We start from the raw sequence: 52,029 nt of genomic DNA on the forward strand, positions 1-52,029 counted from the left end.
CGGGCGACATCCGCGGCGCTCATGCCGGTGGATTCGCGCAGGCGCTGCACGAAGGTGATGCCCATGTGATTGATCAGATCGTTGGCGATCTGGTTGGCGACGATCTCACGCTTGAGACGATGCCGTGCCATCGCCTCGGGGAATTGCTCGGTGAGCCGCTTCGGGAAGGCCCCTTGCATATCGCGAGCGAGATAGTCGTCGTCCGGTACCGAGGAGGCGAGCAACTGCTCCTTGAGATCGATCTTGCTGTAGGAGATCAGCACCGACAGTTCGGCCCGGGTCAGGCCCTGTTCCTTGGCCGCCCGCTCGGCCAGCACCTCGTCGCTGGGCAGGAATTCGAGAGTGCGGTCCAGCTTGCCGCGGCCTTCGAGATCCACGATCAGCCGCTGGTACTCGGCCAGATGGGTGCGCGCCCGGTATTCGGCGAGGGACAGCGCGCCGGTCTGCATATAGTTGTTGGCGACCACCAGCTCGCCGACTTCGTCGGTCATCTCCACCATCAGGGTGTTGCGCTGCTTGACGGTCATGTCGCCCGCGGAGACCACGTCGCCCAGCAGGATCTTGATGTTGACTTCATGGTCGGAGCAGTCCACGCCGCCGGCGTTGTCGATGAAGTCGGTGTTGCAGGCACCGCCATGCAGACCGAATTCCACCCGCGCCAGCTGACTCATGCCCAGGTTGCCACCCTCGCCCACCACCTTGGCGCGCAGGTCGCAGCCATCCACCCGCAGGGCGTCGTTGGCCTTGTCGCCGATGTCGGCATGGCTTTCGAAGCTGGCCTTCACATAGGTGCCGATACCGCCATTCCAGATCAAGTCCACGGGCGCCTTGAGCAGCGCATGGATCAACTCGTTGGGGGTCAGGTGATCGGCCTGCAGATCGAAGCGCGCCTTCATCTCGGGGCTGATGGCGATGCGCTTGGCGCTACGCGGGAAGATGCCGCCGCCCTGGGAGATCAGACTGGCGTCATAATCGGTCCAGCTGGAGCGCGGCAGGTTGAACAGGCGCTCGCGTTCGACATAGCTGCGTTCGGCGTCCGGGTTGGGATCGATGAAAATGTGCAGGTGGTTGAAGGCCGCCACCAGCTGCAGGCTGCGCGAGCGCAGCAGGCCGTTGCCGAAGACGTCGCCGGCCATGTCGCCGATGCCCACCACCGTGACCGGATCGGTCTGCACATCGATACCGCGCTCGCGGAAGTGGCGCTGCACGCTGACCCAGGCGCCGCGAGAGGTGATGCCCATCTTCTTGTGGTCGTAACCCGCCGAGCCACCGGAGGCGAAGGCGTCGTCGAGCCAGAAGCCATAGTCACGCGCGATGCCGTTGGCGATGTCGGAGAAGGTCGCGGTGCCCTTGTCGGCCGCCACCACCAGATAGGGATCGTCGCTGTCGTAGCGCACCACCGCGGCGGGTGGTACCACCTCCCCCTCTTTCAGGTTATCAGTGATATCCAGCAGGCCGCTGATGAAGATGCGGTAGCAGGCGATGGCCTCGGCCTGGATGTCGTCGCGTGAGCCGCCCGTCGGCAGGCGGCGCGGTACGAAGCCCCCCTTGGCGCCTACCGGCACGATCACCGAGTTCTTCACCTGTTGCGCCTTGACCAGGCCCAGCACCTCGGTGCGGTAGTCTTCCTCGCGATCCGACCAGCGCAGGCCACCGCGGGCGACGTTGCCGAATCTCAGATGTACCCCTTCCACCCGCGGGCTGTAGACGAAGATCTCGTAGCGCGGCACCGGCCGCGGCAACTCGGGAATGGCCTTGGGATCGAGCTTGAAGCTGAAGTAGGCCTTGGCCTTGCCGGCGGCGTCGGGCTGGAAGACGTTGGTCCTCAGGGTCGCCTTGATCAGATCCAGGTAGCGCCGCAGGATGCGGTCCTCGTTGAGCACCGCGACGTCGTCGAGTGCACTGAGGATGGCCTGCTCCAGGCGCTGCTGCTTGTCGTCCAGGTCTTCGCTGGTCATGCGCCGTGCCAGGTAGAACTTCATGCGGAACAGCCGCACCAGTTCCCGGGCGATGTCGACGTGGGCGTTGAGGGTGGCGGCGATGTAGCCGATGTCGAAGCCGATGCGAATCTGCTTCAGATAACGGGCATAGGCACGCAGCACCGCCACGTCACGCCAGGGCAATCCGGCGGTGAGCACCAGGCGGTTGAAGCTATCGTTTTCCGCCTGGCCCTCCACCACCTGGACGAAGGCGTCCTGGAAGGTGTCGTTGAGCTGCTGCAGGTCCAGTTCCAGACCTGCCACGGTGGTGAAGGCGAAGTCGTGAATCCAGTAGCGGCGACCATTGCGATGGCGCAGCTCGTAGGGGAATTCGCCGAGCACGCGCAAGCCGAGATTTTCCAGGATCGGCAACACATCCGACAGCGCCAGGGGCGTATCGGCGTGGTAGAGCTTGCAATGCAGAATATTGTCGCCGGTCTGGGTCAGCGGCTGGTAAAAGCCCATGGCCAGGCTGCGCTCGTCGTTCAGCGCCAGCAGGTGGCGCATATCCACCACCGCCAGGTGCGGCGCGAAGCGTTCGCGATAACCGGCCGGGAAGCCCAGCGGGTAGTCGGCCAGGATGGAGGTGCCCTGGGCTTCGCCGAAGCTGTCCACCATCAGGCTGGCGAAATCGTCCTTCCAGCTGCGGCAGGCCTGCACCATCTCCTGCTCCAGGCGAGCCGGATCGGCGTCCTGGGGCTGTAGCGGATCGACGCGCAAGATGAACTGCACCCTGGCCAGCACCGATTCGGAAAAGAAGGTCCAGAACTCGCAGTCGGTGCCATGCAGGCGATCCATGAGGATCTGCTGCATGCGCTGGCGAACTTCGGTGGAATAGATGTCACGCGGCACGTAGGCCAGGCAATAGAAGAACTGGCCATAGGGATCGCGGCGCAGGAAGACGCGCACCTTGCTGCGCTCCTGGATCTGCACGATGGCCATGGCGGTACTGAACAGCTCGTCAACCGGGGTCTGGAACAGGTCGTCCCGGGGCAAGCCTTCGAGAACCTGGGCCAGCTCCTTGCCGAGGTGGGCGCTGCTGTCGAAGTCGGCGCGGCGGCGTACCTCGTCTACCTTGCGGCGGATGTAGGGAATCTCGCGCACGCTGTCGTTGTAGACACTGGAGGTATAGAGCCCCATGAAGCGATGCTCGCGTACCACCCGGCCACTGGCATCCACTTCACGCAGCGAAACGAAATCGGGATAGGCCGGCCGATGCACGCGACTGGGATCGGCGGCCTTGGCGAAGGACAGCAGCACCGGCTCACGTAGATAGCGCAGTGGCTCGCCGGAAAGGGGCACCGCGGCGGTCTCGGGACGGCCACGCAGACGACGCGACAAGCCTAGCAGCGATTCGGCTGCATAACGCTGCACCGCCGTCTCGCCCTCACCTTCAACGGTGAACTCTTCGTAGCCGAGAAAGGTGAATCGGTCGTTACGCAGCCAATCGAGGAAGGCCTTGACCTCGGCCAGCTCGCCCTCTTCGACGCCCACCGGACGCTCGTCCAGCCAGACCAGCAGGTCGGCGACCTTGGCCTTCATGGCGGCGAAGTCTCCCACCGCCAGCTCTACCTCGCCGAGGATCTCCCGCAGCGCCGCCTCCAGCGCGCGCAGCTCAGTGGCGGTCCCGCAGCGATCGATCTCGAGGAACATCAGCGCCTCGCGCGTGACCCCCTCGCCCTGTTGCCCCTTGGGCAGCAATTCGACCAGGCGACCCTGGGCGTCCCGCCGCACGCTGAGCACGCTGTTTTGTAGGGTGTGGACGCTGTAGCCCTGACGATTGAGCTCCATGCGCACCGAATCCACCAGGAACGGCGAATCCGCATGCAGTACTTCGACGACGGTGTGGCTCGATTGCCAACCATGCCGCTCGTAATCCGGATTGAAGACCTGGACCCGCGGCTCCTGGGACTCGAAGACCTCCAACAGCCGCCAAGCCGACAGCACACACCCGACCAGATCGGAAAGACGGCGCTGGGTCAGTTCCTCCAGCGGGACGATGCCGAAGAATTGGGCGGTGAAGCGCTCCAGTTGGTCGAGGGTAGCCCCTTCGACATGGGTCGCGAGGGCATTCTTGAGTTGTTGTTGGAAATCCGCTTGGCTGGCAGCGGTGAAAAACGCCATAACCGTACTCCGTCCTGAAGGTGCTGTGGGCTTCGCTCCGCAGAGGACAGGCCTCTCCCGGAGCGAGTTCCACAGGGGACGAGGCCGGACTGCACCAAAAAAGTGCAACAATGCAGTAGCGCTAGAGTAGCCGGCAAATACGCCCAGGCACGTACGTCAGGGCGACAACAAGATTCAGCTGCGGACCGGGTCTCAGTAGTGCGGTGGCGGTGCCTCGTCCGGCGCACCACCACCACCCGCGGTCTGCAATTCGGCCTGCCGCTCCGCCAGTATCCGGATCTGCGCAGCATAGCGATCCAAGGCTTTCTGCTGCTCGACGATGACATCATTGAGCGCCTGGATGGTGTCATCCTGGAAGGCCTGCCGTATCTCGAGCTCGGCGATACGTTCTTCGAGCGTCATGCCTGCCTCTCCCGTTCGAGCAAGGCCCGCCAACGACCCGCCGCCTCTTGCCCTTCTTCATCAGCATAGGGCTCACGGGGTGAATGCCCCCAAACAGGCCCTGGCCACGCCGGGTCTTCCTCGCAACGTAAGACCAGATGCACGTGCAATTGTCTGACGACGTTACCCAAGGCGCCGATATTCAACTTGTGACCCGGCTGTGTGTTACGCAACACCTGAGCCACAAGTGTCACTTCTTGCCACAGTTGTTGCTGATCATCCGGTGCCAGATCGAGGATCTCGGTAACACTCTCTCGGTGCGGCACCAGTACCAGCCAGTCATAACGGCGATCGTTCAGTAGCAAAACCCGGCAAAGCGTCAAGGACGCCACTTCCAGGGTGTCGCCAGCCAGTCGTGAATCGAGTTGGAACATCTCATCTCCTGCCAAAGCCAGTCAGCACTAAAAGTGTGCAAAGCCGCTAGCTAGTGAAACCTTTGGTGTCATAAAGGTGCAACACCCTCCGCCAAAACTCTTGCCTACAACCAAACGGATGCGAGTCCTAGAAGGCACAAGATTGAACACGACGGTTTGTGCACGCTTTTTGCTATCACGATTTCCGTGCAACGACCGATCAGGCCGGGAACTCTTAAGGACATTTCTTAAGAGGACTGGCTAATTCATCGATTCAATGCAATTTTTTGATAAAACCTATCGCCTCTCCAAGAGAGGTGCTATATGTGCCGCCATTAGAACAAACAGCCACGGCTGACACGATGGCTGATCCTCAACCCAAAGGAGCATTTCTGATGCAAGCGATGAAGTGGAGCGTTATCGCCCTGGCAGTAGCCGCAGGGACCACTCAAATGGCATTCGCCGATCAACAGTCCGAATCCAAGGGCTTCGTTGAAGACAGCAAGCTGACCCTGCTGAACCGGAACTACTACTTCAACCGGGACCTGAAAAACGGCGCCAACGATCGTATCGATTGGACCCAAGGTTTCCTGATGAACTACTCGTCGGGCTTCACTCAGGGCACCGTGGGTGTCGGTGTGGATGCCTTCGGTTACTTGGGCCTCAAGCTCGACGGTGGCGCTGGCACTTCCGGCACCGGCAACCTGCCACGTAACAGCCGCGGCGAGCCTGCCGACGAATACTCCACTGCTGGCGCCGCCGTTAAGGTCCGCATCTCCAATACCGTGCTGAAGTACGGCAATCTGCAGCCCACCTCCCCGGTATTCGCCCTAGGTGGTAGCCGCCTGTTCCCGGCCAACGGCACCGGCTTCATGTTGACCAGCGAAGAAATCGACAAGCTGTTCCTTGAAGCGGGTTACTTCACGGCTACCCGTGACGGCATCCAGACCTTCCACGACGGCGACATCGGCACCTCCTACTCGGGCGAGACTGCTCGTTCCGCCTCCTACGCAGGTGGCAAGTACAGCTTCAACGACCAGCTCTCCGCATCTGTCTACTACGGCAAGATGAAGGATCTCTGGAACCAGTACTACGGCAACCTGAACTACGTTCAGCCGCTGAGTGCCAACCAGTCCCTGACCTTCGATGCCAACTACTACTACACCAAGGATACCGGCAGCGCCAAACTGGGCGATATCAGCAACAACGCCTTCTCTCTGGCTGCCGCCTATAGCATCGATGCCCACACCTTCACCCTGGGCTTCCAGAAGGTCAACGGCGATACTCCCTTCGACTACGCAGCGGCTGAAACCGGTGGTGGTGGCGACGGCATCTTCCTGGCCAACTCCATCCAGTACTCGGACTTCAACGCCCCCGGCGAGAAATCCTGGCAAGCTCGATACGACCTGAACATGGCCACCCTGGGCGTTCCGGGCCTGAGCTTCATGACCCGTTATGTCTACGGTAGCGGCATCACCGATGACACCAACGGTGTCTACGGTGCCTACGCGGACGGCGCCAAAGAGCGCGAAACCAACGTGGAAGCCAAGTACAAGGTCCAGAGCGGCCCGGCCAAGGACCTGTCCTTCCGCGTTCGCCAGAGCTGGCACCGCGGCGACGCCAGCACTGGCGGCACTGTGAACGAGTTCCGCATCATCACCGAGTACCCGCTGAACATCCTCTAATAGAGGCCAGCGCTTCTCGTACGATCCAACAGCCCGGCGAATGCCGGGCTGTTGCTTTTCCAGCCTAGACCGACTCCCTCCGCGTCCCTGTACGCCCTGCCCCACCCCACCGTACAATGCCGGTCCCGTCTTGATGCCGACAGACCGCCTAGCCATGCGTACCAGTCAGTTCCTGCTGTCCACCCTCAAAGAAACCCCTTCCGATGCCGTGGTGATCAGCCACCAGTTGCTGCTGCGCGCCGGCATGATCCGCAAGCTGGCCTCGGGTCTCTACACCTGGTTGCCGCTGGGCCTGCGCGTGCTGCGCAAGGTGGAAGCCGTGGTCCGCGAAGAAATGAACGCCACGGGTGCGCTCGAAGTGCTGATGCCGGCCATCCAGCCCGCCGAGTTGTGGCAGGAGTCCGGTCGCTGGGAGCAATACGGTCCCGAACTGCTACGCCTGAAGGATCGCCATCAGCGGGATTTCTGCGTGGGCCCGACCCACGAGGAAGTCATCACCGATCTGATGCGCAACGAGCTGAACAGCTATAAGCAGTTGCCGATCAACCTGTATCAGATCCAGACCAAGTTCCGCGACGAGATCCGTCCGCGCTTCGGCCTGATGCGCGGTCGCGAGTTCGTGATGAAGGATGCCTACTCCTTCCACCTCAACCAGGCTTCGCTGCAGGAAACCTACGACGCCATGTACCAGGCGTACTGCAACGTCTTCAGCCGCCTGGGCCTGAACTTCCGTCCGGTGCAAGCGGACAATGGTTCCATCGGCGGCAGCGGCTCCCACGAATTCCACGTGCTGGCCAGCTCTGGCGAAGATGACATCGTCTTTAGCGACAGCTCCGACTACGCCGCCAACATCGAAAAGGCCGAGGCCTTACCGCGGGAAACCGAGCGTGGCGCCGCTACCGAAGAATTGCGCCTGGTCGATACGCCCGAGACCAAGACCATCGCCGATCTGGTGGAAAAATTCGGCCTGGCCATCGAGAAGACCGTGAAGACCCTGGTGGTCCGCAGTGCCGAGGAAGGCAAGCTGGTCGCCCTGGTGGTGCGCGGCGATCATGAGCTCAACGAGATCAAGGCGGCCAACCTGCCGGAAGTCGCAAGCCCCCTGGTGTTCGCCACCGAGCCCGAGATCCGCGCCGCCATCGGCGCGAGCCCCGGCTCCCTGGGCCCGATGAACCTGCCGATTCCCTGCATCGTCGATCGCTCGGTCGCGCTGATGAGCGACTTCGGCATCGGTGCCAACCAGGAAGACAAGCACTACTTCGGCGTCAACTGGGAGCGTGATTTGCCGCTGCCGCAGGTCGCCGACCTACGCAACGTGGTCGCCGGCGATCCCAGCCCGGATGGCAAGGGCACCCTGGTGATCAAGCGCGGCATCGAAGTGGGCCACATCTTCCAACTGGGCACGAAGTACAGCGAGGCCATGAAGCTGGCGGTGCTGGGCGAAGAAGGCAAGCCGACCACCCTGACCATGGGTTGCTACGGCATCGGGGTATCCCGTGTGGTCGCCGCCGCCATCGAGCAGAACCACGACGAGCGCGGTATTCGCTGGCCGGCCGCCCTGGCGCCCTTCGAGGTTGCCCTGGTACCAATGAAATACGAAAACGCCGCGGTCAAGGAAGCCACGGATCGCCTCTATGGCGAACTGAAGGCAGCAGGCTTCGACGTGCTGCTGGATGATCGTGACAAGAAGACCAGCCCTGGCGTGAAGTTCGCCGACATGGAGCTGATCGGCATTCCCCATCGCCTGGTGGTGGGTGAGCGCGGCCTCAACGAGGGCGTGGTCGAATACAAGGGCCGTACCGACAGCGACAGCCAGAATGTCGCCCTGGCCGAGATCGTCAGCTTCCTCAAGGCGCGCTAAGGCTCTCGTTCCAGGTCAGGTGTTCGCGCGCCTGACCTGGAAATCGGTGAAACCTTCCAAGGCCACCTCCTCCAGCTCCACCGCCGTCACCTGCGCCGTTGCAGGCCCCTGCCAGAGCCAACTCTCCAACCTGGCAAGCGCCTCAGCCGAACCCTCCAGATGGCACTCCACCCGGCCATCAGCCAGATTTCGCACCCAGCCCGTGACGCCCAGTCGTTGCGCCTCTTGCCGGGTACTTTCGCGATAGTAGACACCCTGTACCCGACCGCTGATCAGGGCATGGCGCGCCAATGTGGTCATCGTCTCGCGACTCCGCTTTCTTCCAGTGGTGGCGCGACTCGCAGCCAGTGCGCCACGCTGCCACCCAGCAACTCGCGACGTTCCGCCTGCAGGCGCACGAAGGCCTCCTGCAGCAGCGGATACCAATCCCCGGGAAAGCGCTCGGCCGCCGGCCAGCAGTCTGGCGACGGGGGAGCCCAGGGCGCGCGGTCCAGCAGATCCAGCAAGGCATAGCCATGCAGGTCGCGGCACAGCACCCAATGGCCGCTGTCGTTCTGGCACACCAGGCGCTCCTGCTGGAGAAAGGCCAGCACCGCATGCCACTCGTGCTCCGGCAGTTTCCAACCGGCGTCGTGCAGGCGGCCCAGATGCAGACTGGAGCCAATCTGCTGTCGCTCCAGGAAGGCCCGCAGCACGGCGAGCAGGACGAAGAAGGCAGGCAGCGGTGCCCGGCGCCAGTGATGGGTGGTGGACAGGCTGCAGACCACCTCCGCGCCCAACAGCACGATCAGCCAGCAAACGTAGATCCAGACCAAGAACAGCGGCACCGTGGCGAAGGCACCATAGATCAGTTGGTAGCCGGGGAAATAGAAGACATAGAGCCCGAAAAGGCTTTTGGCCGCCTCGAACAGCACGCCGGTCAGAGCGCCCCCGATCAGGGCGTGACGCAAGGGCACTCGGGTATTGGGCACGGCGGCGTACATCAGGGTGAAGGCGGCGATGCTGAACAGCAGGGGCGTGACCTTGAGCAGGACCTGGGCGCCCGACATGCCGTAGGAACCGAAGACCAGGGCCACCGAGGCTAGGTAGGTGCTCATGGCGAAACCGGCACCGAGCAGCAACGGCCCCAGGCTGAGTACCGCCCAGTAGAGCAGGAAGCTGGACACGCCACGCCGCGGGATACGCACGCGCCAGATGTCGTTGAAGGTCTTTTCCACCGTCACCAGCATGAAAAAGGAGGTCACCGCCAACAGGGCGACGCCGAGCCAGGTCAGGTGCCGCGCCTGCTCGATGAAGTTGCGCAGGTATTCCTCCAGCGTCGCCCCGGTGGAGGGCACGAAGTTGCGGAAAATGAAGGCCTGAATCTGGACCTCCGTACCCTGGAAGGCGGGAATCGCCGAGAGCATGGCGAAGGTCACGGTCATCACCGGGACCACGGCGAACAGGGTGGTATAGGTCAGGGCCGCGGCGTTGTTCGGTGCGCGGTCCTCGATGAAGCGCTCGGCGAGATAGCGAACGAAGGACAGCAGTTCACGCAAGCGGGCCGACATTGGCGGTTCCTCGAAAGGCACGGTCAAGGGCTGGCGCGGCAGTCCTCGCCAACCCGCTACAATGGGCATCTTACCTTCTATGGATCAGCCCATGAGTGAAATCGTCCTCTATCACAATCCGCGCTGCTCGAAATCGCGCGAGGCCCTGGCGCTGCTGCAAAGCCGCGAGCTAGCCGTGTCCGTGGTGCCTTACCTGGAAACGCCACCGGATGCCGGGCAACTGCGCGAGCTGCTCGCCAGGCTGGGCGTCGGGGCACGCCAGTTGCTGCGTACCGGCGAGGACGCCTATCGCGAGTTGCATCTCGCCGACCCGGCGCTGGACGAAGACGCCCTGATCGCAGCCATGGTCGCCCACCCCAAGCTGATCGAAAGACCCATCGCCGTGCATGGCGAGCGCGCCGTCATCGGTCGTCCCCCCGAGCGTGTCCTGGAGATCCTGCAATGACCCCCGAAGCCTACGTCCTGGTGCTCTACTACAGCCGCCATGGCGCCACCGCCGAGATGGCCCGCCAGGTCGCCCGTGGCGTGGAGATGGGCGGCCTGAGCGCCCGCCTGCGTACCGTGCCGGCCGTATCCGCCGAATGCGCCGCCGTCGCCCCGGCAGTGCCCGAACAGGGCGCCGTCTATGCGACCCTTGATGACCTGCGCGATTGCGCGGCGCTCGCCCTGGGCAGCCCGACGCGCTACGGCAACATGGCCGCCGCCATGAAGTACTTCCTCGATGGCACCAACAGCCTGTGGCTGACCGGCGCGCTGGTGGACAAGCCCGCGGGTGTTTTCACCTCCACCGCCAGTCTGCACGGCGGCCAGGAGAGCACCCTGCTGTCCATGGCGCTGCCGCTCTTGCACCACGGCATGCTCATTACCGGCCTGCCCTATAGCGAGAGCGCCCTGTTGGAAACCAAGGGCGGCGGCACGCCCTATGGGCCGAGCCATTTCGCCGGGGCCGATGGCAAGCGGGCGCTGGACGAGCAGGAAATCGCCCTGTGCCGGGCACTGGGCAAGCGCCTGGCGACCCTGGCCGGCAAGTTGAGGGGCTAAGAGCCTGTTCAAAATCTCGCGAGCTAGAGCCAGACAAGGCCTAGGCGGCCCCGCGAAAATAGCTGAGGAAGCGGATCGGACCCGCGCTCGGGTTTACAAGCGGTAAATGAGCATTGCGACGGGGCCGCCTAGGCGGGGCTGGCCTTCCAGGCCATTTTCAACGCGGTTTGGCCGACGCGCAGCAGATTTTGAATAGGCTCTAGGGGCAACCGGCGCGGCTACCAGCCCATGATTTCCTTGACGAAGGGAATGGTGAGCTTGCGCTGCGCCTGCAACGACGCCTGATCCAGACGTTCGAGCATGTCGAACAGGGCGTCCATGCTGCGGGTATTGCGCGAGAGGATGAAGCGACCGACTTCCTCGGTCAGGTGCAGCCCGCGACGCGAGGCGCGCAGTTGCAGGGCGCGCAGCTTGTCTTCGTCGGACAGCGGACGCAGCTGGAAGACCAGCGCCAGGGTCAGGCGCGACTTGAGATCGGCCAGTTGCACCGGCAGTTGCCGTGGCGACGCCGTACTGGAGATGAGCAGTCGCTTGCCGGCATCGCGCAGGCGATTGAACAGGTGGAAGAGTGCCTCTTCCCAGCGCCGCTGGCCGGCCAGGGCATCGAGATCGTCGAGGCAGACCAGCTCGCACTGCTCGAGATTGTCGAACAACTCCACGCCATAGTCGGCCAGCTCACCCATGGGCAGATAGATGGCGCGCTCGCCCAGCTCTTCTAGGCGATGGCAGGCGGCCTGCATGAGATGACTGCGGCCGGCACCCGCGCCGCCCCAGAGGTAGATCAGACTTTCCGTCCAGCCGGCGTCGGCGTCGCACAGGCGCTCGACATAGCCGAGCGCCGCGGCATTGGCACCCGGGTAATAGTTGACGAAGGTGGCGTCGTCACGCAGACGAATACCCAGGGGCAGCTGTAAAGGCATCATGCCGACTCGAACGGCTCTTGGCGGTTTCGCGAGGGCGCCAAGTCTAACCAAAACCCGGCCCCCTCGCAGCTGCCGCTTTAGCGATAGAGCGGCGTCCTCACGGCCAGCGGAAATACAGGGTGGTACGCCCGCTCGGCGCCGACTGGGCGGCAGGTGCCGTCGGTGCGGCATTGGCATCCACTGGCGTACCCGACGCTGCTGGCATAGGGGCTGCTGGAGCGGCTGGTGCGGTCGTCGGTTGCAGACCGGCAAGACCAAGCTGTGCCTGCAACTGATCGGGGTTGGCGGTGAGGTCGTAGGTCAGTTGGGTACCCTCGACCTTCACCAGCCGACTCGACAGGGGTTCGAGCACCTTCTGCAACTGGGCATAGCGCTCGAAGTTGGAGTTGTCGGCCACCAGGGTGAGCGGCTGGGTAGTGCCTGGGCGCGAGACGAATTTCTTCGATAGGCGGGCGGCGACATCCTGCAGGACGGCAGCAGCCAGGGCGTCCTGGTCGGCCGCCTGGCTGCTGCCCTGCTCGACGGCGCCACCGTTCCACAGCCGCCACTGGGCCTGCCAGCCATTGCCCTGGGGCTTGGCATGCACGGCCAGCAGTGCATTGGCGCCATAGCGCTCGGAGGCCTGGCGCAGGACAGTAGGATCGCTGGCGTCGATATTGGCGGCGGTACCGGCCAGCTGTTCGTTGAGATCGGCCAGCGGCAGACGGATCGGCAAGCCGGCGCTCTGGGCGCCACGCTGCACACTGGCGCTGGCCGGTTGGCCGTCGCCCAGCAGGGTGGCGCCGCCATCGGCGTCATTGAGCCACCAGACCATCACCACCGGGCGATTGGCGCCCCAGACCGACAGGCCGGCCTGGCCGAGGGCGCGCTCGGTGGCGGCCGGATCGAAGTTGACCACCAGCACCTGCGGCGGGCCGGCATCGTAGCCGTATTGGGTGATAAGGGATTCAGGCGCCGCCAGGGCACTGGCAAGTCCAGGGTTCTGGCCAGCCTGGGAATTACCGGTCAACCGCACCGCCAGTTCCTGCAGGGCACGCTTGAGGGCGGCGTTACGCTCGTCCGGCTGTTGCGAGGTGACCGGCTCGCGGACCTGGTAGAGGTTGTCCACCACCTCGGCATGGGCGAACGGGCTCAGGACCAGTAGCGAGGCGAGCAACGAAAGGACGAGACGGCGCATGGCGATTCCATAGAGGGGGCAAGGGGCATACCTTAAAAGCCGCCTGCCCCCTGGGCAAGGGCGCGGCTATCACGAGGGCGCGCCGAGCGGGCGAAGACGCAGGCAGTCAGGCTCAGACCACGGCGCACCGGCCGGGTGCCCTTTCGCGCCGGACCGGAGGCCACGGCATGCCGCGTGCTTTAGCGCGGCTTCTGGTAAAATCGCCCGCCTCATCGCCGGCTGGCGCCAGCCGGCTCGTTTCGCCATTCGCTAAAGGCCAGGATTCATGAGCAAACAACCCCAGCTGAGCTACAAGGACGCCGGTGTGGACATCGACGCCGGTGAGGCTCTGGTAGAACGCATCAAGGGCGTCGCCAAGCGCACCGCCCGCCCGGAAGTCATGGGCGGCCTGGGGGGCTTCGGTGCCCTGTGCGAGATCCCGGCCGGCTATCGCCAGCCGGTGCTGGTCTCCGGCACCGATGGGGTCGGCACCAAGCTGCGCCTGGCCATGAACCTGGCCAAGCACGACAGCATCGGCATCGACCTGGTCGCCATGTGCGTCAACGACCTGGTGGTCTGCGGCGCCGAGCCGCTGTTCTTCCTCGACTACTATGCCACCGGCAAGCTCAACGTCGATGTCGCCGCCCAGGTGGTGACCGGCATCGGCGCCGGCTGCGAACAGGCCGGCTGCTCCTTGGTAGGTGGCGAGACCGCCGAGATGCCCGGCATGTACGAAGGCGAAGACTACGACCTGGCCGGCTTCTGCGTCGGCGTGGTGGAGAAGTCCGAGATCATCGACGGTTCCAAGGTGACCACCGGTGACGCCCTGATCGCCCTGCCCTCCTCCGGTCCGCACTCCAACGGCTATTCGCTGATCCGCAAGATCATCGAGGTGGCCGGTGCCGACATCGAGAACATCCAGCTCGACGGCCAGCCGCTGACCGACCTGCTGATGGCCCCCACCCGCATCTACGTCAAGCCGCTGCTCAAGCTGATCAAGGACACCGGCGCGGTCAAGGCCATGGCCCACATCACCGGCGGCGGCCTGCTGGACAACATCCCGCGCGTGCTGCCCGAGGGCGCCCAGGCGGTGCTGGACGTGGCCAGCTGGCAGCGTCCGGCGGTATTCGACTGGTTGCAGCAGCAGGGCAACGTCGACGAGACCGAGATGCACCGCGTGCTGAACTGCGGCGTGGGCATGGTCATCTGCGTGGCCCAGGAGCAGGTCGAGGGCGCCCTGAGCGTGCTGCGCGCCGAGGGTGAGCAGCCCTGGGTCATCGGCCGCATCGAACAGGCCGCGGCCGGCGCCGACCAGGTCGTGTTGAACAATCTGAAACAGCACGGATGAGTCCTGCCGACTGCGCCGTGGTGGTGCTCATCTCCGGCCACGGCAGCAACCTGCAAGCCTTGATCGACGCCGCGAGGCCGCCCGTGCGGATCGCGGCGGTGATCGCCAACCGCGCCGAGGCCTATGGCCTGGAGCGGGCCCGCCAGGCCGGGATTCCTACCGCGGTGATCGATCACCGCGAACATCCCGACCGGGAGAGCTTCGATGCGGCCCTGGCCGCCGTCATCGACGCCCAGGGTGCCGACCTGGTGGTGCTAGCCGGTTTCATGCGCATCCTCACCCCGGGCTTCGTGCGGCGCTATCAGGGCCGCCTGCTGAACGTCCATCCCTCGCTACTGCCGCTGTACAAGGGCTTGCACACCCACCAGCGCGCCCTCGATGCCGGCGATGCCTGGCACGGCTGCAGCGTGCACTTCGTGACCGAGGAATTGGATGGCGGACCCGTTGTCCTGCAATCGCGGGTAGCGGTGTTGGCCGAAGATACGTCGGAGAGCCTGGCGACACGGGTACACGCCGCCGAGCACCTCCTTTATCCTGTGGCGGTGCGGCTGTTCGCCGAAGGTCGTCTACGGCTGGGTACCCTGGGTGCCGAGCTCGATGGCCAGACGCTGCCGCCGACTGGAGCCACCCTACCGTCGAATACGGTAGCGGCCTCCCTTTCCTGACCCAAGGAGAACCTGATGCGACGTCTGTTGTTCCTACTGGCCACCCTCTGCAGCGCCTCGGCCTTCGCCTTCGACCTGGAGCCGTTCACGGCCAGCTACACCGCCGACTGGAAGCAGATGCCGGTCAGCGGCTCTGCCGAGCGTTCGCTGCAGAAAGAGGCCGATGGCCGCTGGGAGTTGAAGTTCGAAGCCTCCATGCTGGTGGCGGGGCTCAGTGAATCCAGCACCTTCCGCCATGAGGGCGACGCCTTCCTGCCGGACACCTACCAGTACAAGCGCAGTGGTCTGGGCAAGAGCCGCGAAAGCGAGTTGACCTTCGACTGGGCCGCCAAGAAAGTCACCGGCAAGGACAAGGACGATCCCGTCACCCTCCCCCTGGATCGCGGCCTGCTGGACAAGTCGACCTACCAGCTCAAGCTGCAGCAGGATGTGGCCGACGGCAAGAAGAGCATGAGCTACCAGATCGCCGACGGTGACAGCATCGATACCTATGACTTCCGCGTCATCGGTCCCGAGCGCATCCGCACCCCGCTGGGCCTGTTCGACACCATCAAGGTGGAGCGCGTGCGCGACCCTACCAAGAGCAGCCGCAAGACCGAGCTGTGGTTCGCCAAGGACTGGGACTACCTGCTGGTGCGTCTCTATCAGCAGGAGAGCGACGGCAAGGAATACCAGACCAGCCTCAAGGAAGGTACGGTCAATGGGCGCGAGGTGAAAGGCGCCAACTGAGCCAGGCCCCTGGCAAGACGCCCTCTTCGGAGGGCGTTTTCTTTTCTAGCAGCGGAGGTTCCGCCGGGGTAGCTCCGAAGGACAGGGAAGACAGCCGATCTCTCAGGCGATATCGTCGGCACTGCGTTCCACACCACGCTGCTTCTCGTAGCGGACATCCTTACCCTCGAGCTGGGCGACCTGCTGCCAGCCACGGGCCCGGTACAAGACATTGGCACGCACGGCAGCCGTGCCATCGGTGACCAGCCAGATCAGGGCATGGCGCCGGAACAGCGCCGTTTCGGCAGCAGCCAGCAGGCGAGCACCGAAGCCTTGTCCCTGCCATTCGGGTCTGACGAAGAGTGCGAAGACCTCTCCAGCGGACAAGTCCACCAGGCTGAAGCCCACGACGGCGTCAGCCACTTCCATCACCCAGGCACAGGGCTCGACCGCGATGGCGGCGGCGAGGGTTTCCAGGGTGATGCCGAGGTCGGCCAGTTGCTCGCGCGTCAGGGCGTTTTCCGTCACTGAGGTGCGGATGGCGAACAGGGCGTCCACGTCGGCCGGAGTAGCCAGGCGCAGTTGGGCGGAGGTAGTCACTTGGTTTTCCCAGTGTCCAGCATGTGTAGCGACGCCCATTGCCGAGGCGCAATTTCCTCTGCAATGGCGGGCCGCTATGGGCAACGACAACCGTCAGCGCGACAGATTGTCGCAGAAGTTGTAACGGGTTATTGCCGAGATCTGCCTTGGTCAGCCAGCGAAACGCTCTAGTATCGGATTTCAAGCCCAGCCGTAGCGCGGGCTCGACTAAGGAGATTCAGCATGACCATTACCGTAACCGAACGTGACGAAGACCATATGTCCCGCGAAGCCCGTGGCCTGGGCATGCATCTGTGGGACGTGAAGCAAGAAGGTGAATTGGTCGGCGTCTACCAGAGCGAAGCCGCTGCGCTCGAGTACAAGGAGCAGATCGAACACGACAGCGCGTCGCACGCTGAGTGAGTCGAACGACCTTTTCACAGACTGCCTGAAAAAGGCCCGCCTCTTGGAGGCGGGCCTTTTTCATTGGGGTGTTGGTTGGGTTGAGACAGTTCCACCGTTGAAGCCCAACAGGGAGTGCTCGGTCTGGGCATGTTGGGCTTCGCTTCGCTCAGCACCACCCTACGAGGTGGTGTCTCGTAGGTTGGGTTGAGACAGCTCCATCGTCGAAGCCCAACGGGGCGGGCATGACTTGGGCGTGTTAGGCCTCGCGGGGCTCAGCCCAACAACCTACGGGGGTGGTGCCTCGTAGGTTGGGCTGAGACGGCTCTATCATCGAAGCCCAAGATGACCCGACCTTGGGCCTAGTGCAGCAACTCGTCGGCGAACACCTTATCGAGGGTGATGGGCAGGTCGCGCACGCGCTTGCCGGTGGCGTGGAAGATGGCGTTGGCGATGGCCGCGGCCACCCCGACGATACCGATCTCGCCGATGCCCTTGGCGCCCAGCGGATTGACGATCTCGTCCTTCTCCTCGACGAAGATGACCTCCAGCTGCTGCACATCCGCCTGTACCGGGAAGTGGTACTCGGCCAGGCTGTGGTTCATCCAGCGGCCTTCAGTGGTGTCCATCATGCCCTCTTCCTGTAGGCCCATACCGATGCCCCAGACGATGCCGCCGGCCACCTGGTTCTCGCCAGTCTTGAGGTTGAGGATGCGCCCCGCCGCCACGGCGGTGACCACGCGGCTAACTCGGACGCTGCCGAAATCCTCGTCCACCTTGACCTCGACGAACACCGCCGAGTGGGTACCGGTGGCGTAGTCGTCCCGCCCTTCCGCCGGTTCGGCGCTGGCCAGGGTTTCCATGGACGGCGACCCCGAGGCCTTGAGGATGGCGGTGAAGTCGACACGCTGGGCGGGATCGGTCTTGAGACTGATGCCGCCATCGGCGAACACCACCTGGTCCAGCTCAGCCTTGGCCAGCGGCGAGTCGTCCATCGACTGGGCCGCATCCAGCAATTGCTGGCGCAGCTGGTCGCAGGCCAGCTTCACCGCGGTGCCCACGGAAGACACGGTGAAGGAACCGCCTTCCAGCGGCGCCTTGGGCAGGGTGGAGTCGCCCAATTTGAAGGTGACCTTGTCCAGCGGCAGGCCGAGGTTCTCGGCGGCGATCTGGGTCATGACCGTGTAGGTGCCGGTGCCGATATCGGCAGTGGCGCTGGCCACCACCAGGCTGCCGTCGATGTTCATCACCGCCTTGGCGGTGGCCGGTTGCTGCATGGCTTCCCAGACGCCGGTGGCCATACCCCAGCCCACCAGTTGGTTGCCGTCGCGCATGGAGCGCGGTGCCATGCTGCGCTGCTGCCAGCCGAAACGGTCGGCGGCCTGGCGATAGCACTCCAGCAGCTCCTTGCTGGAATAGGGCTTGCCCTTGGCTGGATCGACGTCGGTGAAGTTACGAATACGCAACTCCAACGGATCGATGTCGGCGGCATAGGCCAGTTCGTCCATGGCGCTTTCCAGGGCATAGACGCCCAGCACGGCGCCGGGGGCGCGCATGTCCAGCGGGGTGTAGACGTCCAGCGCGGCCAATTGGTAGCCCAGCTTGACGTTGGGGCAGGCATAGAGCGACGCCGACCAGACCAGCACCATCTCGGTGAAGTCTTCGAAGCGCGAGGTGATGCCCAGGGCGCTGTGGTCGATGGCCTGCAGCTTGCCATCGCTGTCACAGGCGAGCTTGACCTGCTGGTAGGTCTCGGGACGGTAACCGAAGGTGAACATCTGCTGACGGGTCAGGGTTACCCGCACCGAGCGCTTGAGTTGCAGCGCGGCCATGGTCGCCAGCACCAGTTGGTACTGCGGCCGCAGACCGGAGCCGAAGGCGCCGCCGACGAAGGGCGAGATGACCTTCACGTCGCCTTCCCCCAAACCGAAGATGCTGCTGACGAACTGGGCGCTGTTCTGCACGCCCTGGGTCTTGTCGTGCACCGTCAGCTTGCCGTCCTTGTGGTAGATGACGGTGGAGGCGTGCATCTCCATGGGATTGTGGAATTCCGCCGCGGAGTGGTACTCAGCTTCGATGCGCACGGGCGCCGCGGCCCAGGCCGCAGGGGCATCGCCGCGATTGGCCGGCAACTCCATGGGCGCTTCGTGGGCCTGGTCGCGGGCCTTGGCCAGGTCGGTGGCGTGGTCTTCTTCGCTATAACGAGCGCGGATCAGCGACGCTGCGTGGCGGGCGGCCTCGGAGGTCTCGGCCACCACCAAGGCGATGGGCTGGCCGCTGTAGAGGATGCGGTCGTTGTACAGCGGGCGGAAGGGCTTGCCGTCCGCCGCGTCCATGTCGGTGTAGCTCTCGTCGTAGCTGGCCATCTTGGGTCTATTACGATGGCTGAGCACCTCGATAACCCCGGGCTGGGCCAGGGCCTCGCTGACATCCAGGTCGAGCAGGCGACCCTTGGCGATGGTGGCGTTGACCACGAAGCCGAAGGCCAGGTCCGGCACGCTGAATTCGCCGGCATAGAGCGCCTGGCCGGTGACCTTGAGCGGACCGTCGACGCGGGGAACGGCTTTTTGCAGATGGACGACGGTCATTGCAGGGTACCTCCGGCGGCTTCGGTGAGGGCACGCACGATGGCGCGCCGGGCCAGTTCGATCTTGAAGGCGTTGTGGGCGAAGCCCTGGGCGCCTTGCAGCAGCTGATCGGCCAGCTGGCCGAAGGTGGCCTTGTCCGCCACCTGGCCGACGACGGCCTGCTCGGCCTCGGGCAGCCGCCAGGGTTTGTGCGCCACACCGCCGAGAGCGACGCGGACCTGCTTGATGCGCTCGCCGTCCAATTCCAGCGCCGCCGCCACCGAGACCAGGGCGAAGGCATAGGAGGCGCGGTCACGGATCTTCAGGTAGGCGCTGTGAGCGGCCAGGCCCTCGGCCGGCAGGGTCACGGCGGTGATGAGTTCATCGGCCGCGAGGTTGGTGTCACGCTCGGGCGTATCGCCGGGCAGGCGATGGAAGTCGGCGAAGTCGATGACCCGCTCGCCGTTCGGACCGCTCACCTCGACGCGGGCCTCCAGCGCAGCCAAAGCCACGCACATGTCCGAGGGATGGGTAGCGATGCACTGCTCGCTGTGACCAAGGATGGCGTGGATGCGATTCTGCCCTTCGCGGGCCCCGCACCCCGAGCCGGGTTCGCGCTTGTTGCAGGGGGTGCCCACGTCATAGAAGTAGTAGCAACGGGTACGCTGCAGCAGGTTGCCGCCGGTGGAGGCCATGTTACGCAGTTGCGGCGAGGCGCCGGCAAGGATCGCCTTGCTCAGCAGCGGATAGCGGCGCTGCACCTCAGGGTGGTAGGCCACCTCGGCATTCTTCACCAGAGCGCCGATGCGCAGACCGCCTTCGCTAGTGGTCTCGACCTCGCGCAGGGGCAGGCCGTTGACGTCGATCAGCTGTTCGGGGCGTTCGACATTTTCCTTCATCAGGTCCAGCAGGTTGGTGCCGCCGGCGATGAAGTGGGTCTGGGGACCGTGCTGGCGGATGGCATCCGGGACGGCATTGGGCTTGGCGTAACCGAAGCGGTTCATTCGCGGCCCTCCCCTTGCTGGCAATCCGGACGGGCCCGCTCGATGGCGGCGCGAATGTTGCGGTAGGCGCCGCAGCGGCAGAGGTTGCCGCTCATCTGCTCGGCCACCTCGGCTTCGCTGTGGGCGTGACCTTCCTTGAGCATGCCGATGGCCGAACAGATCTGTCCGGGCGTGCAGTAGCCACACTGGAAGGCGTCCTCGGCGACGAAGGCAGCCTGCATGGGGTGCAGTTGGTCGCCCTGGGCCAGGCCTTCGATGGTGGTGACTTCGGCCCCGTCCTGCATCACCGCCAGGGCCAGGCAGCTGTTGATGCGGGTGCCGTTGACCAGCACCGTGCAGGCGCCGCACTGGCCGTGGTCGCAGCCCTTCTTGGTGCCGGTCAGGTCGAGATGATCGCGCAGCAGGTCGAGCAGGGTGGTCCAGGGCTCGACGGCGAGTTGCAGCTGCTTGCCGTTGAGGGTCAGAGCGATGGTATGGGACTCGGGTTCGGCCAGGGGCGGGAGCTGGCGCGCGGGGGTGGCGTTCATGGCGGACCTCACGGTTAAGGCCGCGGGGTGCAGATTGCCCCCGTGGTCGGAATCAGGCGGTGGCAGCGAAAGGCCACCTCAGGTAAAGGACTGCCCTCGACCTGTAGCGGTTCAGCACCCCTGCCCAGCGGTATTCAACGTTACGTTGAGCCCTGCTCAGCGAAACGGCTGAAGCCCCGTGTTAGAGCCTTTTCCCGAGAGATGGACATATCTGGCAAAGGGCCTTGGTCCGTTAGCGCGATAGAGACCTGAACCCCATCGGCATGGGGGCAGTCATCAGAACTCCCGTGATGCGCCCCTAACGATGAGAATTCGCCCATGGCTTCCGACTCCGATGCACGCTGGCGCCTGTCGCGGCGCCAGTTCCTCGGCACCTCCGCGGTGCTGGTAGCGACCAGCGCCATTCCCGGCTATGCCTTCGCCCAGGCCAGCGGCGGCGCGCCCCTGACCCCAAAGGCCATTGCCGCCCGGCTACCGCAGTTGCTGCCGCTGACCTTGCAGATCAATGGCGAAGCGCGGCGGCTCAAGGTCGACAGCCGCACCACCCTGCTCGATGCCCTGCGCGAGAACCTGCACCTCACCGGCACCAAGAAGGGCTGTGACCATGGCCAGTGCGGTGCCTGCACGGTGCTGGTGAACGGCCAGCGCATCAACAGCTGTCTGAGCCTCGCCGCCATGCACGAAGGCGACGCCATCACCACCATCGAAGGCCTGGGCAATGCCGAGCGCCTGCATCCGATGCAGGCGGCCTTCCTGGCCAAGGACGGCTTCCAGTGCGGCTATTGCACGCCGGGGCAGATCTGCTCGGCGGTAGCCCTGCTGGACGAGGTCAAGGCCGGCATGCCCAGCCATGTCTCGGCCCGCCTCGACGGCCCGATGCAGCTCAGTGAAGAAGAGATTCGCGAGCGCATGAGCGGTAACCTCTGCCGCTGCAGCGCCTATCCCAACATTGTCGCGGCCATCCAGATGGCGGGAGGCCAGGCATGAGGGTCTTCGACTATCAGCGCGTGCAGAACGAAGCCGAGTATCAGCGCGTGCAGAACGAAGCCGAGGCCAGCCGCCAGGGGGCCAAGGCCGGTAGCCGCTTCATCGCCGGCGGCACCAACCTGCTGGACCTGATGAAGCTGGAGATCGAAACGCCCAGCCAGGTGCTGGACATCAATCGCCTGAAGCTGGACCAGATCAGCGCCACCGGAGACGGCGGCCTGCGCATCGGCACCCTGGTGCGCAACTCCACCCTGGCCGCCGACGCCCGGGTGCGCGAGCGCTATCCGGTGCTGTCGCGTGCCCTCTTGGCCGGCGCCTCGGCGCAACTGCGCAACAAGGCCACCACCGGCGGCAATCTCCTGCAGCGCACCCGCTGCTCCTACTTCTACAACACCGCCATGCCCTGCAACAAACGCCAGCCCGGCAGTGGTTGCGCGGCCCTGGGCGGCTTCAACCGGATGAACGCAGTGATAGGCGCCAGCGACCAGTGCATCGCCGTGCACCCCTCCGACATGGCGGTGGCCATGCGGGTGCTGGACGCCACGGTGGAGACCCGCGAGGCCACTGGTCGCACCCGCCGCATTCCCATTGCCGACTTCCATCGCCTGCCCGGGGACACCCCGCAGATCGAGACGGTGCTGCAACCCGGCGAACTCATCACCGCCGTCACCCTGCCCCCACCGCCACCGGGTATCCAGGTCTATCGCAAGGTGCGCGACCGCGCCTCCTATGCCTTCGCCCTGGTGTCCATGGCGGCCATCGTCGAGCTGGACGGCAGCCGCATCCGCAGCGGTCGCGCCGCCTTCGGTGGTTTGGCGCACAAGCCCTGGCGCGTGGCGGCGGCCGACCAGGCCTTTGCCGGCCAGGCGGCGGACAGTGATCTGGCTGCGGTGGGCGATGCCCTGCTGGCCGGCGCCCGTGGCTATGGCCACAACGACTTCAAGCTCGAGCTGACCCGCCGCATCCTGCGCGCCGGCGTCGCCGATGCCCGCCAACAGGCCTGAGGACAGCCCCATGGAAATGAATGAACCCGCTGGCCGCAACCTGATCGACGAGAATCGCAGCGGCCTGATCGGCAAGCCCATCGACCGCGTCGACGGCCTGCTCAAGGTGACCGGCCAGGCGCCCTATAGCTTCGAATTCCGCAATGACCGCGTCGCCTACGGCTTCATCGTCGGCGCCACCATCGCCAAGGGCCGTATCGCGCGGCTGGACACCTCGGCCGCGGAAAGCGCACCCGGTGTGCTCAGCGTCCTGACCTATCGCAACGCCCCGCGCCAGGCCGCCCGCGAGCCGGACAACAGCAGCCGCTTCACCCGACCTAAGCCCTATCTGGACAGCGACCAGGTGCGCTATTTCGGCGAGCCGGTGGCCTTCGTGGTCGCCGAGAGTTTCGAGGAGGCACGGCTGGCGGCGGCCCTGGTGGAGATCGACTATGCCGCCGAACCGGGCGTCTTCGACCTAGCCGCCAACCTCGGCCAGGCGGTCAAGCCGCCGGATGCCGACCAACCCACCGACACCGCCTCGGGCGATGTCGATACCGCCTTCGCCCGTGCCCCGGTCAAGCTCGACGAGCGCTACACCACGCCCTACCACATCCATGCGCAGATGGAGCCCCACGCCAGCCTCGCCCAGTGGGACGGCGACCGGGTAACGATCTATTGCTCCACCCAGTTCGTCGAGCAGGCGCAGAGTTGCGTGGCCAACACCCTGCAGCTGCCTAAGGAAAACGTGCGCATCGTGGCGCGCTATATCGGTGGCGGCTTCGGCGGCAAGTTGCCGATCTATGCCGATGCGCTGATTGGCGCCATGGCGGCCCGGGCCATCGGTCGCCCGGTCAAGGTCACCCTCACCCGCCAGCAGATGTTCCAGATCACCGACCACCGCTCGGCCACGGTGCAACGCATCCGCCTGGGCGCCGATGGCAACGGCCGCATCCTGGCCATGGCCCACGAAGGCTGGTCCCACTCCGCTCGCGGCCTGACCTACTACGAACCCACCGGGCTCTCCTCGCGCACCCTCTATGCCGGTGACGACCGCCTGGTAGCGCACCGCATGGTCGAGCTGGACCTGCCCGAGTCAGGCTCTTGCCGCGCACCCGGCGAAGCCGTGGGCATGCTCGCCAGCGAGAGCGCCATGGACGAACTGGCGGTCATGCTCGATCTCGACCCCATCGAGCTGCGCCTGCGCAACGAACCCAGCCAGGACCCGGAAAAACACATCCCCTTCTCCACCCGCAAGCTGGTGGACTGCATGCAGGAAGGCGCCCGCCGCTTCGGCTGGAACAGGCGCAACGCCAAGCCGGGACAGGTCCGCGACGGTGACTGGCTGGTCGGGATGGGCATGGCCGCCGCCAGCCGCGCCAATGTCATGCGCCCGTCCCAGGCCGGGGTACGGCTGGAGGCCGACGGCACCGCGACGGTGAAGACCTCCATGACCGATATCGGCACCGGGACCTACACCATCCTGGCGCAGATCGCCGGCGAATCCCTCGGGCTGCCGGTGGAGCGGGTCAAGGTGCTTCTCGGCGACAGCGACGATCCCGCCGGCGCTGGCTCCGGTGGCTCCTTCGGCGCCGCCAGTTCCGGTTCCTCGGTGTATGTCGCCTGCGAGAACCTGCGCTTGAAAGCAGCTGAGGCAGCCGGCCTGGACCCCGCCAGCGCGCGCTTCGTCGGCGGCCGGCTGATCGCCGACAACGGCAGCCGCGACCTCGCCGAACTGGCGCGCGAGCACGATCTCCAGGCCATCGGCGAAATCAAGCCCGGGCAGACCCTCAAGGACTATTCCCAGCAAGGCTATGGCGCCTTCTTCGCCGAGGTGGGGGTGCATGCCATCACCGGCGAGATCCGCCTGCGGCGCATGCTCGGGGTGTTCGCTGCCGGGCGCATTCTCAACGAGAAGACCGCCCACTCGCAGATGCTCGGCGGGATGATCTGGGGCGTGGGCAGCGCCCTGCACGAAGAGGGCGTGATCGATACCCGCCATGGCCACTTCGTCAACCACGACCTGGCCGACTACCACTACCCCAGCCACCTGGACATCCCCGCCATCGAGGCCTACTTCCTGCCGGAAGTGGACGACAAGGCCAATCCGCTGAAGATCAAGGGTGTCGGCGAACTGGGCATCTGCGGCGCCGGAGCGTCTCTCACCAACGCCGTCTACAACGCCTGCGGGGTGCGCATCCGCGACTATCCGCTGACGGTGGACAAGGTGCTGGCGGGGCTGCGGATGGCCTAATGGTCAGGGCGCCACCCTGCGGCCCGTACGCGTCGCCAGCAGCACCCCACCGATGGCGATGACCATGGCCACCCAGGCCAGCGGCGGCAGGGTCTCGCCCAGCAGCAGCCAGGCGCTCAGGGCGGCGCCCGGCGGGACGCAGAAGAACAGCGCGCTGACGCGTGCCGCCTCGCCGGCGCGGATCATCCATACCAGCAGGCTGATGGCCAGCAGCGAATTGGCCAGGACCAGGTAGGCCAGGGCGCCAATGAAGGCCGGTGCCCAGTGCACCGGGGTGTGCTCGAACAGCAGCGCCACCGGCGCGCAGCAGACCAGGCCGACGCTGTATTGCACCAGGTTGTTGGTGACCGGATGCTGGGCTACGCCCAGGCGCTTTTCGTAGAGCACCGCGCTGGTCATGCCCAGCAGTGCGCCCACCGCCAGCAGGATGCCCAGGCCGGACTCCAAGGCGACGCTGGCCCGTGCCAGGATCACCCCGATGGCGCCCAGCAGGCCCAGCGCCAGCCCCAGCCATTGCAGCGGTGCCACCCGCTCGCCGACCAGCAGGGGCGCGCCCAGGGCGACCAGGATCGGCTGCAGCGAGGCCACCATGGCCACCACGTTGGCCGAGGCGCCCAGCACCAGGGCGCCATAGCTCATGCCGAAATAGACGCCCTGGATCAAGAAGCCGACCACGGCAAGATTCGCCCACTCCCGGCGCGTGCGCGGCAGTGGCGGGCGGAGGATGAGGAAGGCCACCAGCAGCACGCTGAAGGCCAGCGCATAGCGCATCGTCAGGATGGTGAACGGCGGCGCATAGGCGAGGCCCACCTTGGAGACGGCGAAGCCGGCGGACCAGAGGGCGAGGAAGACCAGCGGGATGAGGCGCAGCAGCCAGGGATTCAGCGGGGTGGACGACATCGGACTCTCGAAGCCAGGCGAATCAGCGGGACGCCACTCGCGAGCGGGAAGGATAGCTGACGATCAGCAGACCGCTGAGCACCAGGGCAGCCCCCGTGAGGAAACCGGGGCCCGGTGTTTCGTGCAGCAGCCAGACGCCCATCAGCACGCCGAACAGCGGCGTCAGCAGGGTCAGCACGCCCAGCGGCGCAGCGCGATAGCGACTGAGTAGCACGAACCAGCCGAGCAGACTCGCCCCCGCGACGATGAACACCTGGAACGCCAGACTCGACCAGGCCAGGGAATCCAGCCCGGCCAGATCGAGCCGCTTGCCGAGCGGCAGGGCCAGGGCCAGCAGCACCACCCCGGTCACCCCGAGTTGATAGAACAGGGTGCGCAGCGGCGGCGCCTCGGCCAGGGCGCTGCGGCGGATCAGCACCGTGGTGGCGCCCCAGGCGGCACCGCCGACCAGGCCAATCAGATCACCCCGCCAGCTCGTCGCGCCGCTCGGCTGGCCGATCAGGAAGGCGCAGACCACCCCACTCGCGGCCAGGGCGATACCCAGCCACTGGCGCGACGACAGCCGCTCCCCCGGCACCAGCCAGTGCAGGCCGCAGGCGGCGAACAGCGGTGCGGTATAGATGAACACCACCATGTGCGCGGCGCTGGTGTATTTCAGGCCTACCGCCATGCAGAGGAATTCCAGGGCGAACAGCGAACCGGCCAGCAGACCGGGCACCAGCGTCTGGTCCCGTCCCAGGCAGCGGATGCCGCGCCAGCGCGCCATGCCATAGAGCAGCCCGGCAGCCAGCAGCGAGCGCCAGCCGATCTGCAGCAGCGGATCCACCTGCTCGGCGATGGCCTTGATCGCGGTCTGCTGTAGCCCCCACACCAGGCAGAGCACCAGCATCAGCAACACCGCGGGGGCATCGAGTTCTTTACGCATGAGCGCTGCTCCAGAAAATCCAACGCCCGCATGGTGAGGGTGGCTGAACTGGTCAGACAAACGATGTTTAATGGGCGTCAGGCTCAGGAAAACTAAGGCTCATGACCACCGCCCTCCCCCTCAACGCCCTCCGTGCGTTCGCTGCCGCCGCCCGCCACCAGCACTTCGCCAAGGCGGCGGACGAGCTGCACGTCACCGCCGGGGCCATCAGCCGGCAGATCCGCCTGTTGGAGGAAGAGCTGGGCCAGACCCTGTTCGAGCGCCTGCCCCAGGGGGTACGTCTGACCGTGCAGGGGCGCGCCCTGGCCGCAGAGATCGCGCCCCACCTCGACGGCCTGACCCGCGCCGTGGCTCGGGCGCGGCTCAAGAGCAGCGTGCTGACCGTCAGCGCGCCGCCCACCTTCGGCCAGGAGTGGCTGTTGCCACGCCTGGAAGACTTCCAGCGCCAGCATCCCGATATCGAGGTCTTTCTCGACGCCTCCTCGGCCATCGTCCCCCTCGGCACCGAGGGCGGTGCCCAGGCGGCGATCCGCTATGGCCGCGGGGACTGGCAGGATGGCGAGACCCGGCTGCTGCTAAGGGAGTGGATCTTTCCGGTCTGCAGCCCGGCGCTGATCACCGCCCCGCTTGCCGAACCCGCGGCCTTGCTCGACTATCCGCTGCTGCACGCCGAATGGCCGGGCGGCTGGCGGGCGGGTCGGCCCAGCAGCAGATTCAACGCCTGGCAGGACTGGTTCGCCAGCCAGCACGTCGAGCTCTCCGAGGGGCTGCGCGGACCGCGTTATTCGCTGAGCGGCATGGCCCTGCAACAGGCGGCGGCGGGCAAGGGCGTGGCGCTCGGCGGCTGCGTACTGGCCCAGCGGCTGCTGGCCAGCGGCGCCCTGGTCCGCCCGCTGCCGGACCGCTTCAATCAGCTCTCGCCCCAGGCCTACTTCTTGGTGTTGCCCAAGGGGCCGGTGGAGGCGCCGGTGCAGCGCTGGATCGCCTGGTTGCTGGAGCAGGTGCGTAGCTTCCGCGACACCCAGGGCGATCAGCAGGAGACCGGCGGTGCCTGGTGAGCGCCCGCTCTTTGCGGCAGTCTAGGACTACCGCCGCCGCTATCGCCATCCTCCATGACCGCTTCTCACCTACCCGCCCTGCTCCTCGGCCTGCTGCTAGCGAGCGCTACGTTCGCCGCTGACAAGACCCCGGTCGCCTGTGATCGGCAGGGTAACGACTCCCAGTTGGCCGCCTGCGCCGCCCTCGACCTGACCGCGGCCGAGACCCGCCTCGACGAGGCCTACGCCCGGCGGCTGGCGGCCACCCAACCCGCCCAGCGCGCCAATGTCGAACGCCTGCAAAAGCTTTGGCAGGACGACCGCGCCCCCCGTTGCGCCACCGCCACTCGCGGTTTCAGTGGCGCCATGCAGCAGCTGCAGTACCTGAGCTGTCTCAAGTCCATGACCCTGCTGCGCCTGGACGACCTGCAGCGCCAGCTGCCGCGGCACGACTGACGCTTCGTCGCCAGCGCTGCCGCCCCGCGCCAGAACTCACTATCATGGCGCCCCGCTGTTGGAGTTCACGATGTACGAGCGTTACCTGCCCCTGCTGGTCCTGGCCGGACTGGTGTTGCTCGGGGCATCCTGGTGGTGGCAACGCCGTCGTCAGGCCGCCTTTCCCTATCGTCAGGTCGAAGCCCTCTTCACCCCCGCCGAACAAGCCTTTCTCGCCGTGCTCGACGAAGCCGTGGGCGACGATTACCGGGTGTTCGGCAAGGTGCGCATCGCCGACGTGGTCCAGACCCTGCCGCTGCGTGATCGGCGCCGGTACCTGGTCGCGCAGAACCGCATCAATGCCAAGCACTTCGACTTCGCCATCTGCCGCCGCGACGACCTTGCCGTGCACGCGGTGGTCGAACTCAACGACCGTTCGCACCTGCAACGCCACCGCCAGCAACGGGATCGCTTCGTCCGTTCGGTGTGCGAGGCGGCCCAGTTACGCCTGGTGGAGATCCCCGCCGCCGCACGCTATTCCGCCAGCGCCGTGCGAGAGGCCGTGTTCGGCGGTCGACGTCCGCGCCACCGGGCGGCCGCCGCCAGCCAGGCCCTGGCCCCGGAGTGCCCCGAATGCCAGGCGCCCATGGTCCGTCGCCGCGCCCGCAGCGGTCGCCACCAGGGCCGGGAATTCTGGGCCTGCTCGAATTATCCGGACTGCCGCGCCCTGCTCGACATCGACGACTGAACCGAGGCCTGCCCATGCGCTACCCCATCACTCCGGACGGACGCTACTTCGTGGTCAGGGGCCGGCTGTGGCGCTGCACCGATCCCACCTTGCCCAGCGACCGCCGCGCGGCACTGACTCACGAGCTGATGGAGGCCCGCCGCCAGGTGGGCACTGCCAAGCGCCAGGACGACGCGGCAGCCCTGCGTGCGGCCCGCGCTACGGTGGACGCCGCCAAGCGCGCCCTGGGCGAACGCGGACCGGTCTGGTGGACCGACGGCGCACCCGACTACAACCGCCATCTGGCGAAGAACACGCCCTACGCCGACTGGTATGGCCAACTCGACGCGGATGCCCAGGCTTCCTGACCCGCGCCACGGGGCGTAAGGTGAAAGGTCACTTCCCGTTGCGAGCACCGCTCTTGCGTATCCGCCCTGCCGTCGTCACCGACCTTGCCGCTATCTGCACCCTGGCTGAACAACTGGCCGAACACCACCACGAGCAGGCACCGGAGACCTTCGCCACGCCCTCGGGCGGCTGGCGCGACCAGGACTATTGGGCGGCGCAACTGGAGCCCGAGGATGGCGTCCTGTTCGTCGCCGAGCAGCGCGACGAGCTAGTGGGCTTCGTCACCGCGCGCCTGTCCGATACCCGGGGGATTTCCTTCCTGCAACCCCTGGTCCTCTGCCGGATCGGTACCCTGGTGGTGGCCGCCAGCCACAGACGCCACGGCGTGGGCGCCCGCCTGCTGGCCCAGGTCGAGGCCTGGGCCAAGGCCAACGACGCCGACGAACTGCGCCTGGAAGTCATGGAATTCAACCGGGACGCCCAGGCCTTCTATGCGCGCCAGGACTTCCACGGCCAGTCGCGGATCCTGGCCAAGCCGTTGCGCGACTGAGCCAGCCGGCCAACCTTACACAACTGTAATCGCACCCCCCGCCCCGCTATGCCAGAGTTGGCCCGGGTCGCCTAACCGAGCGCGACCGTCCTGCTCTCTCGTCATCTGGAATAGCGCGCCATGCCTCGCCACCTGTCTCGTCGTACCTTCGTCAAGGGCCTGGCTGCCACCGGCGCGCTCGGCGGCCTCGGCCTGTGGCGCGCACCGGCCTGGGCCACCCCTGGTCTCGACAGCTTGACCGGCACCCACGTCGAACTGGCCATCGACGAGTTGCCGGTCAACATCACCGGCACGCCGCGTACGGCCATGGCGATCAACGGCGGCCTGCCCGGTCCGCTGCTGCGCTTCAAGGAAGGCGATACCGTCACCCTGAGGGTGCGCAACCGGTTGACCGCCCCGACCTCCATCCACTGGCACGGCATCATCCTGCCACCCAACATGGACGGGGTGCCAGGCCTGAGCTTCGCCGGTATCGAACCCGGCGGCACCTATGTCTACCGCTTCACCCTCAAGCAGAACGGCACCTATTGGTATCACAGCCACTCGGGCTTCCAGGAACAGCAAGGGGTCTACGGTCCACTGGTCATCGAGGCCAAGGAACCCGAGCCCTTCCAGTACGACCGGGATCTGGTGCTGATGCTCACCGACTGGACCGACGAAGACCCGGCGGCGCTGATGCGTACCCTGAAGAAGCAGGCCGACTACTACAACTTCCACAAAAGAACGGTGGGCGATTTCATCGACGACGTGGCGCAGGACGGCTGGGCGGCGACCCTGGCCGACCGCAAGATGTGGGCGGAAATGAAGATGAATCCCACCGACATCGCCGACGTCAACGGTGCCACCTACACCTACCTGCTCAATGGCCAGGCGCCCGCGCGAAACTGGACCGGGCTGTTCCGCCCCGGCGAGAAATTGCGACTCCGCTTCATCAACGGCTCGGCCATGAGCTACTTCGATATCCGCATCCCCGGCCTGAAGATGACCGTGGTCGCGGCGGACGGTCTGTACGTCGAGCCGGTCGAGGTCGAGGAATTTCGCATCGCGGTGGCGGAGACCTACGACGTCATCGTCGAGCCGGTGGCCGAGGCCTACACCGTCTTCGCCCAGGCCATGGATCGCACCGGCTATGCCCGCGGCACCCTGGCGGTGCGCGAGGGCCTGGTCGCCCCGGTTCCGCCGCTGGACCCACGGCCACTACTGACCATGGCCGACATGGGCATGGCGCACGGCGGTCATGGTGGTCATGGGATGGCGGCCATGGCGTCCGGCCACGAGGGTCATGGCCAGGCGGCGGGCGGCGGCATGCAGGTCCAGACCCATCCCGCCAGCGAGACCGACAATCCCCTGGTCGACATGCAGGCGATGATGACCGCACCGAAGCTCGACGACCCCGGCATCGGCCTGCGCGACAACGGTCGCCGGGTGCTGACCTACGCCGACCTGCGCAGCCGCTTTGAAGATCCGGACGGGCGCGAGCCGGGTCGTACTATCGAACTCCATCTCACCGGCCATATGGAGAAGTTCGCCTGGTCGTTCGACGGCATCAAGTTCTCCGATGCCGAGCCCCTGCGCCTCACCTATGGCGAAAGGGTGAGGATCGTGCTGGTGAACGACACCATGATGACCCACCCCATCCATCTGCACGGTCTCTGGAGCGATCTGGAAGACGAGCACGGCAATTTCCAGGTGCGCAAGCACACCATCGACATGCCACCGGGCGCGCGCCGCAGCTATCGCGTTACCGCCGACGCCCTTGGGCGCTGGGCCTATCACTGTCACCTGCTCTATCACATGGAAATGGGCATGTTCCGCGAAGTCCGGGTGGAGGAATGAAGCCATGAGCAGCCATGTTCGCCTGCGCCGCCCGAGCCCGCTGATCGCTACCGCCCTGCTGGTGCTGTCCGGCAACGCCTTCGCCGTCGACGGCCAGGGCGGGATGCAGGGGATGGATCACTCCCAGATGCAAGGCATGGACCATTCCCAGATGCAGGGGATGGACCATTCCCAAATGCAGGGCATGGACCATTCCCAAATGCAGGGCATGGACCATTCCCAGATGCAGGGCATGGATCACTCCCAGATGCAGGGCATGGATCACTCCCAGATGCAGGGCATGGATCACTCCCAGATGCAGGGCATGGATCACTCCCAGATGCAGGGCATGGATCACTCCCAGATGCAGGGCATGGACCACGCCAAAGCCCCGGCGACCTTGCGTAGTCGCACGCCCATCCCGGCCCTTACCGATGCCGACCGGGCGGCGGTCTACCAGGGTGGCCACGGGCACGCCGTGCACGACAAGGCCCTGAACAGTCTGCTGCTGGTCGACCGATTGGAATGGCAGGACGCCGCTGAAGGCAGCGCCCTGAATTGGGATCTCAAGGGCTGGGTCGGCGGCGACATCGACCGGCTATGGCTGCGCTCGGAAGGCGAGCGCAGCCGCGGCGTCACCGAATCGGCGGAAATCCAGGCGCTCTGGGGCCATGCCATCAGCCCCTGGTGGGACGTGGTGGGCGGGCTCCGCCAGGACTTCAAACCCGGTCCGGCGCAGACCTGGGCCGCCCTCGGCCTGCAGGGACTGGCGCTGTACAACTTCGAGACCGAAGCCACCGCCTTCCTCGGCGAAGGCGGCCAGACCGCGCTGCGTCTGAAAGGCGAATACGACCTCCTGCTGACCAATCGGCTGATCCTGCAGCCCTCCGTCGAGGTGGATCTCTATGGCCGGGACGATCCCCGCCGCGGCGTCGGCGCGGGGCTGGCGGAAACCGAAGTGGGCCTGCGCCTGCGCTACGAGATTCGCCGGGAATTCGCGCCCTATGTCGGTGTGACCTGGAATCGTAGCCACGGCGAGACCGCCCGGCTGGCCCGGGAGGAAGGCGCGGAACGCAGCGATACCCGCCTGGTGCTCGGCCTGCGTTTCTGGTTCTAAGGCTTACCTTCCTCTCGCTCGGCTCAACCCCTACAAGGAGTTTCCATGTCCAATCCCCTGCTGCGGACGCTCGCCGTCCTCCTGCTGTCGGGCCTAGGTACCGCGGCGCTGGCCCATCCCAAGCTGCTCTCCGCCACCCCGGCCGACCGCAGCGAAGGGGCCGCCCCCACGCGTATCGAACTGCACTTCTCCGAGAACCTGGTCAGCCAGTTCTCTGGTGCCAAGCTCAGCATGACCGCCATGCCCGGCATGGAGCACCCGCCGATGCCGGTCAAGGCGACCGTCTCCGGTACCAGCGATCCCAAGGTCATGCTGATCACCCCCGCTACGCCCCTGGCGGAAGGCAGCTACCGGGTCGATTGGCGCGCCGTCTCGGCGGATACCCATCCGGTGACCGGTAGCCTGACCTTCAAGATCCGCTGAGGTGGCCGACCCCTGGAGCATCGCCCTCAGAGGAGGGTTGTACGCCGTCCTCATGGCACTGTTCGGGCTGGCCCTGTTCGGCCTCTATGGACTCGACCGCCCCGCGCGGCGGTCGGGCGTGGTCCTGCCGTTCACCCCGCTGCTGGCCGCCTGCGCCGGGCTCGCCCTGCCGCTCTCGGCGCTCGCCCTGCTGCAGCTGGCCTTCGTCCTGAGCGGGGCCAATGACTGGGCGGAGGCCTGGCCCCAGCTGCCGCTGGTGGCGACCCAGACCGACGCGGGCCTGGCCAGCCTGGTACGGTTGATAGCGCTGCTGGGTGTCTTGCTCACCTGCCTCGCCCATCGACGCGCGCCGAGCGCCAGCCTGCTGGGCATCGCGGTATTGGGCGCCACCGCCCTCGCCACCCTGGCCTGGGCGGGCCATGGCGTGATGGATGACGCCCCACGACACCTCTGGCACCTCGGCGCCACCCTCGTCCACCTCTGGGTGTCCGCCGGCTGGTTCGGCGCCCTGCTCGCCTTCGCCTGGCTACTGGTGCTCCAACCGCCGACAAGCGGAGGGGCGACGCGGCCGCTACTGCGCGCCCTGGCCGGCTTCGGCACGGCCGGCGCCGTTCTGGTGGTCCTGGCGGCGGCGACCGGTCTGGCCAAGTATCTATTCATCGTCGGCCCACGGCTGGCACCGCTGCTGGAGAGTCGCTATGGCACCCTGTTGCTTGGCAAGCTCGGCCTGTTCCTGGCCATGCTCGGCCTGGCGGCGCTCAATCGCTGGTGGCTGACGCCCGCCCTCAAGGCGGCGCTGGATAGCCGCGCGCCGGCAGGGGCGATCCGTCGGTTGCGGCTGAGCATCGGCCTCGAACTGGCGGCTGCTATGGTCATACTCGCGTTGGTCGCCTGGCTCGGCACGCTCGATCCGGATGCCCCGAACTGATGCCATTCTCCTGTCCATCCCCTTCCTCCGTACCCCGAGGCTTTTCGTGTCACTGCTGATCGCCGAAGACGAGCCGAAGACCGGCATCTATCTCCAACAAGGCCTGCGCGAAGCGGGATTCAGCGTGGATCGCGTCACCACCGGCAGCGAGGCGCTCGAGCTCGCGCTGGAACACCCCTACGAGCTGCTGGTGCTGGACGTGATGCTGCCCGGCCTAGACGGCTGGGAGGTCATCCGGCGCCTGCGCGCGGCGGGCCGGACCTTTCCCGTGCTGTTCCTGACCGCCCGCGACGGCATCGAAGACCGGGTCAAGGGCCTCGAACTGGGCGGCGACGACTACCTGGTGAAGCCCTTCGCCTTCAGCGAATTGCTGGCGCGCATCCGCACCCTGCTGCGGCGGGCCAAGGGCGCCCAGCTCAACACCTCGCTCAGCGTGGGTGACCTGCACCTCGATCTGCTCAGCCGGCGGGTATCCCGTGGCGAGCAGCGCATCAACCTGACGACCCGGGAACTGGAGCTGCTGGAATTCTTCATGCGCCGCCGTGGCGAGGTACTGTCCAAATCCCTGATCGCCGCCAGCGTCTGGGACATGCATTTCGAGAGCGACACCAACGTCATCGAGGTGGCCATCCGCCGCCTGCGCGCCAAGATCGACGACGACTTCCCGGTCAAGCTGCTGCACACCTGCCGCGGCCTGGGCTATCGACTGGAGGCCCCCGAGGCGTCATGAAACCCCGTTCCCTCACCCTGCGCCTGAGCCTGCTGTTCGTGGCCGCGGTCGCCGTCGTACTCGTCGTCGTCGGACTGGCCTTCGATGCCCTGAGCCGTCATCACTTCCACGCCCTGGACATCCAGTTACTCAAGGAAAAACTGGCCGCCGTCAACCAGATCGCCAGCGAGTCCGCCGCGGACCCGGACGAATTACGCGAGCGCTGGCACACCCTGCTGGGCGCCCATCCGGACCTGAGCGTGCTGGTGCTCGCCGCGGATGGCACCCCCTATTTCAGCGAGCCGGCCGGCGCCACGCTGCCCCCTCTCGAGCGGGAGCGGCTGGGCGACGGCACCTGGGAGTGGATGCAAGGGCATCACCGCTACAAGGCGATCAGCGCGCCGCTGTTCCTGGCGGCTGGCACGCCGCCCCTCACCCTCTGGCTGCGGCTGGACGTCACCACCCACGCCCATTTCTTCACCGTGCTGCAGCGCTGGTTCTGGATCGTGCTGGCCGCCAGTACCCTGCTGAGCGCCGCGCTGGGTTGGCTGGTCGCCCGCAACGGACTCAAGCCGGTGCGGACCGTGACCCAGACGGCGGCCTCCATGTCGGCAGGCTCGCTCAAGCGCCAGATCCCCCTCGAACCCGTGCCCGACGAGTTGCGCGAACTCATCATGGCCTTCAATGCCATGCTCGGACGCCTGGACGACTCCTTCGCCCGCCTTTCCAACTTCTCGGCCGACATCGCCCATGAGTTGCGCACCCCGATCAGCAACCTGCGCACCCATACCGAGGTGGTGCTGGCGCAGCCGCGGACGCCCGAGGTCTACGAAGAGAATCTGCAATCCAACCTGGAGGAATTGAATCGGCTGTCGACCCTCATCGACCGCCTGCTGCTGCTGGCCAAGGCGGATCATGGTCTGATCGCCCTCGACCGTCAGCCTCTGGAGCTGCGCACCGTGGTGCAGAAACTCTTCGACTACTACGAGTTGCTCGCCGAGGACCAGGGCGTCGAGCTGCACCTGAGCGGCGACGGCCGGGTGCTCGGCGACAGCGTCATGCTCCAGCAGGTGGTCGCCAACCTGCTCTCCAACGCCCTGCGCCACACCCCGGGCGGCGGACGGATTTTCGTCACCCTCGCGGAACGCGGGCAGCAGGTGGAGCTGGTGGTGGAAAATCCGGGGCGGAGCATCGCGCCCGAACACCTCGACCACCTCTTCGATCGCTTCTACCGCGCCGATCCGACCCGCCGGGAAGGCCAGGTCAATGCCGGCCTGGGGCTGGCCATCGCCCGCTCGCTGATGGAGTCCCACGGCGGCAGCATCCACTGCACCTCGGCAGAAGGCCGCACCCGTTTCACCCTGATCTTCCCCCGCCTCACCCCCGCCACGATCGCGGCCCGGCCCTAGACGCTCTCCCGGCTCACCAGCTCGAAGCCCAGATCCACGCAGGTCGGCTGGCTGCGGCCATCGAGCAGCCCCAGCAGCAGCGTCGCCGCCTGGCGGCCGACCGCCGCCCGTGGCGTCTGGATGGACGACAGCCGCGGCACCGTGTGGGCCGAACCGGGCAGATCGTTGAAGCCGATCACCGAGATCCGCTCGGGAATGGCGATGCCCAGCCGCTGCGCCTCGAACAGCGCGCCCTGGGCCAGGTCGTCGTTGCAGAAGAACAGGCCGTCGACATCCGGCCGCCGCGCCAGCAGCTCGCGGAACTGCTGGGCGCCCAAGCCCACGGACGACGGCTGGGGGTCCAGCACGTCCAGACTCGGGTCATAGCAGCCCGCATCGCGCAGCACCTGGCGAAAGCCTTCACCCCGGGCCAGCGCCCGGGGATCGAGCTGGGCGGCGACATAGCCCACGCGCTTGCGCCCCGCCGCCAGCAGATGCCGGGCGGCCGCGGCACCGGCCGCGTGCTGGGAGAAGCCCACACTCGGCACCCCGGCGTCCGGGTCGAGTTCCATCATGTGCACCCGTGGCACCCGGCTGGACGCCAGCAACTGACGCGCCGTGTCGGTACGGTCGAACCCGGTCAGCAACAGCCCCCTGGGTTGGTAGGCCAGGTAGTTGCGGATCAGCTTCTCCTCTTCCTCGGGATCGTAGTGGTAGTTGCCGATCAGCACCTCCAGCCCACGCGGCCGCAGCACCGCGTGGATGGCTTCCAGCGGCTCGATGAACAGGTGGTTGGAGAGTGACGGCACCAGCACCACCACCGAATGGCCCTGGGCGGACGCCAGGGCGCGGGCAGCGGGATTGGTGACGTAGCCGAGCTGGGCGGCGGCCTCTTGCACGCGGGTGGCCAGCTCAGGGGCCACGGTGGCCACGCCGCGCAGGACGCGCGAGGCCGTGATGGGGGAAACACCGGCTTGCAGCGCCACCTCGGTGAGGGTGGGCCGACCGGAACTACGAGAACCCGTTCGCTTCATTGTTATGGTTTCAGGCTTGTCAGAGACGGAGAACGCGCCTAAGGTAGCGCTGTCTCAGCAGACACTACAAGCCTGATGTGCACTTCTGCAGCCCATCGGCATTCGGCCCTAACAAGATCGACAAGAACTGGAAGCCGCTCCCCTTTTACCGTTTCGGGGTAGCGCTGTCTCCAGACCGGAGGTGACGATGAACACTCCCATTCCCGCACTGGTGGTCATGGGCGTCGCAGGCTGCGGCAAGAGCAGCGTCGGCGCCGCCATCGCCCTGCAGGACGGTGGCCGCCTGATCGAAGGCGATGCCTTCCACCCCGCTGCCAACATCGCCAAGATGAGCGCCGGTATCCCCCTCGACGACGCCGACCGCGCCGGCTGGTTGACCCGCCTGGGTGAAGAACTGGCCGCCGCCGTGGCCGCCGGCGAACGCCCGGTGCTCACCTGCTCCGCGCTCAAGCGCCGCTATCGCGACCAGTTGCGCCAGGCCGTGCCCGGTCTTGGCTTCGTCTTCCTCGAACTGACCCGCGAGACCGCCGCCCAACGCGTGGCCAATCGCCCCGGGCACTTCATGCCCGCCAGCCTGATCGACAGCCAGTTCGCCGCCCTCGAAGCACCCCACGGTGAACCGGCTACGCTGGTAGTGGACGCCCGCGATCCATTGCCCGCCATCGGTACCCAGGTCACGGCCTGGTGGAACACCTCGACCCAGCTGGCGCAGCCGGCCTGACGAGACAGCGCTACCCAAGCAACACGTCTAGAACGCCCACAACACAACAACAAATAGGAGAGGCGCCATGTTCGGCATGGACCACAACAGCTTCCTTCTGCTCGACGCCGCGGTCACCATCATCGGCCTGGTGCTCTTGATCACCAAGTTCAAGGTCCATCCCTTCATCGCCCTGACCATCGCCTCGGGCTTTCTCGGCCTGACCTCCGGCATGCCGGTGGAAAAGGTCATGAAATCCTTCCAGGATGGCTTCGGTGGCGTGCTCGGTTTCGTCGGCATCCTGCTCGGCCTCGGCACCATGCTCGGCAAGCTGATGGCCGATTCCGGCGGTGCCGACCAGATCGCCCAGACGCTGATCCGCGCCTTCGGCATCAAGCGCGTGCACTGGGCGATGATGTTCGCCGCCTTCCTGGTGGGCATCCCGCTGTTCTTCGAGATCGGCTTCGTACTGCTGGCGCCCCTGGTGTTCATCGTCGCCCGCCGCACCGGGCTGTCGCTGGTCAAGCTGGGCATCCCGCTGCTGGCGGGCCTGTCCGCCGTGCACGGCCTGGTGCCGCCGCATCCGGGTCCGCTGCTGGCGGTCGGGGTGTTCGGCGCCGACATCGGCAAGACCATCTTCTACGGCCTGATCGTCGGCCTGCCCACCGCCATGATCGCCGGCCCCCTCTTCGCCGCCTGGATTTCCCAACGCATCCCCGGCTCGGCCAATCCCGAGCTGGTCGCCCAGATCGCCCAGGAAACCGATAACCGCGAGCTGCCGGGCTTCGGCATCACCGTCTTCACCGTGCTGCTGCCGGTGATCCTGATGCTGCTCAAGGCCTTCGCCGACATCTTCTTCGCCGCCGACAACCACTTCCGCATCTGGATGGACTTTATCGGCCATCCCATCACCGCCCTGCTCGCCGCCCTGCTGCTGAGCTTCTACAGCTTCGGCACCGCCTGCGGCTTCTCCCGCGAGAAGATCGTCAAGCTGCTCGACCAGAGCCTGGCACCGGTGGCGGCCATCGTGCTGATCGTCGGTGCTGGCGGTGGCTTCAAGCAGATGCTGGTGGCCAGCGGCGTCGGTGAAGTGATCGGCAACCTGGCGGTGCAGACCCAGATCTCGCCGATCCTGCTGACCTGGCTGGTGGCGGCGGTGATCCGCGTGGCCACCGGTTCCGCCACCGTCGCGACCATCACCGGCGCCGGCATCGTCGCCCCCGTGGTGGCCCTGGTGCCCGGGGTGAACAAGGAACTGCTGGTGCTGGCCGCCGGTGCCGGTTCGGTGATCCTCTCCCACGTCAACGACGCCGGCTTCTGGCTGGTGAAGCAATACTTCAACATGACCGTGGCCGAGACCTTCAAGACCTGGTCGATGATGGAAACCATCCTCTCGGTAGTGGCCCTAGCCTTCATCATGCTGCTGTCGCTGTTCGTCTGATCCCGCCTAAAGTGGGATGGCTTCGGGCCGTCCCGCCTCCACCACGAAACTCGCCCGAGTGCCGCGTTCGGCATCCGGGCGGGTGCGATCACTGATGGTGCGCAGATCCACCTGCAACCTGTCTCGCGTCAACTCCAGCGCCAGGTAGCCACGCTCGCGGCTGTCGAAGAAGCGCACCTGCGGATTCTCCGGCAACAGCGCCTGGAAGCGCGCGTAATCCGGTCCGTTCGAGGTGATGGAGGTGCCGACGAATTCGCTCGCCACCACCGGAGTCCGCTCATCTTCCGGATTGCGGTGCAGGTCGGTCACCCAGAACGAATGGATGTCTCCACCCAGGGTCACCGGATTGGCCAGGCGGCTGTCGGCCATGGCGGTGAGCAGGCGTTCGCGGGTAGCCGGATAGCCGTCCCAGCCATCGGTCCAGCGCGCCGGATCGCCATTGGGCAGACGTTGCCGCAGGGGCGCCAGTAGCAGATCCTGGGCGATCAGGTTCCACTGCGTAGTGTTGTGGCGAAAACCGTCCATCAGCCAGCCTTCCTGCGCCTGGCCGAGCATGCTGCGCGCAGCATCCCGCAGGCCGGGGCAGTCCGGGGCCACCAGATGGCCACCGCGGGTCCGCGGCGTCGAGCATGCCGGCTCACTGCGGTACTGGCGGCCATCAAGCAAGTGGATCTCGGCCAGCGCGCCGAAGCGCCAGCGATCATAGAGCCGCGTCGCCGCGCCCTGGGTCCGCCAGGCCCGTAGCGGCGCGTGCTCGCGAAAGGCCTGGTAGGCCGCCTGGCGCCGCGCGGCGAAGGCCGCCAGACTGACGGCGGGATCGGCCGACCAGGGGCCGGAATAGTCGTTCTGCACCTCATGGTCGTCCCAGGTCAGCAGACTGGTGACGTTGGCGTGCAGGTACTGCAGATCGGGATCGGTGCGGTACAGGGCATAGCGGCGCCGGTAGCCAGCCAGGTCCCTGGCCTCGGGCAGACCGTGCCGACGCACCGCCGGCAGCAGCGGCGGTACGTTGTATTCATAAATGTAGTCACCGAGGAACAGCGCCAGGTCCGGCTGCTCGTCGGTCATGTGCCGGTAGGCGCTGAAGAAACCCTTCTCGTAATGCGAGCAGGACGCGGCCACCAGCTTCAGGCGTTGCGGCGTACTTGCCGGTGGCGGCAGGGTAGTGGCCCGACCGATCCGGCTCTGGTGGCCCAGGGCGGTAAAGCGATACCAGTAGGGCCGCCCTGGCGCCAAGCCGGCGAGGGTCACCGCCACGCTGAAGGCCGTCTGCGGCTGCGCCCTGGCCGTCCCTCGCTGCACCACCTGACGAAGACCGGGGTCCAGGGCCACTTCCCACTGGGCCTCGACCGGGCTATGCAGGCCGCCCAGGCCGTCCACGGCCAGGGGATCAGGCGCCAGCCGCGTCCAGATGACAAAGCCCTCGACGCTCGGATCGCCGCTGGCGACGCCGAGGGTGAAGGGGTCCGGCTGTGGATTGCGAGCGCTGCAACCGGCGAACCAGGCAGCACTCAGGCCCAAACCGAACAGACCGAGCGCTTGACGTCTTGAGGTGTTCATCCAGGCCTCCACGAAAGAGGCTCAGGGTGGCTCAGCCGAATGACAGGCCGATGTCGTTTGCCTTAAGCCAGCGGCAATTCTTCCAGGATCATGATTTGCGGCGGCTCGGCGAGCAGGCCGTCCAAGTCGCTCAGCAACTGCTTGAAGTGCGCGGTCTGCTCATGCTCGGCCAGGGCCTCGCGGCTGGCCCAGCGCTCGATGAAGACATAGCGCCCCGGATGGCTCGGATCCTGATGGGGTGTATAGAAGTGGCAAGCCGCCTCGGCGCGCGAGGGCGCGACGATGGCGCGCAACGCCCGCTCGACCGCTTCGGCCTGGCCGGGCTTGGCCTGCAGGATGGCGACTACGCGAATGTCGGTGGTCATGCTGGAACTCCTGATGGGCGTTTCAGCATGACGTTTTAGTAGGATGAATGCCAGGGGGCACGGGCTCGCGCCCCTGGCGATGAGACTTAGGGCTTGGCATTGACGATCTTGTCGATGACGCCATTGCTGCGCTTGATCAGCACATAGTCCGCGCCGATCTTGACCCATTGACTGTCTTTGCCCGGTTGTTCCAGCCCGTGCTTTTTCCAGTCCTTGATCACATAGTCGTCGCGAATGTACTTACGCGGTGCCCGGCCGCCCTCTTCCAACTCGAAAGTAGGGTGATCGGGATCATGGGTGACGGCGTCGTCGCTCTGCTTGGCATCCTTCTTGTTGACCTTGTTCTGGTACTGCGAGCTGGTGGGCTCCGAGGCCTCCTTGTTGGCGTCGGGCTTGACCGGCGTCATGGCTTCGGGAGCGGCCTGAGCTTGCAGGGCGCCGCCCAGCACGACGGTACCCAGCACCAGGGAGAGCAGCGATTGTTTGATCATGGGGTGTATCTCCTCTGCGTTCGAGGTTTTGACCCCAGGGGCAGCGGAAAAGCTCCATCGATACCTACAGTCGTCCCGCTTCAGGGCGCCCGGCAGTCCTCCCCGGACTTCACTAGGGTGAGCACCAGGGGCAACTGACGCGAGCGATGGGAGGAGAAGGCATCCAGTGAACAACTCAGCCGATAGGCTTGCTGAGTCAGGCGTGAGGTCTCTTGGCGCAGGGTCAAGAAATTGAGGAAATAGCGCTGGTGCTGTCGCTTGGCCTGGCAACCACGTTCGAGCAGGCGCCGGGCCTCCGCCATCACCATGATGTGGCGGTCTATCACGTCCTTCATGCAACGACTTCCTCGTAAGGATGACAACAATCCAACCCGCTCTTTTCCCGACTGTAGCAGCTCGCCGAGTAGGCGATGGGAAATCCACTGACTTTTGTACCCTACCCGTCGGACTGGCGCAGTCCCTCGCGCCTCAGGCAGAGTAATCCACCGCCCAGGCCAGAGAACAAGACTCATGGAACGCTGGAAGATTCTCGCCTGCCTGGTGAGTTTCACCTTCTTCATGGAAAACCTCGATGCCACCGTGATCGCCACGGCCCTGCCGCAGATGGCGGCGACCTTCGGCCGCGATGCGGTGGACCTCAACCTCGGCATCAGCGCCTACCTGCTGGCCATCGCCGTGGGCATTCCGGTGAGCGGCTGGATCGCCGAGCGCTTCGGTCCCCGCCCGGTATTTACCCTGGCTATTGGCCTCTTCACCCTGGCCTCGCTGCTCTGCGGCCTGGCACTGTCCCTGGAGCAGTTCATCGCGGCCCGCGTCCTCCAGGGCATCGGCGGCGCCCTGATGGTGCCGGTGGGACGCCTGGTGGTCCTGCAGGTGACGGAGAAACACGAATTGGTGCGGGCCATCGCCCTCATCACCTGGCCGGGTCTGGTGGCCCCGGTGCTGGGCCCACCCCTGGGTGGCCTGATCACCACCTATGCCGACTGGCGCTGGATCTTCTATCTCAACCTGCCGCTGGGGCTGGTCGCCCTGTTACTGGCCTGGCGCCTGGTACCCGCCGATCTGCCGACCCAGCGCCATCCGCTGGACTGGCGGGGCTTTTTGTTGCTGGGCGCGGCCTGCGTCGCCTTCATGTGGGGCGTGGAACGGCTCGGCCAGAATCACGGCAGCCTGGGCGGCAACCTGGCCTGGATGGCCATCGGCCTGATTCTAGGCACCAAAGCGGTGCGCCACATGGCCCGCATCGAACGTCCGCTGATCGATTTTGGCACACTGCGCATCCCGACCTATCGCGCCGCCATCCTCGGCGGCGGCCTGTTCCGGGTCACCATCGCCACCGCGCCCTTCCTACTGCCCTTGATGTTCCAGCTCGCCTTCGGCCTGGATGCCTTCCAGGCCGGCCTGCTGCTGCTGGCGCTGTTCGCCGGCAACCTGGCGGCCAAGCCCTTCACCACCGCCGCCATGCGCCACTTCGGTCTGCGCCGCATCCTCACCGTCAACGGCCTGCTCAGTGCCCTGAGCCTGCTGGCCTGCGGCCTGCTCACCCCTGCCTGGCCGTTGCCGCTGGTGGCGATCCTACTGTTCGCCAGCGGCCTGTTTCGCTCGCTGCAGTTCACCGCCAGCAATGCCCTGGCCTTCGCCGACGTCCCCAAAGCGCAGCTGAGCCATGCCTCCACCCTGTTCAGTACCAATTTCCAGTTGGCCATGGGCCTGGGCGTGGCCATCGCGGCCCTACTGCTGAGGGCGTCGATGGAGTGGCACGGCCACCTCGATCCGCAGTTGTCGGACTTTCGGCTAGCCTTTTGCATAGTGGCCGTGCTCGGCATCCTGAGCACCCTGGATGCCTTCCGCCTGGCCCGCAACGCAGGCGCTTCGGTCAGCGGTCACGGCGCCAAAAGCTGACCAACCGGACAGTGCTCTAGCGGATGCCGATTTGGGGGTAGGCCCTAGGTCTTACCCGTGTTAAACGACCTGTTATGATGCGCGCCGTTTTTTCCGATCAGACCGGCGCGTACGAGGCATCCCATGCTGGAAAGACTCTTCCAACTCAAGGCTCACAACACCTCAGTCCGCACCGAGCTGCTGGCCGGGGTCACCACCTTCCTGGCCATGGCCTACATCCTGTTCGTCAACCCGAGCATTCTCGGCGCGACCGGCATGGACAAGGGCGCGGTCTTCGTCGCCACCTGTCTGGCCGCGGCCATCGGCTCGGCGCTCATGGGGCTGATCGCCAACTATCCCATCGCCCTTGCCCCGGGCATGGGTCTCAACGCCTTCTTCACCTATACCGTGGTGCTGCACCTGGGTCATACCTGGCAGGTCGCCCTGGGTGCGGTGTTCCTCTCGGCGCTGATGTTCTTCCTGCTGTCGATCTTTCGCATCCGCGAATGGATCATCAACAGCATCCCGCTGCCGCTGCGCTCGGGTATCGCTGCCGGCATCGGCCTGTTCCTGGCGCTGATCGCCCTGCAGACCGCCGGCATCGTGGTGGGTAACCCGGCCACCCTGGTCGGCCTCGGCGACCTGTCCAAGCCCGGTCCGTTGCTGGCCATCCTCGGCTTCTTCCTGATCGTCGTGCTGGAGGCGCGCAAGGTCACCGGCGCGGTGCTGATCGGCATCCTGGCGGTCACCGTCATCGCCATCGTCCTGGGCGTCAGCGCCTTCGGCGGCGTGGTGTCGATGCCGCCGTCGCTGGCCCCGACCTTCCTGCAACTGGACATCAAGGGCGCCCTGGACGTCGGCCTGATCAGCGTGATCTTCGCCTTCCTGTTCGTCGACCTGTTCGACAACTCCGGCACCCTGATCGGCGTGGCCAAGCGCGCCGGCCTGATGGGCAAGGACGGCCACCTGCCGAAGATGGGCCGCGCCCTGATCGCCGACAGCTCCGCCGCCATGTTCGGCTCGCTGCTGGGCACCTCCACCACCACCAGCTACATCGAGTCCGCCGCGGGCGTCTCCGCCGGTGGCCGTACCGGCCTGACCGCCGTGGTGGTCGCCGTGCTGTTCCTGCTGGCGCTGTTCTTCGCCCCGCTGGCGGGCAGCGTGCCGGCCTTCGCCACCGCTCCGGCGCTGTTCTTCATCGCCGTGCTGATGGCGTCGGGCCTGGCCGAGATCGACTGGGACGACCTGACCACCGCCGCGCCGGTACTGGTCACCGCCCTGGCCATGCCGCTGACCTATTCCATCGCCAACGGCATCGCCTTCGGTTTCATCACCTGGACCGTCCTCAAGCTGCTCTCCGGCCGCACCCGCGAGCTGAATTCGGCGCTGATCGTGCTGTCGATCCTGTTCGTCATCAAGCTGGGCTGGTTCAACGCCTGATCCCTCTCCTCGGGGCTCCGGCCCCGTGGGTTTCCCCACTCCTAGTACCGGCTCGCAGGTTGAACAGGTGGTGGCTCACCAGCCCAGCCTGGGCGGCCCGGTCGGCAGGCTCAGTTACCCCGTGTAAACTGGCGCCCGAGCCCGCTCCTCTTCCCTAGCCATGTTCGTGCGGCCGCCCTGGCCGGATTTGTCTCTAGCTCGCGAGACATTGAACAGGCTCCTACCGCCCTTCCGGATCTATCCATGTCCCAACCCTCCTTCGTTCCTGCCGACTACCAGACCCAACTCGACGCCAAGGCCAGCCGCCTGCGCGAGCTGCTGGCGCCCTTCCAGGCGTCCGAGCCGGAGGTCTTCGCCTCGCCGCTACAGCACTACCGGCTGCGCGCCGAATTTCGCCTGTGGCGGGAAAACGAAGAACGCCACTACGCCATGTTCGCCCCAGGCGACAAGCACACGCCCATCCTCATCGAAGACTTCCCCATCGCCAGCCAGCGCATCAACGAACTGATGCCGCGTCTCAAGGCCGGCTGGCAGGCCGATGTGGCCCTGTCGTTCAAGCTGTTCCAGGTGGAATTCCTCACCACCCTGGCGGGCGATGCCCTCATCACCCTGGCCTATCACCGCCCGCTGGACGCCGCCTGGCAAGCCGCCGCCGAGCGCCTGGCCGCCGACCTCGGCGTCAGCCTGATCGGCCGCTCCCGCGGCCAGCGCCTGGTGATCGGGCGCGACCATGTGCTCGAAGAGCTGGAGGTGGCTGGGAAGACGTATCGCTATCTGCAACCCGAGGGCGGCTTCACCCAGCCCAACGGCACGGTCAACCAGAAGATGCTGACCTGGGCGCACACCGCCCTGGGCGAGCGTGAGGATGACCTGCTGGAGCTCTATTGCGGCAACGGCAACTTCACCCTGCCGCTGGCCAGTCGGGTGCGTAAGGTGCTGGCCACCGAGGTGAGCAAGACCTCGGTCAACGCTGCCCTGCACAACCTGGCCAGCAATGGCGTGGATAACGTCACCCTGGTGCGCCTCTCCGCCGAGGAACTGACCCAGGCGCTCAACGAGGTACGGCCCTTCCGCCGCCTGGCGGGCGTGGACTTAAAGAGCTACGACTTCGGCACCGTCTTCGTCGACCCGCCGCGCGCCGGCATGGACCCGGACACCTGCGAGCTGACCCGCCGCTTCGAGCGCATCCTCTACATCTCCTGCAACCCGGAAACCCTGGCAGAGAACATCGCCCAACTCCAGGACACCCACCGCATCACCCGCTGCGCCCTGTTCGACCAGTTCCCCTGGACGCACCATATGGAAAGCGGAGTGTTGCTGGAGCGGCGTTGAGCATCGAGCTAGCCCACGTGGAAAAGGCTGCGCCGTTTTCCACACTACGCCGGGGCCTGAGCCCCCCGCTTCGTCGGGAGAGGGCTGGGGTGAGGGAGGTTTCAAAGGCTCAACGTAGCGACAATCGTCGCTAGAGCACGCATGCTGAGTGTCCCGTACCCATCAGCCAGGATCGACCATGGCGCGCAGTACCTCATCCTTCGTTCAGCCCCTGTCCTGCGGGCCGAAGGGTATCGAAGCGATGTTGGCTGATACTGCTTGCACCTTCGCTCGTCATACTCACGAAGACTTCGGCATCGGTCTCATCCATCGGGGCGCGCAGAAATCCATGAGCGGTCGAGGTCTGGTCGAGGCCGGTCCGGGTGATGTCATCACAGTGAATCCGGGCGAGGTCCACGACGGTGCGCCCCTGGATGAACAAGGCCGCGCTTGGCGTATGCTCTATCTGCATCCCGGCCTGGTCGCTGCTGTGGGACAGGATATTCTCGGGCACGCTCGCCAGGTGGAATTCAGCCAACCACGTCTTGCAAATAGACGCCTGTCACAGGGTTTCATTAATGCCTTCGACGCTGCGCTGACTCCAGTCAGCGAGCTCAGCCACTTGGCATGGGAACAAAACCTCATCCTGTTGCTGAGCGGCTTGCTCCAGACTCGCCCAGAGGAATGCCGTGCCATTCCAGCCGGTATTGCACGGGTAAGAGAGCAGCTCGATGACGCTCCGCTGAAGGCACCCACCCTCGCACAATTGGCTGACGCCGCCGAACTGAGCCGCTATCAACTGCTCCGTGCCTTTACACGAGCCACAGGACTGACACCCCACGCCTATCTGATCCAGCGACGGCTTCAGCAGGCACGCCGGCTAATCATGGGTGGCATGTCATTGGTCGAGAGCGCGATGGCTTCGGGCTTCGCCGATCAAAGTCATCTCACTCGCCTGTTCAAGCGTACCTACGGCTACCCGCCTGGTGCCTATGCAAAGGTATTGGGCGACCTGCAATTACGTTCAAGACGCTGAGTATCGACGCTGGTGAGGCTAGAGGTCTATTTCACTGCTCCGGTGTCAGACCTTGCGCCTACCAAATGCCTACCTGCTTACCTTTCGGATCAGCCGCGCTGCCGCACCGCTTTCCAGACATTCAGCGCACGCCAGGACGAGGCCGCTGCGATGACGCCCGACTTTCTACTGACCACCCTAATCGTGGTGGCTTCGCCCGGGACCGGTGCCCTGCTGACGATGGCAGCGGGCATCAGCTATGGACGCCGCGCCGCGCTGCTGGCCGCCACAGGCTGTACCCTTGGAATCCTGCCCCACCTCTTATTGACCCTGGGTGGCCTGACCGCCCTGCTACAGGCTCGACCGCTATTGCTCGAAGGCTTGCGCTATCTGGGCGTGGCTTATCTGCTCTATCTGGGTTACCGGCAGATAAGACAGGCGAATGCTTTCATCACCGACGCCAGCTGTCCTGTTGGTGAGCGACAGCTCATCCGCCAAGCCATACTGCTCAACCTGATCAATCCGAAGCTAAGCCTGTTCTTTTGGGCTTATCTACCGCAGTTCCTGAATCGCCAGGCAGCGGCTCCACGCCTGCAGATGCTGCTTTTGGCAGGAATATTTATAGCTATGACGTGGCTGGTTTTCACCCTGTATGGACTGGGCGCGGCGCAAATGAGAGGGCGCCTCCTCGCCAGTCCACGCCTGGCGAAAGGCCTGAGTATTGGTTTCGCCTGTGCCTTTTTCATTATGGCCATGCGGCTGTGCTGGACGAATCTTTAGAGACGCAGCGTTCAGTCTGAGCGCACACCGCTAAAGCATAGGTTGAGGTTAGACAGCCTTATCCTCGAAGCCCAACAGATCCGGGCAGCGTTGGGCTTCGCTGCGCTCAACCCAACCTACCCTAGCGCTCCCCGAGCGCCCCCTCTCCCTCCGGGAGAAGGCCGGGGTGAGGGCCGCCCTACTCGTGAAACTCCGCCACCGCCTCGCGCCGGCCATAGAGGAAGGCATCGGCCACGTGCCGCAGCGGCGCCACGTCCACGTCGGAACGGTTCTGCGCCACCAGCTCGGCGAAGCGGGCATAGAGACCGGCGTATTCCCGGTCCGGTCCCTGGTGGGTCAGCTTGCCATCCAGGTACAGCTCGCTGCCGCCCTTGCTCAGGGTCAGGCGCCCGGCCTCGGTGTCGACATGGATGTCCCAGGTCTGGGGGCCGGTCTGCAGGAAGTCGAAATCGGCGGCGATGGGTACCCCGGCGCTGTCGACGAAGGCCAGTTGCGCCGCCACCGGCGTCTGGCAATTGCCCGGCACCTGCAGCGTCGCCTCCTTGAGGAAGAAGGGTCGCGGCAGGATGGCGGTGACGATGGACAGGGCATTGATGCCCGGATCGAAGACGCCCATGCCGCCCGGCTGCCAGATCCAGGCCTGGCCGGGGTGCCAGACACGCACGTCTTCCTTCCACTCTATACGCACCGCCTGGATGCGCTTGCCCTCCAGCCATTCCCGCGCCGGCTGCACGCCCTGGGCATAACGCGAATGCCAGGTGGCGAACAAGGAAAGACCCGCTGCCTCGGCCTGGCGCGCCAGGGCCTCCACCTCGCTCAGGGTCGCGCCCGGGGGCTTTTCCAGCATCACGTGCTTGCCCGCGGCCAGGGCTTCGCGTGCCTGTTCGTAGCGCACCGCCGCGGGCGCGCAGAGGGACACGGCATCGATGGCCGGGCCGTCTTCGAGCAGGGCGCTCAGGCTGGGATAGTGGGCGACGCCGTCGAGCTGGGCGTTACGGCTGGCCACGGCGACCAGCTCGTATTCGGGGTTGCCGGCGAGCGCCGGCAGGTGCTGGTCACGGGCGATCTTGCCCAAACCGACGATGGCTATTCTTATCATGATCGTCCTCGGTAGACGGTAGGAGTCCGCCGCCTAGGATCGGGCAATCATCACACCAAAGCAACAGCCTCGCGGGCGCCCGGCAAGCTTTCGTGCAGCTCCAACCAGCTACGCAGATTGGCGCCCTCCCGGCCCTTGCGCCACATCAGCCAGGTGGTGGCGCGGGTAAAGCGCGCCTCGATGGCATGACGTTGCACCCGCTCGCGCCCGGGCAGGCTGTCGAGCATGGACTCCGGCATCAGTGCCACGCCGCCGGTGATCACGCAGGCCAGCATGCTGTGGTAGGACTCGATCTCCATGACCGGGCCGCTGGGGACCCCGGCGGCGGCATACCAGGTATCCAGGTAGCGGCGATAGGAACAGCCGGCGCGAAAGCCGAATACCGGCCGCCCAGCCACGTCGGCCGGCGAACGGACCGGACCGTGTTCCAGCCCGGTGATCAGCACCAACCGCTCCTCGAACCAGGGCTGGCCTTCCAGCGCCGCATCGGGCGCCGGACCGTCCACCAGGGCGGCGTCAAGGCGACCGGCCAGCAGGCCCTCTACCAGCTCGCCGCTGGGTCCGCTGTGCACCTGCAGATTCACCTTGGGATGACGCTGGTGATAGCGCGCCAGGAGTCCCGGCAGATGGATGGCCGCGGTGCTGAACATGGAGCCGAGCACGAAGGTGCCCGCCGGCTCGCCATCCTGTACCGCGCTACGCGCCTCGTCGGCCAGGGCGAACAACCGGTGGGCGTAGTCCAGCAGGCGGTGGCCAGCGGCGGTCAGGTGTAGCCGTTGACGCTCGCGCAGGAACAGCTCCACGCCTAGCTTGTCTTCCAGCTGGCGCAGGCGCGTGGACAGATTGGACGGCACCCGATTGAGCCGCTCGGCGGCCCGCACCAGGGAGCCCTCTTCGGCCACTGCCTGGAAAATTCTTAGTTCGGCGAACTCCATGACCGTCACCTTTCTTTTTTGCTGAATATCTATTTCTTTATTATTCGTTTTTATTGATCAACTTCAAGGCCTAGGCTGTCACCATCCACTCTCGTCCGGAGTCTTCTCGATGACCGCCACCACCCGCCTGCTGGCCTGTCTGTTGGCCCTGGCCACCGCCATGGGGATCGGCCGCTTCGCCCTTACCCCTGCACTGCCCCATTTGATCGCCGAAGGTCAGATCGACCTCACCGGCGCCAGCCTGTTGGCCGCGGCCAACTACCTGGGCTATCTGCTCGGTGCCCTGGACGCCCTCTTCGCCCGCCGTACCCATGCGCGCCTGGTCGGCGGTCTCTGGCTATGCGCCGGCCTCACCCTCGCCTCGCTGCTGGCCGACGGCCTGGCGGCCCAGGCCCTGCTGCGCTTTGGTACCGGCCTCGCCAGCGCCTGGGTGCTGGTCATGGTGACCGGCCTGAGCCAGCCGCTGGCGGCCGAAGCGGGACGGCCGCGCCTCGGCGCCCTGGTCTTCACCGGACCCGGCGTGGGCATCCTCATCAGTGGCCTCATGGCCCTGGTCAGCAATCGCCTGGGCGGCGGCTCCAGCCAGCTCTGGCTGAGCTATGGCCTGCTCGCCAGCGTCGCCACCCTGGCGCTGCTACCCCTGCTGCCGCGGCGCGGCCCAGCCACCCCGCTGCCCACCGCCGCCGTATCCAACAAATCCTCGCCGGCCTTCAATCGGCTGATCCTGGCCTATGGCCTGGTGGGCGTCGGCTACATCCTGCCGGCGACCTTCCTATCGCAGATGGCCGCCAGCCGCTTCCATGGTCAATGGCAGGCCGACCTTTTCTGGCCGGGCTACGGCCTGGCGGCGGCCCTGGGGGTGGTGCTGGTCAGCCTGAGACGCCCGGGCACCGACACCCGCCGCTGGCTGATCGCTACCCTCTGGCTGCAGGCCACGGGTGTGCTGCTCTGCCTGCTGCCGGGCAGCCTGGCCCTGTTCCTCGGCGTGCTGCTCTGCGGTGGTCCCTTCCTCGCCTGCATGCAGTTGGTGATGCAGCTCGGCCGCGAGTTGGCGCCGACCACCCCGCAGCGTAATGCCGGGGTGCTCACCGCCAGCTTCGCTACCGGCCAGTTGCTCGGTCCGTTGCTCGGCGCGGCCAGCAGCCACTTCGCTGGCGGCTTGCAACCGGCCTTGATCGCAGCCGCCTGCGGCCTGTTGCTCGCGGGTGTGCAGTTGCTGCGGCCGACCGCCACGCTGCGCCGCTGCCTCGCCTGAATCGTTTCCGCTGTGACCATTCGTCACAGTTGAACAGCTGGGTCGCGCCTTGTTTTGAAATGTTTCGTCATTCCTGAGTACAGTTGCCGCTGCGCCTCATGAAGAGGCGCTTCAGGCGCTCGCCACTCACCCTTACAAGGAATACAAGACTCATGATGAAGGCCTCCGACCTGGTCGTTCGCTGCCTGGAAAACGAGGGTGTGGAATACATCTTCGGCATCCCCGGCGAAGAGAACCTGGACCTGCTGGAATCCCTGCGCAACTCCTCGCAGATCAAGCTGAT

The 52,029-nt window shown here is 65.9% G+C and carries 51 protein-coding genes (1 of these 51 cut by a window edge); 31 read left to right on the top strand and 20 right to left on the bottom strand.

Features of this window, described 5'->3' with window-relative positions; genetic code table 11:
- The 3 genes from FAZ11_RS16730 to FAZ11_RS16740 form a co-directional block, all read right to left on the bottom strand.
- Positions 1 to 4,103, bottom strand: partial view of an NAD-glutamate dehydrogenase gene (locus FAZ11_RS16730; protein ID WP_058773426.1) — the 5' portion only. 745 nt of this gene lie to the left of the window's left edge; 4,103 of the gene's 4,848 nt are visible here — the first part of the coding sequence; the start codon lies at positions 4,101 to 4,103; the stop codon falls past the left edge of the window.
- 192 nt (positions 4,104 to 4,295) lie between these two features.
- Positions 4,296 to 4,505: a SlyX family protein gene (locus FAZ11_RS16735; protein WP_058766774.1), complete on the bottom strand. Its 210-nt coding sequence runs from the start codon at positions 4,503 to 4,505 to the stop codon at positions 4,296 to 4,298.
- Positions 4,502 to 4,918, bottom strand: coding sequence for an HIT domain-containing protein (locus FAZ11_RS16740; protein WP_081049755.1), 417 nt, complete (start codon positions 4,916 to 4,918; stop codon positions 4,502 to 4,504). The genes FAZ11_RS16735 and FAZ11_RS16740 overlap by 4 nt, the downstream gene beginning before the upstream one ends.
- A gap of 374 nt (positions 4,919 to 5,292) precedes the next feature.
- Between FAZ11_RS16740 and FAZ11_RS16745 the strand changes: the two genes are divergently transcribed.
- Together FAZ11_RS16745 and FAZ11_RS16750 are read left to right on the top strand one after the other, a co-directional pair.
- Positions 5,293 to 6,582 (top strand): OprD family porin, encoded by a 1,290-nt coding sequence (locus tag FAZ11_RS16745; protein WP_058766776.1) that lies wholly within the window; start codon positions 5,293 to 5,295, stop codon positions 6,580 to 6,582.
- A gap of 154 nt (positions 6,583 to 6,736) precedes the next feature.
- On the top strand, positions 6,737 to 8,443 hold the full coding sequence (locus FAZ11_RS16750; protein WP_058766777.1) for a proline--tRNA ligase: 1,707 nt from the start codon (positions 6,737 to 6,739) through the stop codon (positions 8,441 to 8,443).
- Positions 8,444 to 8,458: 15 nt separating this feature from the next.
- Here the strand turns inward: FAZ11_RS16750 and FAZ11_RS16755 are convergent, their stop codons facing one another.
- Entirely contained in the window at positions 8,459 to 8,743 is a 285-nt protein-coding gene (locus FAZ11_RS16755; protein ID WP_058766778.1) for an acylphosphatase, read from the bottom strand.
- The gene (locus FAZ11_RS16760) at positions 8,740 to 9,993 is read right to left on the bottom strand and encodes a YihY family inner membrane protein (protein ID WP_058766779.1); all 1,254 of its coding nucleotides are present in this window, start codon (positions 9,991 to 9,993) and stop codon (positions 8,740 to 8,742) included. Before FAZ11_RS16760 ends, FAZ11_RS16755 begins: the two co-directional genes overlap by 4 nt.
- A 91-nt stretch (positions 9,994 to 10,084) precedes the next feature.
- On the opposite strand from FAZ11_RS16760, the gene arsC reads away from it, so the two are divergent.
- Together arsC and wrbA are read left to right on the top strand one after the other, a co-directional pair.
- The gene (gene arsC / locus FAZ11_RS16765) at positions 10,085 to 10,438 is read left to right on the top strand and encodes an arsenate reductase (glutaredoxin) (protein WP_058766780.1); all 354 of its coding nucleotides are present in this window, start codon (positions 10,085 to 10,087) and stop codon (positions 10,436 to 10,438) included.
- A complete protein-coding gene (gene wrbA, locus FAZ11_RS16770; RefSeq protein ID WP_058766781.1) occupies positions 10,435 to 11,034 on the top strand; it encodes an NAD(P)H:quinone oxidoreductase in 600 nt (199 codons plus the stop codon). Before arsC ends, wrbA begins: the two co-directional genes overlap by 4 nt.
- Positions 11,035 to 11,252: 218 nt before the next feature.
- On the opposite strand, the gene hda is transcribed toward wrbA, so the two are convergent.
- Positions 11,253 to 11,957 (bottom strand): DnaA regulatory inactivator Hda, encoded by a 705-nt coding sequence (gene hda / locus FAZ11_RS16775; protein WP_058760591.1) that lies wholly within the window; start codon positions 11,955 to 11,957, stop codon positions 11,253 to 11,255.
- Between the two features lie 97 nt (positions 11,958 to 12,054).
- Positions 12,055 to 13,134, bottom strand: a complete 1,080-nt coding sequence (locus tag FAZ11_RS16780; RefSeq protein WP_058773425.1) for a DUF2066 domain-containing protein — start codon at positions 13,132 to 13,134, stop codon at positions 12,055 to 12,057.
- Between the two features lie 265 nt (positions 13,135 to 13,399).
- Between FAZ11_RS16780 and purM the strand changes: the two genes are divergently transcribed.
- From purM to FAZ11_RS16795, 3 genes are read left to right on the top strand one after another with little or no spacing between them, the layout of a single operon-like run.
- Positions 13,400 to 14,461, top strand: coding sequence for a phosphoribosylformylglycinamidine cyclo-ligase (purM, locus tag FAZ11_RS16785; RefSeq protein WP_058773424.1), 1,062 nt, complete (start codon positions 13,400 to 13,402; stop codon positions 14,459 to 14,461).
- Positions 14,458 to 15,126 (top strand): phosphoribosylglycinamide formyltransferase, encoded by a 669-nt coding sequence (gene purN / locus FAZ11_RS16790; protein WP_058773423.1) that lies wholly within the window; start codon positions 14,458 to 14,460, stop codon positions 15,124 to 15,126. Before purM ends, purN begins: the two co-directional genes overlap by 4 nt.
- Positions 15,127 to 15,141: 15 nt before the next feature.
- Positions 15,142 to 15,855, top strand: coding sequence for a DUF3108 domain-containing protein (locus FAZ11_RS16795; RefSeq protein ID WP_058760595.1), 714 nt, complete (start codon positions 15,142 to 15,144; stop codon positions 15,853 to 15,855).
- A 102-nt stretch (positions 15,856 to 15,957) separates the two neighbouring features.
- On the opposite strand, the gene FAZ11_RS16800 is transcribed toward FAZ11_RS16795, so the two are convergent.
- Positions 15,958 to 16,434: a GNAT family N-acetyltransferase gene (locus FAZ11_RS16800; RefSeq protein ID WP_240043599.1), complete on the bottom strand. Its 477-nt coding sequence runs from the start codon at positions 16,432 to 16,434 to the stop codon at positions 15,958 to 15,960.
- Between the two features lie 222 nt (positions 16,435 to 16,656).
- Here FAZ11_RS16800 and FAZ11_RS16805 point away from each other — a divergent pair, with 222 nt between their 5' ends.
- Positions 16,657 to 16,836 (top strand): hypothetical protein, encoded by a 180-nt coding sequence (locus FAZ11_RS16805; protein ID WP_058760597.1) that lies wholly within the window; start codon positions 16,657 to 16,659, stop codon positions 16,834 to 16,836.
- Positions 16,837 to 17,177: 341 nt separating this feature from the next.
- Here FAZ11_RS16805 and FAZ11_RS16810 read toward each other — a convergent pair whose 3' ends face one another.
- From FAZ11_RS16810 to FAZ11_RS16820, 3 genes are read right to left on the bottom strand one after another with little or no spacing between them, the layout of a single operon-like run.
- Entirely contained in the window at positions 17,178 to 19,403 is a 2,226-nt protein-coding gene (locus FAZ11_RS16810) for a xanthine dehydrogenase family protein molybdopterin-binding subunit (RefSeq protein ID WP_058773421.1), read from the bottom strand.
- On the bottom strand, positions 19,400 to 20,386 hold the full coding sequence (locus FAZ11_RS16815) for an FAD binding domain-containing protein (RefSeq protein ID WP_058773420.1): 987 nt from the start codon (positions 20,384 to 20,386) through the stop codon (positions 19,400 to 19,402). The genes FAZ11_RS16810 and FAZ11_RS16815 overlap by 4 nt, the downstream gene beginning before the upstream one ends.
- Positions 20,383 to 20,913, bottom strand: coding sequence for a (2Fe-2S)-binding protein (locus tag FAZ11_RS16820; RefSeq protein ID WP_058760600.1), 531 nt, complete (start codon positions 20,911 to 20,913; stop codon positions 20,383 to 20,385). Before FAZ11_RS16820 ends, FAZ11_RS16815 begins: the two co-directional genes overlap by 4 nt.
- A 318-nt stretch (positions 20,914 to 21,231) precedes the next feature.
- Between FAZ11_RS16820 and paoA the strand changes: the two genes are divergently transcribed.
- Genes paoA through FAZ11_RS16835 form a run of 3 tightly spaced genes read left to right on the top strand, consistent with a single transcriptional unit; the run spans position 21,232 to position 25,137 of the window.
- Positions 21,232 to 21,900 carry an aldehyde dehydrogenase iron-sulfur subunit PaoA gene (gene paoA / locus FAZ11_RS16825; protein WP_058760601.1) on the top strand — a complete coding sequence of 223 codons (669 nt, stop codon included), beginning with the start codon at positions 21,232 to 21,234 and terminating at the stop codon, positions 21,898 to 21,900.
- Complete coding sequence (locus tag FAZ11_RS16830) at positions 21,897 to 22,904, top strand: FAD binding domain-containing protein (RefSeq protein ID WP_058773419.1); 1,008 nt, start codon at positions 21,897 to 21,899, stop codon at positions 22,902 to 22,904. The genes paoA and FAZ11_RS16830 overlap by 4 nt, the downstream gene beginning before the upstream one ends.
- A 10-nt stretch (positions 22,905 to 22,914) precedes the next feature.
- Entirely contained in the window at positions 22,915 to 25,137 is a 2,223-nt protein-coding gene (locus FAZ11_RS16835) for a xanthine dehydrogenase family protein molybdopterin-binding subunit (protein WP_058773418.1), read from the top strand.
- A 3-nt stretch (positions 25,138 to 25,140) separates the two neighbouring features.
- On the opposite strand, the gene FAZ11_RS16840 is transcribed toward FAZ11_RS16835, so the two are convergent.
- Together FAZ11_RS16840 and FAZ11_RS16845 are read right to left on the bottom strand one after the other, a co-directional pair.
- Complete coding sequence (locus tag FAZ11_RS16840; protein WP_058773417.1) at positions 25,141 to 26,037, bottom strand: DMT family transporter; 897 nt, start codon at positions 26,035 to 26,037, stop codon at positions 25,141 to 25,143.
- Between the two features lie 22 nt (positions 26,038 to 26,059).
- Positions 26,060 to 26,962, bottom strand: a complete 903-nt coding sequence (locus tag FAZ11_RS16845) for a DMT family transporter (RefSeq protein WP_058773416.1) — start codon at positions 26,960 to 26,962, stop codon at positions 26,060 to 26,062.
- 101 nt (positions 26,963 to 27,063) lie between these two features.
- Here FAZ11_RS16845 and FAZ11_RS16850 point away from each other — a divergent pair, with 101 nt between their 5' ends.
- The 11 genes from FAZ11_RS16850 to FAZ11_RS16900 all read left to right on the top strand — a co-directional run bounded on the left by FAZ11_RS16850 (position 27,064) and on the right by FAZ11_RS16900 (position 36,460).
- A complete protein-coding gene (locus FAZ11_RS16850; protein WP_058773415.1) occupies positions 27,064 to 28,020 on the top strand; it encodes a LysR substrate-binding domain-containing protein in 957 nt (318 codons plus the stop codon).
- A 54-nt stretch (positions 28,021 to 28,074) separates the two neighbouring features.
- On the top strand, positions 28,075 to 28,455 hold the full coding sequence (locus FAZ11_RS16855; RefSeq protein ID WP_058773414.1) for a lysozyme inhibitor LprI family protein: 381 nt from the start codon (positions 28,075 to 28,077) through the stop codon (positions 28,453 to 28,455).
- Positions 28,456 to 28,525: 70 nt separating this feature from the next.
- Positions 28,526 to 29,182 (top strand): DUF2726 domain-containing protein, encoded by a 657-nt coding sequence (locus tag FAZ11_RS16860; protein ID WP_058760608.1) that lies wholly within the window; start codon positions 28,526 to 28,528, stop codon positions 29,180 to 29,182.
- A 14-nt stretch (positions 29,183 to 29,196) separates the two neighbouring features.
- Entirely contained in the window at positions 29,197 to 29,529 is a 333-nt protein-coding gene (locus FAZ11_RS16865; protein ID WP_058773413.1) for a hypothetical protein, read from the top strand.
- Positions 29,530 to 29,582: 53 nt separating this feature from the next.
- Positions 29,583 to 30,059, top strand: coding sequence for a GNAT family N-acetyltransferase (locus FAZ11_RS16870; protein ID WP_058760610.1), 477 nt, complete (start codon positions 29,583 to 29,585; stop codon positions 30,057 to 30,059).
- A 120-nt stretch (positions 30,060 to 30,179) separates the two neighbouring features.
- The gene (locus FAZ11_RS16875) at positions 30,180 to 31,895 is read left to right on the top strand and encodes a copper resistance system multicopper oxidase (RefSeq protein ID WP_058773412.1); all 1,716 of its coding nucleotides are present in this window, start codon (positions 30,180 to 30,182) and stop codon (positions 31,893 to 31,895) included.
- Between the two features lie 103 nt (positions 31,896 to 31,998).
- Positions 31,999 to 32,991 (top strand): copper resistance protein B, encoded by a 993-nt coding sequence (locus tag FAZ11_RS16880; protein WP_241667487.1) that lies wholly within the window; start codon positions 31,999 to 32,001, stop codon positions 32,989 to 32,991.
- 45 nt (positions 32,992 to 33,036) lie between these two features.
- On the top strand, positions 33,037 to 33,414 hold the full coding sequence (gene copC, locus FAZ11_RS16885; RefSeq protein ID WP_058774408.1) for a copper homeostasis periplasmic binding protein CopC: 378 nt from the start codon (positions 33,037 to 33,039) through the stop codon (positions 33,412 to 33,414).
- Between the two features lies 1 nt (position 33,415).
- A complete protein-coding gene (copD, locus tag FAZ11_RS16890) occupies positions 33,416 to 34,342 on the top strand; it encodes a copper homeostasis membrane protein CopD (RefSeq protein ID WP_058774407.1) in 927 nt (308 codons plus the stop codon).
- Between the two features lie 46 nt (positions 34,343 to 34,388).
- Positions 34,389 to 35,072, top strand: coding sequence for a heavy metal response regulator transcription factor (locus FAZ11_RS16895; protein ID WP_058760614.1), 684 nt, complete (start codon positions 34,389 to 34,391; stop codon positions 35,070 to 35,072).
- Positions 35,069 to 36,460, top strand: coding sequence for a heavy metal sensor histidine kinase (locus FAZ11_RS16900; protein WP_058774406.1), 1,392 nt, complete (start codon positions 35,069 to 35,071; stop codon positions 36,458 to 36,460). The genes FAZ11_RS16895 and FAZ11_RS16900 overlap by 4 nt, the downstream gene beginning before the upstream one ends.
- On the opposite strand, the gene gntR is transcribed toward FAZ11_RS16900, so the two are convergent.
- Positions 36,457 to 37,473, bottom strand: a complete 1,017-nt coding sequence (gene gntR / locus FAZ11_RS16905) for an HTH-type transcriptional regulator GntR (protein WP_058774405.1) — start codon at positions 37,471 to 37,473, stop codon at positions 36,457 to 36,459. The genes FAZ11_RS16900 and gntR overlap by 4 nt on opposite strands.
- Positions 37,474 to 37,660: 187 nt before the next feature.
- Between gntR and FAZ11_RS16910 the strand changes: the two genes are divergently transcribed.
- The gene (locus tag FAZ11_RS16910; RefSeq protein ID WP_058769011.1) at positions 37,661 to 38,194 is read left to right on the top strand and encodes a gluconokinase; all 534 of its coding nucleotides are present in this window, start codon (positions 37,661 to 37,663) and stop codon (positions 38,192 to 38,194) included.
- A gap of 67 nt (positions 38,195 to 38,261) precedes the next feature.
- A complete protein-coding gene (locus tag FAZ11_RS16915) occupies positions 38,262 to 39,614 on the top strand; it encodes a GntP family permease (protein ID WP_058769012.1) in 1,353 nt (450 codons plus the stop codon).
- A gap of 6 nt (positions 39,615 to 39,620) precedes the next feature.
- Here the strand turns inward: FAZ11_RS16915 and FAZ11_RS16920 are convergent, their stop codons facing one another.
- The 4 genes from FAZ11_RS16920 to FAZ11_RS16935 form a co-directional block, all read right to left on the bottom strand.
- Positions 39,621 to 41,174 (bottom strand): alkaline phosphatase D family protein, encoded by a 1,554-nt coding sequence (locus tag FAZ11_RS16920; RefSeq protein WP_081320091.1) that lies wholly within the window; start codon positions 41,172 to 41,174, stop codon positions 39,621 to 39,623.
- Between the two features lie 62 nt (positions 41,175 to 41,236).
- Positions 41,237 to 41,539 (bottom strand): putative quinol monooxygenase, encoded by a 303-nt coding sequence (locus FAZ11_RS16925; protein WP_058760620.1) that lies wholly within the window; start codon positions 41,537 to 41,539, stop codon positions 41,237 to 41,239.
- 86 nt (positions 41,540 to 41,625) lie between these two features.
- Positions 41,626 to 42,030: an RcnB family protein gene (locus FAZ11_RS16930; RefSeq protein WP_058774403.1), complete on the bottom strand. Its 405-nt coding sequence runs from the start codon at positions 42,028 to 42,030 to the stop codon at positions 41,626 to 41,628.
- 80 nt (positions 42,031 to 42,110) lie between these two features.
- Positions 42,111 to 42,365, bottom strand: coding sequence for a hypothetical protein (locus tag FAZ11_RS16935; protein ID WP_058760622.1), 255 nt, complete (start codon positions 42,363 to 42,365; stop codon positions 42,111 to 42,113).
- Between the two features lie 175 nt (positions 42,366 to 42,540).
- On the opposite strand from FAZ11_RS16935, the gene FAZ11_RS16940 reads away from it, so the two are divergent.
- The 5 genes from FAZ11_RS16940 to FAZ11_RS16960 all read left to right on the top strand — a co-directional run bounded on the left by FAZ11_RS16940 (position 42,541) and on the right by FAZ11_RS16960 (position 48,457).
- Positions 42,541 to 43,932: an MFS transporter gene (locus tag FAZ11_RS16940; protein ID WP_058774402.1), complete on the top strand. Its 1,392-nt coding sequence runs from the start codon at positions 42,541 to 42,543 to the stop codon at positions 43,930 to 43,932.
- A 123-nt stretch (positions 43,933 to 44,055) separates the two neighbouring features.
- Positions 44,056 to 45,351: an NCS2 family permease gene (locus tag FAZ11_RS16945; protein WP_058774401.1), complete on the top strand. Its 1,296-nt coding sequence runs from the start codon at positions 44,056 to 44,058 to the stop codon at positions 45,349 to 45,351.
- Positions 45,352 to 45,594: 243 nt separating this feature from the next.
- Entirely contained in the window at positions 45,595 to 46,683 is a 1,089-nt protein-coding gene (gene trmA, locus FAZ11_RS16950; RefSeq protein WP_058774400.1) for a tRNA (uridine(54)-C5)-methyltransferase TrmA, read from the top strand.
- 178 nt (positions 46,684 to 46,861) lie between these two features.
- Positions 46,862 to 47,698: a helix-turn-helix transcriptional regulator gene (locus FAZ11_RS16955; RefSeq protein ID WP_081049731.1), complete on the top strand. Its 837-nt coding sequence runs from the start codon at positions 46,862 to 46,864 to the stop codon at positions 47,696 to 47,698.
- A gap of 150 nt (positions 47,699 to 47,848) precedes the next feature.
- The gene (locus FAZ11_RS16960; RefSeq protein WP_058774398.1) at positions 47,849 to 48,457 is read left to right on the top strand and encodes a LysE family translocator; all 609 of its coding nucleotides are present in this window, start codon (positions 47,849 to 47,851) and stop codon (positions 48,455 to 48,457) included.
- 178 nt (positions 48,458 to 48,635) lie between these two features.
- Here the strand turns inward: FAZ11_RS16960 and FAZ11_RS16965 are convergent, their stop codons facing one another.
- On the bottom strand, positions 48,636 to 49,556 hold the full coding sequence (locus tag FAZ11_RS16965; protein ID WP_058774397.1) for a Gfo/Idh/MocA family protein: 921 nt from the start codon (positions 49,554 to 49,556) through the stop codon (positions 48,636 to 48,638).
- 50 nt (positions 49,557 to 49,606) lie between these two features.
- Positions 49,607 to 50,491 (bottom strand): putrescine utilization regulator PtrR, encoded by an 885-nt coding sequence (ptrR, locus tag FAZ11_RS16970; RefSeq protein WP_058774396.1) that lies wholly within the window; start codon positions 50,489 to 50,491, stop codon positions 49,607 to 49,609.
- Between the two features lie 109 nt (positions 50,492 to 50,600).
- Between ptrR and FAZ11_RS16975 the strand changes: the two genes are divergently transcribed.
- Both FAZ11_RS16975 and FAZ11_RS16980 read left to right on the top strand, forming a co-directional pair.
- On the top strand, positions 50,601 to 51,746 hold the full coding sequence (locus FAZ11_RS16975; RefSeq protein WP_058774395.1) for a YbfB/YjiJ family MFS transporter: 1,146 nt from the start codon (positions 50,601 to 50,603) through the stop codon (positions 51,744 to 51,746).
- A 152-nt stretch (positions 51,747 to 51,898) separates the two neighbouring features.
- Positions 51,899 to 52,029: thiamine pyrophosphate-binding protein (locus FAZ11_RS16980; protein ID WP_137283163.1), on the top strand; the 131-nt coding region annotated here is incomplete at its 3' end.

The sequence above is a fragment of the Pseudomonas rhizoryzae genome (assembly GCF_005250615.1).
GTDB classification, from domain to species: Bacteria; Pseudomonadota; Gammaproteobacteria; order Pseudomonadales; family Pseudomonadaceae; genus Chryseomonas; species Chryseomonas rhizoryzae.

What these genes read in the sequence shown, in the direction of transcription:
- FAZ11_RS16965 (WP_058774397.1), bottom strand. Translation starts at nt 49,556, where the DNA reads ATGATAAGAATAGCCATCGTCGGTTTGGGCAAGATCGCCCGTGACCAG.
- FAZ11_RS16760 (WP_058766779.1), bottom strand. Translation starts at nt 9,993, where the DNA reads ATGTCGGCCCGCTTGCGTGAACTGCTGTCCTTCGTTCGCTATCTCGCC.
- FAZ11_RS16975 (WP_058774395.1), top strand. Translation starts at nt 50,601, where the DNA reads ATGACCGCCACCACCCGCCTGCTGGCCTGTCTGTTGGCCCTGGCCACC.
- FAZ11_RS16740 (WP_081049755.1), bottom strand. Translation starts at nt 4,918, where the DNA reads ATGTTCCAACTCGATTCACGACTGGCTGGCGACACCCTGGAAGTGGCG.
- FAZ11_RS16830 (WP_058773419.1), top strand. Translation starts at nt 21,897, where the DNA reads ATGAGGGTCTTCGACTATCAGCGCGTGCAGAACGAAGCCGAGTATCAG.
- FAZ11_RS16805 (WP_058760597.1), top strand. Translation starts at nt 16,657, where the DNA reads ATGACCATTACCGTAACCGAACGTGACGAAGACCATATGTCCCGCGAA.
- FAZ11_RS16915 (WP_058769012.1), top strand. Translation starts at nt 38,262, where the DNA reads ATGTTCGGCATGGACCACAACAGCTTCCTTCTGCTCGACGCCGCGGTC.
- FAZ11_RS16810 (WP_058773421.1), bottom strand. Translation starts at nt 19,403, where the DNA reads ATGACCGTCGTCCATCTGCAAAAAGCCGTTCCCCGCGTCGACGGTCCG.
- FAZ11_RS16850 (WP_058773415.1), top strand. Translation starts at nt 27,064, where the DNA reads ATGACCACCGCCCTCCCCCTCAACGCCCTCCGTGCGTTCGCTGCCGCC.
- purN (WP_058773423.1), top strand. Translation starts at nt 14,458, where the DNA reads ATGAGTCCTGCCGACTGCGCCGTGGTGGTGCTCATCTCCGGCCACGGC.
- arsC (WP_058766780.1), top strand. Translation starts at nt 10,085, where the DNA reads ATGAGTGAAATCGTCCTCTATCACAATCCGCGCTGCTCGAAATCGCGC.
- FAZ11_RS16925 (WP_058760620.1), bottom strand. Translation starts at nt 41,539, where the DNA reads ATGACCACCGACATTCGCGTAGTCGCCATCCTGCAGGCCAAGCCCGGC.
- FAZ11_RS16865 (WP_058773413.1), top strand. Translation starts at nt 29,197, where the DNA reads ATGCGCTACCCCATCACTCCGGACGGACGCTACTTCGTGGTCAGGGGC.
- FAZ11_RS16735 (WP_058766774.1), bottom strand. Translation starts at nt 4,505, where the DNA reads ATGACGCTCGAAGAACGTATCGCCGAGCTCGAGATACGGCAGGCCTTC.
- FAZ11_RS16900 (WP_058774406.1), top strand. Translation starts at nt 35,069, where the DNA reads ATGAAACCCCGTTCCCTCACCCTGCGCCTGAGCCTGCTGTTCGTGGCC.
- FAZ11_RS16755 (WP_058766778.1), bottom strand. Translation starts at nt 8,743, where the DNA reads ATGACCACATTGGCGCGCCATGCCCTGATCAGCGGTCGGGTACAGGGT.
- ptrR (WP_058774396.1), bottom strand. Translation starts at nt 50,491, where the DNA reads ATGGAGTTCGCCGAACTAAGAATTTTCCAGGCAGTGGCCGAAGAGGGC.
- FAZ11_RS16840 (WP_058773417.1), bottom strand. Translation starts at nt 26,037, where the DNA reads ATGTCGTCCACCCCGCTGAATCCCTGGCTGCTGCGCCTCATCCCGCTG.
- FAZ11_RS16945 (WP_058774401.1), top strand. Translation starts at nt 44,056, where the DNA reads ATGCTGGAAAGACTCTTCCAACTCAAGGCTCACAACACCTCAGTCCGC.
- FAZ11_RS16955 (WP_081049731.1), top strand. Translation starts at nt 46,862, where the DNA reads ATGGCGCGCAGTACCTCATCCTTCGTTCAGCCCCTGTCCTGCGGGCCG.
- FAZ11_RS16835 (WP_058773418.1), top strand. Translation starts at nt 22,915, where the DNA reads ATGGAAATGAATGAACCCGCTGGCCGCAACCTGATCGACGAGAATCGC.
- FAZ11_RS16820 (WP_058760600.1), bottom strand. Translation starts at nt 20,913, where the DNA reads ATGAACGCCACCCCCGCGCGCCAGCTCCCGCCCCTGGCCGAACCCGAG.
- FAZ11_RS16875 (WP_058773412.1), top strand. Translation starts at nt 30,180, where the DNA reads ATGCCTCGCCACCTGTCTCGTCGTACCTTCGTCAAGGGCCTGGCTGCC.
- FAZ11_RS16795 (WP_058760595.1), top strand. Translation starts at nt 15,142, where the DNA reads ATGCGACGTCTGTTGTTCCTACTGGCCACCCTCTGCAGCGCCTCGGCC.
- FAZ11_RS16860 (WP_058760608.1), top strand. Translation starts at nt 28,526, where the DNA reads ATGTACGAGCGTTACCTGCCCCTGCTGGTCCTGGCCGGACTGGTGTTG.
- FAZ11_RS16745 (WP_058766776.1), top strand. Translation starts at nt 5,293, where the DNA reads ATGCAAGCGATGAAGTGGAGCGTTATCGCCCTGGCAGTAGCCGCAGGG.
- FAZ11_RS16920 (WP_081320091.1), bottom strand. Translation starts at nt 41,174, where the DNA reads ATGAACACCTCAAGACGTCAAGCGCTCGGTCTGTTCGGTTTGGGCCTG.
- FAZ11_RS16910 (WP_058769011.1), top strand. Translation starts at nt 37,661, where the DNA reads ATGAACACTCCCATTCCCGCACTGGTGGTCATGGGCGTCGCAGGCTGC.
- purM (WP_058773424.1), top strand. Translation starts at nt 13,400, where the DNA reads ATGAGCAAACAACCCCAGCTGAGCTACAAGGACGCCGGTGTGGACATC.
- trmA (WP_058774400.1), top strand. Translation starts at nt 45,595, where the DNA reads ATGTCCCAACCCTCCTTCGTTCCTGCCGACTACCAGACCCAACTCGAC.
- FAZ11_RS16935 (WP_058760622.1), bottom strand. Translation starts at nt 42,365, where the DNA reads ATGAAGGACGTGATAGACCGCCACATCATGGTGATGGCGGAGGCCCGG.
- wrbA (WP_058766781.1), top strand. Translation starts at nt 10,435, where the DNA reads ATGACCCCCGAAGCCTACGTCCTGGTGCTCTACTACAGCCGCCATGGC.
- paoA (WP_058760601.1), top strand. Translation starts at nt 21,232, where the DNA reads ATGGCTTCCGACTCCGATGCACGCTGGCGCCTGTCGCGGCGCCAGTTC.
- FAZ11_RS16815 (WP_058773420.1), bottom strand. Translation starts at nt 20,386, where the DNA reads ATGAACCGCTTCGGTTACGCCAAGCCCAATGCCGTCCCGGATGCCATC.
- copC (WP_058774408.1), top strand. Translation starts at nt 33,037, where the DNA reads ATGTCCAATCCCCTGCTGCGGACGCTCGCCGTCCTCCTGCTGTCGGGC.
- FAZ11_RS16855 (WP_058773414.1), top strand. Translation starts at nt 28,075, where the DNA reads ATGACCGCTTCTCACCTACCCGCCCTGCTCCTCGGCCTGCTGCTAGCG.
- FAZ11_RS16750 (WP_058766777.1), top strand. Translation starts at nt 6,737, where the DNA reads ATGCGTACCAGTCAGTTCCTGCTGTCCACCCTCAAAGAAACCCCTTCC.
- gntR (WP_058774405.1), bottom strand. Translation starts at nt 37,473, where the DNA reads ATGAAGCGAACGGGTTCTCGTAGTTCCGGTCGGCCCACCCTCACCGAG.
- FAZ11_RS16930 (WP_058774403.1), bottom strand. Translation starts at nt 42,030, where the DNA reads ATGATCAAACAATCGCTGCTCTCCCTGGTGCTGGGTACCGTCGTGCTG.
- FAZ11_RS16960 (WP_058774398.1), top strand. Translation starts at nt 47,849, where the DNA reads ATGACGCCCGACTTTCTACTGACCACCCTAATCGTGGTGGCTTCGCCC.
- hda (WP_058760591.1), bottom strand. Translation starts at nt 11,957, where the DNA reads ATGATGCCTTTACAGCTGCCCCTGGGTATTCGTCTGCGTGACGACGCC.
- FAZ11_RS16940 (WP_058774402.1), top strand. Translation starts at nt 42,541, where the DNA reads ATGGAACGCTGGAAGATTCTCGCCTGCCTGGTGAGTTTCACCTTCTTC.
- FAZ11_RS16880 (WP_241667487.1), top strand. Translation starts at nt 31,999, where the DNA reads ATGCAGGGGATGGATCACTCCCAGATGCAAGGCATGGACCATTCCCAG.
- FAZ11_RS16845 (WP_058773416.1), bottom strand. Translation starts at nt 26,962, where the DNA reads ATGCGTAAAGAACTCGATGCCCCCGCGGTGTTGCTGATGCTGGTGCTC.
- FAZ11_RS16780 (WP_058773425.1), bottom strand. Translation starts at nt 13,134, where the DNA reads ATGCGCCGTCTCGTCCTTTCGTTGCTCGCCTCGCTACTGGTCCTGAGC.